The organism is Trinickia sp., from assembly GCF_036503415.1.
GTDB lineage: Bacteria > Pseudomonadota > Gammaproteobacteria > Burkholderiales > Burkholderiaceae > Trinickia.
On sequence record NZ_DASXWY010000100.1, the window covers coordinates 57,672 to 110,619 of the forward strand.

Sequence of the window (52,948 nt, forward strand, 5' to 3'; positions counted from 1 at the left end):
CTCCCGTGCCGCCCGACATGCCGGACACGATCGTCGCCAGCCCATCGCCCACGAACGCGCGGCCAATGTAACGGTCGAGGTTCTGCCCGGTCATCGCACTCACGGCCTTGATGTGCCCAAGATTCTCGGCAACGAGGATCACCGCGACCGGCGCGATCAGCAGCATGGCGTGCGGGTCGAAGACCGGCGAGCGGAAATGCGGCATGCCGAACCAGGCCGCATTGGCCACGCTCGCGAAGTCGATCGGCCGGCCGATGCCCATGCCATTGGCGAGCACCGCGTAGAGCGCGTACGCAGCGATGAGGCCGACGAGAATCAGCAGCCGCTGCACCATGCCGCGCGCGAACACAGCGACGATGCCAACGCACAGCACCGTGACGAGCGCCATCCACGAATCGAAGGCCGACGTGCTGACACCTCTCACGGCGATCGGTGCGAGGTTCAGGCCGATGACCGCAACAACGGCTCCGGTGACGACCGGGGGCATCAGCGTTTCGATCCAGCGCGTGCCGATGGCCGCGACGATCAGGCCGATGACGACATAAGCCGCGCCACAGGCAACGATGCCGCCGAGCGCCACAGGAATGTTCGGATTCGGGCCGTGGCCAGCATAGGCCGTTACCGCGATGACGAGCCCGATGAACGAAAAGCTGGAGCCGAGATAGCTCGGCACACGTCCGCCCACGAGCACGAAAAAGAGCAGCGTGCCGATGCCCGACATGAAAATGCAGAGATTCGGATCGAAGCCCATCAGCAGTGGCGCAAGCACCGTAGAGCCGAACATGGCGACGACGTGCTGTACGCCCATTGCGATCGTCTGCGGCCATGCGAGCCGTTCGTCGGGCCCGACGATACGGCCTTCGACGGCACGCGGCGCGAGGCGCCAGCGCGGGAAATAGGAATCGGCCATGCTCGTGGGGCTCCTTTTTATATCGGCGTCGACGCGCCGCGCAAACAGCGCCAACAGCGCCGCCTGTTGGTGGAATCACGCGCGAGTTTAAGGAGGGCCGGTTGCCCTGGCAAGCTGTGCGCCGTTCGAGGAAGCCCCGGTCTCGAGGCGCGCCGCCCCCTTCTCGACAGTCGGACCTCCTGCGGCGCGATGTCGCGATATGCCGCGCTTCGCCGCCAACGTTAGCGTCCTTTGATCTCGCTCAATACCCCCAACGCCACGAGGGCGACTATCACGCTGTGACATTTTCAATCCCGATCGAGCGCGCAAGGGACTGCAACGCGGGGAATGGGCGAGCGGCCCGCCCTCGCCTTCCGCGCGCGCCGCAACCCGGAGAGACTTCATGGGTATTGAATCGCCCCCCCTCGGCTCGCGACGAGGGCACACGCTCGAAATCTGGACGCCCGAGGACAAGGCGTTTTGGGAACGGGAAGGCGAAGCCATCGCGAAGCTCAACCTCTGGATCTCCGTTCCCGCGCTCTTCCTGGCGTTCGCGATCTGGCAGGTATGGAGCGCCGTCGCCGTGCAATTGCCGCTGCTGGGCTTCACTTATTCGACGAATCAGCTCTTTTGGCTCGCCGCGGCACCCGCGCTCTCCGGCGCGACGCTACGGATCTTCTACTCGTTCATGGTGCCCATCGTCGGCGGCCGGCGCTGGACCGCGGTCTCCACCGCGTCGCTGTTGGTTCCCGCGATCGGCATCGGCTTTGCCGTGCAGGACAACACGACGAGCTATCCCACCATGCTCATCCTCGCGCTCTTGTGCGGCTTCGGAGGCGGCAACTTCAGCTCGAGCATGGCCAACATCAGCTTCTTCTTTCCACGCGAGCGCAAGGGTTCCGCGCTCGGTGTGAATGCCGGCCTCGGCAATCTCGGCGTATCGGTGGTGCAGTTCTTGAGCCCGCTCGTGGTGACGGCCGGCATCTTCGGCGTGTTCGGCGGCGCATCTCAAACCATCGTGAAGAACGGTTTGATCGCTCAAGTCTGGATCCAGAACGCGGCATTCGTCTGGGTGCCCTGGATCGTGATCGCGGCTATCGCAGCCTGGTTCGGCATGAACGATCTGGCCGATGCAAAAGCATCGTTCGCCGCGCAAGCCGCAATCTTCCGCCGAAAGGACAACTGGCTGATGTGCGTACTCTACCTCGGCACGTTCGGCTCGTTCATCGGTTATGCCGCCGGCTTTCCGCTGCTCATCAAAAGCCAGTTCCCGGGCATCAACGCGCTTGCCTACGCATGGCTGGGCCCGCTGATCGGTGCCTCGATCCGCCCATTCGGCGGCTGGCTGGCCGACAAGCTCGGCGGTGCGCCGGTCACGTTGTGGAACTTCGTCGTCATGGCATGCGCGGTAGGCGGGGTGCTCTACTTCCTGCCGTCGGGGCCCTCGGGCGGCAGCTTCGCCGGGTTCTTCGTCAGCTTCCTCGTTCTCTTCATGACCTCGGGCATCGGCAACGGGTCGACGTTCCGCATGATTCCCGTCATCTTCCAGACGCTCAAGCTGCGCGAGGTGAATGCATCCGATCGCGAAGCCGTGCTGCACGCCACGAAGGAAGGCAACACCGAGGCTGCCGCAACGCTCGGATTTTCGGCGGCCATCGCCGCATACGGCGGCTTTTTCATCCCGAAGAGCTATGGCACATCGCTCGCGCTGACGGGCGGCCCCGAAGCGGCGCTCTATGTGTTCATCGGCTTTTACGCCATCTGCATCGCCGTGACCTGGTGGCGCTATGCGCGCCGTAACGCGCCGATGCCTTGTTGAAACGACGGATTGCCCACAAATGAGCCACTTTCTCGATCGCCTCAATCATTTCGCACTGCCGAAGGAATCCTTTTCCGACGGACACGGGGTCACCACCGGTGAGGACCGCACGTGGGAGGACGCCTATCGCAACCGCTGGTCGCACGACAAGATCGTGCGCAGCACGCACGGCGTCAACTGCACGGGTTCGTGCTCATGGAAGATCTATGTCAAAGGCGGGATCGTCACATGGGAAACGCAGCAGACCGACTATCCGCGCACCCGCTGGGACATGCCCAACCATGAACCGCGCGGCTGCGCGCGCGGCGCATCGTACTCGTGGTACCTCTATAGCGCCAACCGCGTGAAGTACCCGATGGTCCGCGCCCGCCTGCTCGAGCGCTGGCGCGCCGCGCTGACGGTATGCCGCGACCCCGTCGACGCATGGGCCTCGATCGTCGAAGACGATGCGGCCCGTCGCGACTATCAAAAAGTACGCGGCATGGGGGGCTTTGCGCGCAGCAGCTGGGAGGAAGTCAATCGACTCGTTGCCGCCGCCAATGTCTATACGATCAAGCGGCACGGGCCCGACCGCGTGATCGGCTTTTCGCCGATCCCGGCCATGAGCATGGTCAGCTATGCCGCCGGCAGCCGCTATCTGAGCCTCATCGGCGGCGTATGCATGAGCTTTTACGATTGGTACTGCGATCTGCCGCCGTCGAGCCCGCAAGTCTGGGGCGAGCAGACGGACGTGCCCGAATCGGCCGACTGGTACAACTCGAGCTACATCGTCGCGTGGGGCAGCAATGTGCCGCAAACGCGTACGCCGGACGCGCACTTTTTCACGGAAGTCCGCTACAAGGGCACGAAGACCGTCGCGATCACGCCGGACTACAGCGAAGTCGCGAAGCTTTCGGACCTCTGGCTCCATCCGAAGCAAGGCACCGATGCGGCGTTGGCCATGGCGTTCGGCCATGTCGCGCTCAACGAATTCTATTTCAAGACCCGCAGCGCCTATTTCGACGACTACGCACGCCGCTACACCGACTTGCCGATGCTCGTGCTGCTTCGGTCGCGCACGCTCGAAGACGGCCGTACGGCGCTCGTGCCAGACCGCTACATCCGCGCGAGCGACTTCGACGGTTCGCTCGATCAAGCCAACCACCCCGAATGGAAGACGATCGCCTACGACACCGCCGGCCAGCCCGTGGTGCCGAACGGCGCCATCGGTTTTCGTTGGGGCGACGAGGGCCGGGACGATGCGGGCAAGTGGAATCTCGAGAACAAGGACGCGCGCGATGGACATGAAGTCAAGCTCAAGCTCTCTGTGCTCGAGAACGCGGACCAGGTGCCGGAAATCGCCGACGTCGCGTTTCCGTACTTCGGCGGCGTGAACTCGCCGCACTTTACCGCGAACGCACAGCAGGGGGACATCAATCTGGCGCGTGTGCCCGTCGCGCGTATGCGCCTCACGCAGGACGGCAAGGCGGTCGACGCGCTCGTCGCCACCGTGTTCGATCTGCAAGCCGCGCAATACGGCATCGATCGCGGCCTCGGCAGCGGCGCGGCCAGCTATGACGACAACGCGCCCTACACCCCCGCATGGGCCGAAGCGATCACGGGCGTGCCGCGCGAGCAGATCGTCACGGTGGCGCGCGAGTTCGCCGCTAACGCCGACAAGACGCAGGGCCGCTCGATGATCGTCATCGGTGCGGGCATGAATCACTGGTATCACGCCGATATGAACTATCGCGGCGTGATCAACCTGCTGATGATGTGCGGATGCATCGGCAAGAGCGGCGGCGGCTGGTCGCACTATGTCGGCCAGGAAAAGCTGCGTCCGCAAACGGGCTGGACCGCGCTCGCCTTCGCGCTCGACTGGATTCGCCCGCCGCGTCAGATGAACAGCACGAGCTTCTTCTACGCTCACACGGACCAATGGCGCTACGAGAAGCTCGGCGTCGACGAGATCGTGTCGCCGCTCGCCGACAAAGCGCAATTCGGCGGCAGCATGATCGATTACAACGTACGTGCCGAGCGTATGGGCTGGCTGCCGAGCGCACCGCAGCTCGATACCAATCCGTTGCAGGTTGCCAAGGATGCCGCCGCGTCGGGCATGGCGCCCGGCGACTATGTCGCGAAATCGCTGAAGTCCGGAGCCCTGCGAATGAGCTGCGAGGACCCCGACGCGCCGCAGAACTGGCCGCGCAACATGTTCGTCTGGCGCTCGAACCTGCTCGGCTCGTCGGGCAAGGGCCACGAATATTTCTGCAAGCACCTGCTGGGCACCGATAACGGCGTGCAAGGCAAAGACCTCGGCGCCGGCGATGCGAAACCTGCCGAAGTGCGCTGGCACGACGAGGCACCGCAAGGCAAGCTCGATTTGCTCGTCACGCTCGATTTCCGCATGAGCACCACCTGTCTCTATTCCGACATCGTGTTGCCCACCGCGAGCTGGTACGAGAAGAACGACCTCAATACGAGCGACATGCACCCGTTCATCCATCCGCTCTCAGCGGCCGTGGATCCGGTTTGGCAAGCCCGCTCCGACTGGGAGATCTACAAGGGCTTTGCCGAGGCCTTCAGCGACGTCTGCGTCGGCCATCTCGGCGTGGAAAAGGAAGTCGTGCTCACGCCGCTCATGCACGATACGCCCGGCGAGCTTGCCCAGCCATTCGACGTACGCGACTGGAAAAAGGGCGAATGCGAGTTGATACCGGGCAAGACCGCGCCGCAGGTCACCGTGGTCGAACGCGATTACCCGAATGTCTATAAGCGCTTCACCGCGCTCGGCCCGCTCATGAACCGCGTGGGCAACGGCGGCAAGGGGATCGCCTGGAAAACCGCCACCGAAGTCGAGCAGCTCGGCGAGCTGAACGGCGTGACGCTCGAAGAGGGCGTGACGAAAGGCATGCCGCGCATCGTCTCGGATATCGATGCCTGCGAAGTCATTCTGCACCTCGCGCCCGAGACGAACGGACATGTCGCCGTCAAGGCGTGGGAGGCGCTCACGAAAGCGACGGGCCGCGAACACAAGCACCTCGCGCTTTACCGCGAAGACGAGAAGATTCGTTATCGCGACATTCAGGCCCAGCCGCGCAAGATCATCAGCTCGCCGACCTGGAGCGGAATCGAAAGCGAAACCGTCAGCTACAACGCGGGCTATACGAACGTGCACGAGCTGATCCCCTGGCGCACGCTCACGGGCCGCCAGCAGTTCTATCAGGATCACCCGTGGATGATCGCGTTCGGGGAGGGGTTTTCGACCTACCGTCCGCCCGTCGATCTGAAGGCCACGGCCGGCATCAACGGCGTGAAGCCGAACGGCCATCCCGAGCTCGTGCTGAACTTCATTACGCCGCACCAGAAATGGGGCATTCACAGCACCTACAGCGACAACCTGCTGATGTTGACGCTCAATCGCGGCGGCCCCGTCGTCTGGATCAGCGAGGACGACGCCAGCCAAGCCGGCATCGAGGACAACGACTGGATCGAGGTCTTCAATGTGAACGGAGCGATCGCCGCACGGGCCGTGGTCAGCCAGCGTGTCAAACCCGGCATGGTGCTCATGTATCACGCGCAAGAAAAGATCATCAACACGCCGGGCTCGGAAATCACGGGAATACGCGGCGGGATCCACAACTCGGTGACGCGCATCGTGCTCAAGCCCACGCACATGATCGGCGGCTATGCGCAATTGAGCTACGGCTTCAACTACTACGGCACGATCGGCACGAATCGCGACGAGTTCGTGGTCGTGCGAAAAATGAGTCAGATCGACTGGCTCGATACGCCGCGTGACGAAGGCGCGAGCGGCGCGACGCAGCATCATGGAGACAAGCAATGAAAGTACGCGCACAAATCGGCATGGTGCTGAATCTCGACAAGTGCATCGGCTGCCACACCTGCAGCGTGACGTGCAAGAACGTCTGGACGAGCCGCCCCGGCATGGAGTACGCCTGGTTCAACAACGTCGAAACGAAACCGGGCATCGGTTATCCAAAGGAATGGGAGAACCAGGACAAATGGAATGGCGGCTGGGTGCGCCACGCCGACGGCTCCATCGCGCCGCGCCAGGGAGGCAAGTGGAAGGTGCTCATGCGCATCTTCGCGAATCCGAATCTGCCGCAGATCGACGACTATTACGAGCCGTTCACGTTCGACTACGACCATCTGCAAAGCGCGCCCGAGATGAAGGCCTCTCCGACGGCCCGCCCGCGCAGCCTGATCACCGGCCAGCGGATGGAGAAAATCGTTTGGGGGCCTAACTGGGAAGAGATTCTCGGTGGCGAATTCGCCAAGCGCAGCAAAGATCGGAATTTCGACGACATTCAGAAAGACATCTACGGACAGTTCGAAAACACGTTCATGATGTACTTGCCGCGGCTGTGCGAACACTGCCTGAACCCGGCGTGCGTGGCTTCGTGCCCTTCCGGCTCCATCTACAAGCGCGAGGAAGACGGCATCGTCCTCATCGACCAGGACAAATGCCGCGGCTGGCGCATGTGCGTATCGGGCTGCCCCTACAAGAAGATCTACTACAACTGGAAAAGCGGTAAGGCCGAAAAGTGCATCTTCTGCTATCCGCGCATCGAGGCCGGACAGCCCACCGTCTGCTCGGAGACCTGTGTCGGTCGCATCCGCTATCTGGGTGTGCTGCTCTATGACGCCGACCGCATCGAAGCGGCGGCCTCCGTCGAGAACGACCGCGATCTCTACGAGGCGCAGCTCGACGTCTTTCTCGATCCCAGCGATCCCAAAGTGATCGAGCAGGCGCGTAAGGACGGCGTGCCCGAGAACTGGATCCAGGCCGCGCGTATCAGCCCGGTCTACAAGATGGCGGTCGACTGGAAGGTCGCGTTGCCGCTGCACCCCGAGTATCGGACTCTGCCGATGGTCTGGTACGTGCCGCCGCTCTCGCCGATCACATCCGCGGCCAATGCCGGACACATCGGTGTGAACGGCGAGATTCCCGACGTCAACCAGCTGCGCATTCCGGTGCAATACCTCGCGAACCTGCTGACCGCGGGCGATACCGTGCCGGTCGTGCGCGCGCTCGAACGAATGCTGGCGATGCGGGCCTGGCAGCGCGGCAAGCATGTCGACGGCATCGAGAACCATGAGGCCCTCGCGCAGGCGGGTCTCAGCGTCGAGCAAGTCGACGAGATGTACCGCGTCATGGCGATCGCCAACTACGAAGACCGCTTCGTCATCCCCACCTCGCACCGCGAGTATGCCGAGAACGCGTTCGATGTCCGCGGAGGATGCGGATTCAGCTTCGGCAACGGCTGCTCGGAAGGTGTCGGCGAAACGAGCCTGTTCGGCGGCGCGAAGCGCCGGACGATTCCGATCAAGGCGGAGATCTGAGCGATGACCACTCTCGAGACCACCGCGAGCTGCGCAACGACGTTGCGCGCGCTCGCACGCTTGCTGAGCTATCCCGACGCGGCGCTGCGCGCCCACCTGCCCGAAATGCGCGCGGCGTTGCGCGACGAAGGCGCACTGCTCGACGGCCGGCTCGCGTCGATCGACGCGCTGATCGATCGCCTGGCCGGCAGTACCGGGCTCGATGCGGAAGCGGCATACGTCGATCTTTTCGATCGCGGGCGCCGCACCGCTTTGCACCTGTTCGAGCACGTGCACGGCGATTCGCGCGATCGCGGGCCGGCGATGATCGACCTCATCAAAACCTACGAGGACGCGGGGCTCGCGCTCGCATCGGACGAATTGCCCGATCATCTTTGCGTCGTGCTCGAATTCGCGTCGACGCAACCGCCCATTCAAGCTGCCGATTTTCTGCGCGAGATCGCGCACTTGCTGCGCGGCATTCATACCGCACTCGTCGAGCGGGACAGCGACTATGCGAGCGTGCTGGCCGCGCTCATCGAACTCGCCGGCGAATCGGCGGAGCCGGTCGTCCTCGCAAGCGAGCCGGCGCTCGACGACACATGGAGCGAGCCCGTTGCGTTCGGCGGCTGCTCGGTCGAAGGCCAATCCGCCAACCCGGATCGATCGCAGCCGATCCATATCGTGAAGACGCCGAACGCGGGCGGACACATGCCCCGCGCGCAAGGAGCCTGAGATGAGTCAAGCCGCCTATACCTTCTTTTTCAGCATCTATCCCTACATCTGCCTCGCCGTGTTCCTGCTCGGCTCGCTGTTCCGTTTCGACCGCGACCAATACACGTGGAAAAGCGATTCGTCACAGTTGCTGCGCGCGGGGCAGTTGCGCTGGGGAAGCAATCTCTTTCATGTCGGCATTCTGTTTCTGCTGTTCGGCCACACGGTCGGGCTCCTGACGCCTCATGCGCTCTACGAGTCGATGATCTCCGCGCAACAAAAGCAGATGCTGGCGATCCTCTCGGGCGGGATCGCGGGCTCGCTCTGCTTCGTCGGCCTCACGCTGCTCTTGCATCGAAGGCTTTTCGATCCACGCATCCGGTTGACGAGCCGCCGCACCGACATCGCGATCCTGGCGATTCTCTGGGTCCAGCTCGTGCTTGGCCTCGTCACGCTGCCTTTCTCCTATGCGGACCGCGAAACGGCGGGCACCATGCTGAGCCTTGCCAACTGGGCGCAGCATATCGTCACGTTGCGGCCCGATGCGAGCATGCTGAGCGGAGTCGAATGGCCGTTCAAGATTCATCTCGTGCTCGGCATGACGATCTTTCTGCTGTTTCCGTTCACGCGCCTCGTCCATGTCTGGAGCGGCTTCGGCACCGTGAGCTACGCATTCCGTCCCTATCAGCTCGTGCGCGCGCGGCGGCTCAACCTGCCGCGCGGCCACACGCGCTCGCAACACCGAATCTGAGAGGCAAGAGATGACGATCCCACAAAACGGCAAGGTGGCCACAGTCAACGGTGTCGCGCTTCATCTGCCCGGCGAAACGCTGAGCGCGGAGGTGCTCAGACAGCGCGCCTGCACCGAGCTCTTGCGCCAAGCCGCGATCGAAGCCGGCCTGCTGGGCGATGACGATTCCGCTCCGGTGGACGGTGCTATCAGCGTGGAAGCTACCGCGGCGATCGAAGCGTTGCTCGACGACGCGTTGCCGGCACAAGAACCTTCCGACGAGGCGTGCCGCCGCTATCACGCGGCGCATGCGCGCCGCTATGCCGTGGGCGCGCGCGTGCGAGCGCGGCATGTCCTGTTCGCGGTGACGCCGGGCGTCGATGTAGCGCAATTGCGTACGCGCGCCGAAGCATGCCTGCTCGATCTGCGCTGTCAGCCCGGCACGGACGATGGCCGATTCGCGCGCGCCGCCGGGCAATGGTCGAATTGCCCGAGCGGCGCCGAGGGCGGGAACCTCGGATGGCTGAGCGCCGAGGCATGCGCGCCCGAGTTTGCGCAGGAGCTTTTCGAAAACAAGGAAGTCGGCGTGCTCCCGCGGCTCGTGCTGAGCCGGTTCGGCTTTCACGTCGTCGAAGTGCTCGAGCGCGAGCCCGGCAACGAACCGCCGTTCGAGAGCGTACGCGCCGCCGTCGCGCAAACGCTGCGGCAGCAGAGCTTTGCAACAGAGCTGCGTCGCTACCTCGATCGGCTGGCGCAAGCGGCGACGCTCGAGGGACTCGAATTCGACGCTGAACTCAGCGACGTGAACGCGCCGCCGCTCTGACGCTCGCCGCCAGCTGTTCCTCGAGCGTTGCGGCACGCCGTTCGCCGCGGCGCGCGCGTCTTGCCTCGCGCCGCAGCAGCGCCGCAAATGCGGCCTCGTCGGCCTTCAGGCCGTGGCGCGTGCGCACCTTCGGCAACGTATGCAGCTCGCCGGCCTCGAACACTTCGAGCACGGCCGGATGGATGTAGCAGCGACGGCAAACGGCCGGCGTATTGCGCAGCGTCGCGGCGACTTCCTTCACGGTTTCGACGACATGGGTGCGCATGTGCCGCTCGCCCGGCTGCAGCTCGATGCGGCGCAGCGCACCGAGCGCCAGCACGCTGCCCGCCCACGTGCGATAGTCCTTCGCGGTGAAGTCCGCGCCGCTTGCTTCGCGCAGATAGTCGTTGATGTCCGATGAGCCGACGGGATGCCGCGCGCCGGCATCGTCAACGTACTGAAAGAGCTCATGCCCCGGCAAATCGAGGCACTTGCGCACGATACGCGCGAGGCGCGGGTCTTCGACATCGATGTCGTGCTCGATCCCGCTCTTGCCGCGAAAGCGAAAGCGCAGGTGCCCGGCACGGACCGCCGCATGGCGCTTGCGCAACGTGGTCAAACCATAGGAATTGTTTTCCCGCACGTATTCGCGGCTGCCGACGCGCGCGAGCGTGATGTCGAGCAGTCGGACGACCGTTGCCACGACCTTGTGCCACGGCATGCCGGGCAGCCGCAAATCGCGCGCGATACGTGCGCGGATTTTCGGCAAGACGTCCGCGAACGCAGCCATGCGCTCGAACTTGGTGGCGTCGCGCGTCTCGCGCCAGCGCGGATGATACCGGTACTGCTTGCGCGCACGCGAGTCGCGGCCGGTCGCCTGCAGGTGTCCGAGCGGGTCGGGACAGATCCATACATCGGTGTAAGCGGGCGGAACGGCGAGCGCGTTGATGCGAGCGATTTCCTGCACATCGCGAATGCGGCGGCCTTGCGGGTCGAAATAGGCGAAGTGTCCGCGAATGAGCCGGCGCCGGATACCGGGCTTCGTATCGTCGACGTAATGCAGGCCGGGCGGCACCTCGAGCTCATGGTTGCGATCGAGCGAGCCAGCCGCGGCGCGGTGCGATGGGTCATTCCTGTGGGGGCTGCGCGGCATGCGGGCTCGGCAATTCGATAGGTTCACACCCCGCTCAGCACGCTTCGTGCCATGGGCAATGGGTGAACGTACGTCGTTGCCTAGCCGCGAAATCCGGCCTCAGGCGTTCCCCTCAGCGCTCGGGCGCCACATCGAGCGCTTCGAGCACTCTCACTTGCGGCGGCTCGGCGAGCCAATCCGCGACCGCCGAACGAAACGCCTGGAAGTGTTCGCTCGCGAGATGGCTGTCGAACGCGTTCCGGTCTTCATAGATCTCGTACAGATGCAGCACCGGCCCGCTCGGCGACGTTTCTCGAAAAAGATCGTAGCGGTGGTTGCCGGGCTCCTTGCGCGTCACATCCACCATGCGGCGCACCTGCTTTTCGACATCGGTGGCATGTTCCGGCTTCGGCGTGATCGTGGCGATGATATGGGCGTTCATTCCAACTCCTCCTGAAGAGATACGTCGGGGAACTTCGAAACCCTCGGCTCACGGCGCGAGGGCGGGCGTGCTGGTCACCGATTCTGCCACCGAGTGCCCTCGCGGTGCAGTGCAGTGCGGCCATCGCTCGATGCGGCATTGCAGCATCGAGCGGCGGGTAAGCCCGGGTTGACGCGAGAGCCGGATGGCCTGAGCTGGCGGGCTCGTAAAACATCGTAACGGTTTCGGGCGGGAGCGAACCGTTTTGCGGGCACCACGAATTACTTTTTGCCACTGACGTCGACTACATTCGATCTTCTTACCACCGCATTTTTGCCGGCGGCTTTTCATGTGGATCGTCAACGTTGCGCTCAAACGGCCTTACACGTTCATCGTGATGGCCATTCTCATCGTGCTTGCGACACCGTTCGCGCTCATGAGAACGCCGATCGACATCCTGCCCGAGGTCGATATTCCTGTCGTCAGCATTATCTGGAATTACGCGGGGCTTTCGGCGCAGGACATGGCCAATCGCGTGACGTCGGTCAACGAGCGGGGGCTGACGACGACCGTCAACAACATCGAACATATCGAATCGCAATCGCTCGCCGGCGTCGCCGTCATCAAGCTGTTCCTGCAACCGAATGCGAATATTCAGACCGCCATCGCGCAGACGGTCGCGGTAGAACAGACCCAACTGAGGCAGATGCCGCCCGGCGCAACGCCGCCGCTCATCATCAGCTATTCGGCCTCCTCGATTCCGGTGATCCAGCTTGCTCTGTCGAGCAGCACGTTGGCGGAGCAGCGGCTCAACGACTTCGCGCTCAACGCGCTGCGGCCGCAATTGATCACCATTCCGGGCGCGGCCGTCCCCTATCCCTACGGCGGCAAGACGCGGCTCATATCGGTCGACCTCGACACGCGCGCGCTGCTTGCCAAGGGGCTCACGCCGCTCGACGTGGTCAGCGCCGTCAACGCGCAGAATCTGATACTGCCGACGGGGACGGCCAAGATCGGTCCGCGCGAATACGCCGTCGAGATGAACGGCTCGCCGCCGACGATCGCGGGCCTCAACGAGATCCCGGTGCGCACCGTCAACGGCGCCACGACCTATCTCGGCGAAGTGGCCCATGTGCGCGACGGGTTCGCGCCGCAGACGAACGTCGTGCGCCAGGACGGCCGGCGCGGTGTGCTCATTTCGGTACTCAAGAACGGCAGCGATGCATCGACGCTCGCGATCGTCAACGAATTGCGCCACATCCTGCCGGTGGCGCAAACGACGCTGCCCCGCGAGCTCAAGGTCACGCCGCTGTTCGATCAGTCGATCTTCGTTCAATCGGCGATTTCGGGTGTGGCGCGCGAAGCCGTCATCGCGGCGGCGCTGACCGCGGCGATGATTCTGCTGTTCCTCGGCAATTGGCGCAGCACCTGCATCATCGCCATCTCCATTCCGCTATCGATCCTGGCCTCGCTGCTGGCGCTGCACGCGCTCGGCCAGACCATCAACATCATGACGTTAGGCGGCCTTGCGCTGGCGGTAGGCATCCTCGTCGACGACGCGACCGTCACGATCGAAAACATCGAGCGGCATCTGCACCTGGGCACGGACCTTCACGAAGCCATTCTCGACGGTGCCGGCGAAATCGCCGTTCCGGCCCTGGTCTCGACGCTGTGCATCTGCATCGTGTTCGTGCCGATGTTCTTCCTGACCGGCGTCGCACGATATCTGTTCGTGCCGCTCGCCGAGGCGGTGGTGTTCGCCATGCTCGCATCGTACGTGCTCTCGCGCACGCTCGTACCGACGCTCGCGATGCTGTGGATGGGGCACGCTCATAGGCGCGACCCGCACGCGAAGCCGGGCCTTCTTGTTCGCCTGCATCACCGCTTCGATGCCGGCTTCGAGCGCATGCGCGCCGCTTATATCGTGTTGCTGAGCAGCCTGCTCGTGCATCGGCGAGCATTCACGCTCTCGTTTCTCGCGTTCTGCATGGCCTCGCTCGGCCTCGTGTTCGCGCTCGGCGCCGACTTCTTTCCACGCGTCGATGCCGGCAATATTCGTCTGCACTTTCGCGCACCGACCGGCACGCGCATCGAGGAAACGGCACGACTAGCCGACGAGATCGAGCGGGTCATTCGTCAGACGGTACCGCCGAGGGAACTCGCCACGATCCTCGACAATCTCGGTCTGCCCTATAGCGGCATCAATCTTTCGTACAGCAACGCGGGTACCATCGGCACGCTCGACGGCGAGATTCAGATCGCGCTCACCGCCGATCACGCGCCCACGCTCGGCTATATCGATCGATTGCGCGACGTGCTGCCCCAGCGGTTTCCCGGCGTCGAGTTTTTCTTTCAACCGGCCGATATCGTGACGCAGATCCTCAACTTCGGGCTGCCGGCCGCCATCGACGTGCAGATCACGGGGGCGGACCAGCGCAGTAATTTCGCCGCCGCGAGCAAGCTCATGAAAGCCGTACGCGCGATCCCGGGGACGGTCGACACGCATATCCAACAGAAATTCGACGAGCCCGCCATCCGCCTGCAAATGGATCGAACCCGGCTGCAGCAATTGAACCTCAGCGCAAGCAACGTCGCGCAGAATCTGCTCATTTCGTTGTCCGGCAGCTCGCAGACTTCCCCGGGCTTCTGGTTCAACGAGCAAAACGGCGTCGAATACAACGTGGCGGTGCAAACCCCGCAATACAAGATCTCGTCGATCGACGAGCTGATGCGCACGCCCGTGGCGGCGGCCGGCAGCAACGCCCCGCCGCAGTTGCTCGGCAATCTCGTGCAGCTTCGCCCGGCCACCCAGCTCGCCGGAGTCACGCATTACAACATCCGCCCCGTCGTGGACCTGTTCGTGAGCGTGCAAGGGCGCGACCTGGGCGGCGTCGCGAAGGAAGTCGACCGGCTCGTCGAGCAAGCGCGCGCCACCCTGCCGCGCGGCAGCCAGATCGCCGTGCGCGGGCAAGTCCAGACGATGCAGCGCTCGTATCTGGGGCTCGGCGTGGGCGTCGCGATGGCGATCGTGCTCGTCTATCTGCTCATCGTCGTGAATTTTCAGTCGTGGATCGATCCGATCATCATCGTCAGTGCACTGCCGGCCGCGCTGGCCGGTATCGTCTGGATGCTTTTCGTGACCGGCACGCATCTGTCGGTACCCGCGCTGACCGGCGCCATCATGACCATGGGCGTCGCCACGGCCAACAGCATTCTCGTGGTGTCCTTCGCACGTCAGCGCCTCACGGCCGGCGCGCCGCCCCTTACCGCCGCGCTCGAAGCCGGCGCGAGCCGCATCCGGCCCGTGCTGATGACGGCCTGCGCCATGATCATCGGCATGGTGCCGATGGCATTGGGCCTCGGCGAGGGCGCCGAGCAGAACGCACCGCTCGGCCGGGCCGTGATCGGCGGCCTGCTCTTCGCGACCCTCTCGACGCTTTTCTTCGTCCCGCTTTTCTTTGCCGGCGTCCACGCGCGGCTTGCCCACCGCAAGGCAAAACGCGCTCGGGCGGATGAGGCCGGCACGAACGCCAACGGGAGCACGAATTGAAGGCAGCTTGTTACCGGAATTGACGACATGACCGAAAAAAGTCACGCATCGCTGGCCATTCCCGCTCGCGAGCACGGCGAAGGGCCGATGCTGCCGCCGCGCGAACGCGTCTGGCGGCGCGCGAAGATCGCGCTCGTTGTCATGCTGTTGCTGCTCGCCGCCCTTGCGCTGCGCACGGTCATCGCGGACATCGTCAACCAGCGTGAAGTCGCCGCCGCCACGGCACGCAATGCGAAACTCTATGTGAACGTCGTCAGCCCATTGCCGAGCGATGGCGGCAGCCGCGGGATGTTGCTCCCCGGCACGTTGCGCGGCTACGTGGAGTCGCCGATCTACGCACGCGCAACGGGGTATTTGCTGCACTGGTACGTCGATATCGGCGCGCGCGTGAAGCAGGGGCAGGTGCTGGCCGACCTCGACACGCCCGAGATCGATCAGGAACTCGCACAGGCGATCGCGCAGCGCGATCAGATCAGCGCAAGTCTCGGACTCGCCAAGTCTTCGCTTGCGCGCTGGCGGCAGTTGCGCGAGCGCGACGCCGTCTCGCAGCAGGAGCTCGACGAGCGGCAAAGCACCTATACGCAGGGGCTCGCGAATTTGACGGCGGCCAATGCGAACGTGAAGCGATTGCAGCAACTCGAATCGTTCAAACGCATCGTCGCGCCGTTCGCGGGCGTCGTCACGCAACGCAACGTGGATGTCGGCGATCTGATCGATGCCGGCAGCAGTTCGCGCCGCGCGCTTTTCGCGCTCGCGCAGACGAATCCGCTGCGCGTGTTCGTCCAGTTGCCGCAGGCCTATGCGCAAAACGTCAAGGCCGGCATGCCCGTCATCGTTTCGCAGCCGGAATTACCGGGCCAGACCTTCCGCGGCACGATCGCGCATATCGCAGGCGCCATCGACGTGCCGACGCGTTCGCTGCAAATCGAAGTCTCGCTGCCCAATCCCGACGATAAGCTGCGGCCGGGCGCCTACGTGCAAGTCGAAGTGCCGGGCACCGGTCATGCACGCCTGACCGTTCCCGGCAACACGCTGCTTTTTCGGGCCGAAGGACCGGCCGTCGCCGTCGTGGACGCGCAGAGCATCGTGCATCTACACAGCGTCGCGATCGCGCAGGATCTCGGGCAAACGCTCGAAATCGATAGCGGCATCGAAGCGGCGGACCGGATCATCGTCAACCCGAGCGATTCGATCGCCGATGGCGACCGCGTGGAAGTTTCGCCTCCCCCGGCCGGCGAGGCGCACTCATGATGCGGCTGACGCGGCGCCCATTGCGCCTGGCCGCGGTGGCGACATGCGTCGGCTTCGCGTCCGCCTGCACGCTCGGGCCCGACTACCAGCGCCCCGAGGTCGAGACGCCGGCCGCCTGGCAGACCGATCCCGGTTGGCGGCTCGCGGCGCCGTCCCACGCCCCGCTCGCGCTCGACTGGTGGCGCATGTTCGACGATCCGCTCCTCGATACGCTCGAAACGCGTGCGCTCACGCAAAACCAGACGCTCGCGGCTGCCAGCGCGCATTACGCTCAGGCAACGGCTACGCTGGCGGCCATCTCTTCGCAGCAGTTGCCCGAGCTCGATCTTGACGCCAACGTCGCTCGTGCAAAGGTCTCGAAGAACCGGCCTCAGCTCAACTACGCGACGCCGAATCAATCGACGGTTCAGAACCAGGTCGTCGTCGGGCCGTCGATCACGTACGACGTCGATCTGTTCGGGCGCATCCGCCGCGAGGTGGAGAGCGCCTCGGCATCCGCGGAACAAGCGGGCGACGATCTGGCCAACGCCCGGCTCGTGCTGACATCCGATCTTGCCACGGCCTACTACGCGCTACGTGAACGCGATGCCGAGATCGATGTACTCGATCGATCGGTGCAGCTACAGGAGAAGGCTCTCGACTACGTCAACGCCAAACACGAACTCGGGGCCGTCTCGGGGCTCGACCTTGCGCAACAGCAATCGCAGCTCGATTCCACACGTGTCCAGGCCACGTTGCTCAGGCAGCAGCGCGCCCAATACGAACATGCCATCGCCGCCCTGATCGGCACACCGGCGCCGCAGTTTTCGATCGCGCCCCGACTCGTGCCGATGGCCGTGCCCGACATTGCAACCGGTGTTCCGAGCGAACTGCTCGAGCGCAGGCCCGATATCGCCGCGGCCGAGCGGGCGATGGCCGCGGCCAACGCGCAAATCGGCGCGGCAAAGGCTGCGTTCTTTCCCGATCTCATACTCTCGCCCGGGATCGGCTGGGAGAGTACGCGCTTTGCGAACCTGCTGAGCGCGCCGAGCCTGATGTGGACCGTCGGCGCAACACTCAAGCAAGCGGTCTTCGACGGCGGCCAGCGCAAGGCCAACCTGGCGTTCGCGAACGAGGGCTACCGTGCGACCGTCGCCAATTACCGGCAGGCTGTGCTGAGCGCGTTTCAGCAGGTGCAGGACGGCGTCACCGGGCTTGCCGTGCTCGCGCGCGCCGCCTCGCAGTCGCAGGCGGCCGTGGACGATGCGAAGCGCTTGCTCTCGCTCGCCAACGATCGCTATTCGGGCGGCCTCGTCGCCTACCTCGATGTCATTTCCGCGCAGCAGTCCCTGCTCACGAGCGAGCGCCAGGACGCCCAGGTCCGCGGCCAGCGAATCGCGCTGGCCGTCTCGCTCGTGAAAGCGCTCGGCGGCGGGTGGCAAGCGCAGACATCGGCCGGAACGGACGCCGTCGCGCAACGCCGGGGGTAGCGGCGCATCTCCGCGTCGATCGACCGCGATCCTCCTCGGACGAGCTTTTCCTCTCTTCGATCGCCGTTATCGATGCGGTCCTTTTTTCGAGTGTTGCTTCAATACAGATCCCATGCGGATATACCCAAACCGTATTGACATTCACGCACAATTCTGCAATCCGAATCAAACCCGCGTTTTAACCCCGTCATTGATTCAATCGGATTTCGTCTAAATCCCGCTTTATTTGAGCAATATCAATCATTCGCAAACGTTTGCCCTTTTCCCGATTTGAAAAGCGCGATGAATGTGCTATCGCGCACATTCCGTAAGGGTCGCACCCGCTGGGTGTGTGGCCGATAGCACGGTGTCGAATCGCAATCCCCCGGAGTTTTACTGACTGCGTTCGATGACGGACTTTCGTCGCGCAAAATGCCGATGCCCCAAAGACGCTTCTGCATCTTTGAGAGCACTCCAATCGACCTTACTCACTCAAATGGGGAAAACCATGCGATTCGACATTAGCTCCACATGCCGCCCTTTTCATGAAGCCGGCGAATTCAGCCAACTCTTGGCCTACTACGAGGAAGAACGCAACACTATGTGGATGATGCTGCGCTCCGAGCCGCGGCCATGCTTCAATCAGCAATTGGTCTCGGACATCATTCGCCTGGCTCGCGCAGCCAGGGAATCCGGCCTGCGATTCGATTTCTGGGTCACCGGCTCACTGGTCCCGGAAATCTTCAACGTAGGGGGCGATCTCAACTTTTTTGTCGACGCCATTCGCAAGGGCGATCGCGATCGGCTGATGGCTTATGCGCGCTCGTGCATCGACGGCGTCTGGGAGATCTATAACGGCTTCGGCACCGGCGCGGTCACCATCGCCATGGTGGAAGGCAGCGCGCTCGGAGGCGGCTTCGAGGCGGCACTCGCTCACCACTACGTACTCGGTCAAAGAGGTTGCAAGCTCGGATTTCCGGAGGTCGCCTTCAATCTTTTTCCCGGCATGGGCGGCTACTCGCTCGTGGCCCGCAAGTCGAACATGCGTGTTGCCGAAACGCTGATCAGCACAGGAGAGTCGCAATGCGCCGAATGGCACGCCGAGCGGGGTCTGGTGGACGGCGTTTTCGAGCCGGGCGATGCGCTGCTGCAGACGCGGACCTTCATCGACGTGACCCGGCCGATGCTCAACAGTACGCGCGCGATGCTGCGCACACGTCAGCGCGTGTTGCCGCTTTCACGCGCGGAGCTGATGGACATCACGGAGGATTGGGTGAATTCCGCCTTCATGCTCGAGGAGAAGGACGTCTCGTTCATGGAGCGCCTCGTCATGCTGCAAAACAGACGGGTGTCCAAGCTGAAGGCCGTATCGTAAGCGACGTTGAGCGACGGTCTCGTGCCGTCGCTCGACTCCGGGTTGCAAGCTCAGGCGATGAGCCTGAGCTTCTTTTTATCGGCAACCCACGCTTCGAACATATCCGGGGCCATCGGTTTCGAATAGAAGTAGCCCTGCGCGTAGTCGACGCCGATGTCCTTCAGGAACTGCATTTCGCGCTCCGTCTCGACGCCTTCGGCGACGATGGCGAAGCCGAAAGCTCGCGCGAGGCCCAGCAGGGAACGCACGAGCGACTGCGACTGATAATTCTGATCGATTCCGGTGATGAAGCTCCGGTCCAGTTTGATGACATCGATCGGCAGTCGCGTCAGTTGCGACAACGACGAATAGCCCGTGCCGAAATCGTCGAGCAGGATACGCGCGCCCAACTGCTTGAACTGCCTCATCAGATCGATTGCCGACTTTTCGTCCTCGATGAAGCAGCTCTCCGTCAACTCGATATCGACCAGCGTTCGTTTAGCGCCGCATTCTTCGATCAACTCGCGCAACTGGTTGACGATACCCGCGTCGCGCAGTTGCCGTGCCGACACGTTGACGGAAATTCTGACGCTGAGGCCGTTCTCGTTCCACAGGGTCGCTTGTCTCACGGCCTCGCGCATCAGCCATCGGCCGATCGGAATGATGAGGCCCGACTCCTCGGTGAAGCGGATGAACTCCGACGGCGCGACGAGTCCGCGACTGGACTGCCAGCGAATCAGCGCCTCGGCGCTATGGAGTTGGCCGGTATAGAGATTGACGATGGGCTGGTAGTGAAGGACGAACTGCTGTTCGTCGATGGCCCGCCGCAGTTCCGTATCGAGCCAGATGTACTTGGCGACCTTCTGGTTCATCTCGGGCGAAAAGACGCAGTAGGTGTGCTTGCCTGCCTCTTTGGCCGCATACATCGCCGTATCCGCGTGCGAGATGAGCGCCTCGAGCGTTTCGCCGTGCTGGGGGTAGACAGCAATTCCGATCGAGCAACTGGTATAGACGTCCATCAGATCGAGGTGGATCGCCGGACGGAAACGATCGATGATCGTTTGCGCCAGCGTCTCGAGCAGTTCCGGCGAGCACGGATCGACCAGGATCAGGAACTCGTCGCCGCCCAGGCGAGCGATCGTCGCGCCTTCGGGCAGCGATTCGCTGACCATCTCCGACACGCGCTTGATCAGCCGATCGCCGTAGACATGGCCGTAGTGATCGTTGACGCGCTTGAAGTTGTCGAGATCGAGAAAGACGATGCCGAGCACGCGGTCAGGATCGCGGCGCGCATCCTCGAGCGCCTGCTCGATCTTGGCATTGATCGCATAGCGATTCATCAGGCCCGTCAGGACGTCTTGCGATGCAAGCTCTTTGAGCCGCTTCTGAGCGTTGCGCTCATCGGTGATGTCCGTGCCCGAGCAGATGATGAACTCTTCGTCCACGCCGCTGCCGCTATGAACGAACTTGTTCCGGAACTGGAACAGGCGCGGCCCTTTGATCGTGTTGATGACGCGCTCGACTTCGAACGACTGCCGGCTTTCGAAGAACCGCTTGATGTTGCTGCGTGACTGCTCGCCCTCATCGGGGCTCATGAACAATTCGAATGCGCTTTTACCGATGACATCGACTTCTCGCCAACCGGTCACCTCTTCGCACATCCGATTGAAACGCTGCACAAAGCCGCTGCGATCGAGGATGACGACGAGCGAGTTGACTTCCGATACGACTTGCTCCGCCGACGCGAGCCCGGTCGACAGCGCTTCCGCGACCGAAAGCGTGTCCGAATCGCTGGATGCCGTCCCTGCCCAGTGGGTCATATTGATCTTCTTGCCGACGAGGTGAAGCGAGACTGCATTGCCAAAAAGCGATACGTCGAGCCGGATATGCGATGTCACGCCCGTCAGGTTGCGGATGTTGGCTGCCTGTTCCGCCGTGAGCGCGACACCGATGTTCGTCAGGCCGCGAACCGCCGCCAACTCCAGGGCGTTGCTGTCGCTGCCGAGGCGCCAGCAGGGGCTTTTCGTTCCAAGCAGGACCTCGAGCACCGAGCAGTCATCATCGTCATCAAACATACCCCACCCCGCTGAACAAGCACTCAAGTGACACGCACATGAGTCGCGCGGTAAGAGCCGCGCTTCTTGGCAATGATTTATGCGCGCTTTGCATGGCGCATTTACGAATGCTTTTTAACGCCGCGCGTCAATTCGACGGTCCCGCAACCCTTGTCTGGCAAAGGCTGGCGAGCGGTTGCCGCTCGAAGCCGCAACCGCCGCAGTTCCCGAATTGCCTATCAAAAACCGGCAAGAATTGCAACATTCATGCGCCAATATGCCAGTTCCTACCGGACTGCGCAATACGGTGCCTTTTCTGCAACAGGGTTTTGTGGCCAATTCGGCGAGTAATGCGAGCCTCGGCAACAGCGGTCACACGCGTGACACGAACACCGGTAAGCAGCCGCATACATCGTTGGCCGATCAGCTAATTCCTGGCATCGTCGTGGTGCAAAGCGGTGCATACAGGCGTCCCGTGCCGTCCGTTTGCCTCTGGCGTGCGTGCGTATTTGGTGCCCTCGCTTCGCATTCCCTTTCGAAAGCGGTGCTGACGCGGGCTACATTGGAATCGTCGCTTTCATCCGCTATCGGTGCAGGAATCTGGAATCATGGATGGCGTAAATCCTCTCAACCCGGCTCAACGTGGAGTCGTTCCTGAAGCGGGCGATACCACCGCAGATCCGAAACCCGCGCAGGGGCCTCAGGCCACTCGACAGTCGGGGCAACCGGCGCTGCAGCGGCTCGCCGGCGGACCGTCGGCGTCCGCGCCTCGCTCCGTCTCGCCGTCGCCCGGCGGGGCCTCATCGGTGCTCGCGCGGCTTTCCGGACAAGTGCCGGCAAATGCAAACGCACCGGCCGCTGCCCAGCGCCCCGATAGTTCGGCATCGCGCGACAATCCCACCAATGCTAAAGAGCAGCTCGCGGGGCTCGGGTTTACCAGCGCCCAAATAGCAGCCATGAGTGGTTCGGAGGAGACATTAGCCAAGGTCGTCGAAATTTGGCCCACGCTCAAAAAACGAAATACGTTGGCGGGCAACACCCATGAACTGGTGGCGCGCGTTGCGGCCCAAGAGGGGAGTTCAGGGCTGGACGCGTTGCATCGCTTGGCCGACGAGCCGATGCACCAGTTTTACCTGGCCGAAAGAGTCAAGGAGCTCGGGATAGATGGGCCCGAGGACACGGGCTCGGCCGACTGGCAGCAGACCCATCGGCCGGTTTGACCGTCACCGATCGAAGATGCCGCCCAGGTTCATCGACAGCTGGCTCAGCATCGAACTGCAATCGATCGAGACCCGGCGAATAAGCAGTCCCACTCATCCGCCGGGTCGCATCACTCATTGCCGGCAACGGCATTGATCGGATCGCCTGATTGCCGGCAAAAAACGATTACGAACCGCTGGAGTCCGTCGTCGACGGTTTGGCGACCTTGTGATGCTTCATCGACGTACGCGTATGCGTCTTCGCTTTACCCGTCACGTCCGTATTGGAGCGGTCCTCGGCGCGAGCCGTACCCTTGTCGGGATCGGTGGCAGTCGGGCCATTGGTGTTGGCCGCCCCTTCGGTGCTCATATGGCTCGACGACATGCCACCGGCACTGGTGCCGGCTCCCGTCGTACCGGGGGCGGGCGGCGTCGTCGCACCCAGATTCGAGCCGGCATTCACGCCAGCGCCAGCCCCGGCATTGGCCCCCGTCGTCGTGCCACCTGTACCGCTCGTATCGGTGCCAACGGTGGCGCTCGTGGTGCTCTTGGCGCCGAGCGAACCCGCGCCCACGGTACTGCCCGTATCGCTGCCTGCCGCGAATGCCATCGACGATGCAAGAACGGTTACACCGGTTGCAGCCAACAGAGTCCATCGCTTCGTCTTCATCCGAATTCTCCAAAACAAGTTGCGGTGAGTGAATTCTATGGAGACGCTTCGACCCGGACGTTACCGGTTGTTTCGGGAAGCAACAGCATGCACAGCGGTCGTACGGCTTTCCTATATGGAGCAGCGGCCTATCCGTCGGTCACCGTTGCATGCAGTCACATAGTTCACGATCTTCTATCATTCACGGACCGCCGCGGCGCGTCACTGCGATATCTCGATTGCTGGATCGTAGGTGTAATAGCCCTGAACGTGCCCCTGCCGATCGACGACCATGAACTCGAGGTTGTATTGGACGTGCCCGCGGGTCAAGACCGTGGATTCCCACAAACAGTCCGGGCGGCTGTTCGCGCCTGAACCGAGTCGCCGCTGCTTCGGAGCAGTGATCAGACTCGCGCCGGCCTGGATGTTGAACTTCGTAATGAAGCACTGGCTGTCCGCACCGAGCGAGATTTCCTGCATGCGCCACCGAAGGATGTCGACGTCCGTCTCGCCTTCTTCCTTGGCCTGCATGACGAGCCAGCCCGATGCATTCTGCTGTACAGCCGCGCTTCCTCTTACCGTCAAGTAGATGTTCTCGTGATAGAACGCGGGCGGATTCTGCCACGCATTGTTGGTCCCATAGTGCTGAACCACATAATTTGCATCGACGACGACCGATATGTTGATGATTGACATTGGATGCCTCCTGCTTGCAAATGTCGCCGACGGCTACTCACGAAATGCGCACGGTGGGCTGCCCGGTTGCCGACGAACCGATTCTGTAATGACCCTGCACAGTTCCCTTGTGATCGGTGATCTTGATGTCGACGAGATAGGACGCCGTACCGGCGCTGTTGATTTGCGACTCCCAGTATCGATCGACCACAGACTCCGTCGTAAGCTTGCTCGGGTCCTGCGGCGCCTCCACATCCGCCAGGCACAGATCAAACGACTTGTTCTGGGACGTCGCAGCTTGCAGGCAATCCGCTTGCGCGCTAATCGTGAGCTTTTCGATCTCGCACTGATATGCGGCGTCCATCGAAAGCGTGCACGCCCTCCAGCGAACCAGCGTCGGGGCAGCGCTCGTGCCGCGAGGGGCCGTTATCGCAAGGTCGAATCGCGCTTGGCCGCCCCCGTATGCGGCGGCGACAATCAAGCCGCCATAGTCTTCCCCGAGTACGACGGGATCCCCTTCCCCGTCATTCGGTCCGTACTTTGCCAGCACGTCTTCGGCGCAGACGAGCGCCAGCACGTTGACGATTTCACTCATCGACTTCTCCCGAAGGTCCTTCAAGCTCGAACCGTTGAAGGAACCTTATAGGAAACGTCGCGCGCGAAACCTAACTGAACTTCCAGTAGCGGACCGACTGCGTCGACGCTATAAGCGTCCACCTCGCCTTCACGCCCCGCCCGGCGTGTCCTTCAAGAACCTCAAGCTATCGCGGGAACGCGCAATGACCGCCGATTGCGTCGCGAATACGCCGCTCTTTATCGGATTCTTTGGATCGCTCAAATTCGAAACGTTCACCCCGGAGCCCGCCGGCAGCGCATATCGCCATTCGCCCAGCGGGGTAATGCTGACGAAATTGGCCGCAAATATCGATGTCGTCCCATAGTAAAGCAGCGTATCCGCCGGGGAATGCTCGGCAAACGGCGTCGCCACTGTCACCAGTTCAAGCGATTCGCGTTGCTTCAAACGCCGCGGCAGCCTCATCGTCGTCGACGTTTCACCGTCGAGAACATGGAGGAACTCGGGCTGCCCAGGAAGCTGCAGCCATTTGACGACGACCTTCGTTCCTTGCCATACACGCTTCGCCCATCCTGTTCCGAATGGCGTCAGCGTGGCGATCGCATCCGGGTTTCGCGAAGTGCTCGTGCAGAATCCGAGGGCGTTGTTTTGCGGCTTCCCGTCGGGAAGCGAGACCAAATGCGTGGCAAGAGGAGGAAATTTCATAACGTTCGTGAGTGTTCGAATGAATGGGAGAAAGTGAGTCCAACGGCTGCGGCGCAGTGCCTATCGCCCACCCGTCCGGAAACGCGGTCTACTCTATTTCGATGCCTGTCACCGAACCCATAACGCATTAAAAAATCGGACGCGGGCTCGAACTCATGAAATATCTACATCCGCTTGAAGTTTCTCTCTCGACATGCCAAGGATTTTTCTTTCTGCAAGTTGCTCTCAACGCATTATTCCGCGCCATTGACCTCCTTCTTTGTACTGCACGGCACCGCATTTGCTACGAGCAGGGCCGACAACATCGAATTCGATCAACAAAAAATAAAAGGAGGCGCTCGTGAATGCGAGAACGATTCGAGCTCATATAGCCGGTTGGCTCATGTTGCTGGCCGTCCTGATGGCGGGCTGCTCGGGCGGCAGCAGCGACAGCGCCTCACAGCCGGGCAGCACCGCGGCACTCGCATTCCAGATGAACGCGGGTGGCCAGCTCAACGCGTTTTACCGCGAAGGCAGCGTGGCCGCGCATTTGTTGATGCGATCGTCGGCGCGGCCGCGACTGCTCGTCGTGTTTCCGGCCGGCAACAGCGGCACCGGGCTCTGGTTCGACGACACTGCTCGACCCGTCAACTGGAGCCTCGATACGCCCATCGCGCCGAGTGTCGGCCACGATCTGCTCGGTCGCACGCTCCAGGGCATCACGGCGAACGTCTCGGTCGACACGACAACGCTCTCGATCCGGCAGGCGCTGCTGAGTTCGGTGCGCTTTCTGCGCGACTTCAATGGCGGTAACTCGGTGCCGCCCGAGATCGTGACGCCGCCGTTCGTGCAGAACAACACGATTCGCTGGCAGCGGCCGCGGGCCGACGGCGCGCCCGGCTATGCGCTCACCGTGACGGTGACCGGCGGCACGGTTTCGACGAACGCGAGTGGTGCGCTCGTGCTGCAGGCTGCGAATGGAAGCACCGCGCTTCATTTGCAGATTCAAGCGCTCACGGGCGAAACACCGCTTACACCGATTACCCATGCGAGCCTTTTCAATAATGCGGTGAATCCCGATACGCAGAGCCAGAACGTCGTCGAGTTCCTGAGCTATCAGGACAAGCTGCTCGCAGGCTCGTGGCAGTACGACACCTACTTCGGCCGCGACACGCTGATCTCGGTCCGCATGTTGATGTCTGTTCTGCAGCCGACGGCGATCGAAGCAGGTCTCACTTCCGTGCTGAGCCGTCTTTCGGCGGACGGCATGGTGGCGCACGAGGAGGGAATCGGCGAGTTTGCCGTCATCGACAATCGCAAGAATGGCCGTTCCAGCGATGCCACACCGAGCTACGACTACAAGATGATCGACGGGGACTACATGCTCGCGCCGATCATGGCGGCGTGGCTCATCGACGATCCGCGCGGCGCAGCGCGGGCGGCGGCTTACCTCGCCCAGACCGACAGCAACGGACAAACGAACGGCAGCCGTTTCGTGACCAACCTGCTGCGCGTCGCAAACACCGCGCGGGCGTTCACGCAGCAAAGCACCGCATCGAACCTGATCCATCTGCGCGCCGGGCAGATCGTCGGCAACTGGCGCGACAGCACCGACGGCCTGGGCGGCGGCGTCTATCCCTACGATGTCAACGCCGTGCTCGTTCCGGCCGCGCTTCGCGCGGCGAGCCGCTTCGTCGATAGCGGGTTGCTCGACCCGTACCTCTCGGGCGATGCGCGCGCCGCGCTTGCCGATGCCGCGCAGCAGGCGTCGGTCTGGGAATCGGCCGCACCGCCGTTCTTTCAGGTGAATGTCGCGCCCGCGCAAGCGGCAGCGCAACTGCCGGCTTATGCCGCGCAAGCCGGCGTACCGACCGGCACCTTGCCCACTTCGACGCTGTCGTTCTACGCCGTCTCGCTCGACGAGCAGGGCAACCCGATCCCGATCATGAACTCCGATGGCGGCTTCGCGCTGCTGTTCGGCACGCCGTCGGAAGACACGTTGCAACGCATCGTATCCGCCGCCGTTCAGCCGTTCCCTACCGGGCTCGTCACCGATGCCGGTTTGCTGATCGCCAACCCCGCGTATGCGAACTCGTCGCTCTGGTCGCGCTTTACGAACGCGGCCTACCACGGCACTGTCATCTGGTCCTGGCAGCAAGCCATGTGGGTGGCCGGTCTCGATCGGCAGCTCGCGCGCCAGGACCTGTCGGCCGATACGCGCACCTTGCTCTCGAGCGCCCGGCTGCGCGTCTGGCAGGTCATCTCCAACGCCGCGTCCATGCGAGCCTCGGAGATGTGGACCTGGTCCTATGTGAACGGTGGCTATCAGCCCGAAGCCTTCGGCACGCATGCCGCCGACGCGACGGAAGCCAATGCGGCCCAACTCTGGAGCACGACCTACCTCGCGATCAACGATCCGAACCTGAGCACCGGCCGGTTCTGGTGGCAACCGCGCGGCGCGTCGGCCGGGGCGTGGCGACGATGACCGCGGCGCGACGAGTTTTGCATCGGATGAAGGGATGGCAGCGGCACTAACACGGCCGCGAAAGGAACACCGACACGCGCAAACCGCCCAACGAGTGCGATTTGTCCGCGTCGATGGTGGCGCCGTGCACGCTCGCGATGCGCTGAACGATTGACCATCCGAGGCCGCTTCCGCTTTGCCCGTCCGTGCGCCCTCTGAAAAACCGCTCGCCGAGCCGGTGCAGCTCGTCGTCTGAGAGACCCGGTCCACTGTCCTCGATGGTCAGCGCGACGCCGCCCAGGCGGCGGGACAGCGATACCGCGATGCGCGCGCCTGCCGGGCTGTAGCGCACGGCGTTGTCGACGAGATTGCGGACCAGCGATGCAAGCAGCATCTCGTTGCCGGATACGACATACGTTTGCGGCGCATCCAGTTCCAATTGCTGCCGCTTCGCAAGCGACTGAGGCGCGATTTCAGCGATCACCCGCTTCGCGAGCGCACCGAGATCCACCGAAGCGCTGGGTGCCGCAGCTCCTGCTTCCAAGCGGGAAAGCATCAAAAGCTGGTCGACCAGGTGCACCGTGCGGCGACACCCTTCGAGCACGCCGTTCAGCGCGTGTTTGCGCAGCCCGGCATCGTCTTCCGCCATCGCGACCTGCGCCTGTGCCTTGATGGCGGCGATCGGCGTGCGCAGTTCGTGCGCCGCATCGGCGGTGAACCGGCGCTCGGCATCGAGCACGGCCCCGATGCGATCGAACAGACGATTGAGTGCGTCGAGCATCGGCTGCATTTCCTGGGGTACGCGTTCCATCCGGACCGGATCCATTGCGCGAGGATCGCGTCGTGCCAGCACCCGCCCGAGTTCGCGCAGCGGCGCAGCGCCGCGCCGCACTGCCCACCACGTCACGAGCGCGAGCACCGGCAACGCGCCCGCCATCGGCCAAAAGGCGCTGCGCATGACGGCCAGCAGGATCGACGTGCGCGAGTCGATCCGCTCGCCCACGTAGACATCCACATCGCGCTCCACCCCCGATGCGGCAAATACCCGCCATGCCGCGCCATCGATCTGCACGGTCGCAAAACCCTGCTTCTGCTTACGCTGCCGCGGCACCATGGGCTGCGCGGGCGCATTGGCGGAATGCATGCCCAATCGCCCCTCGTGGAAAACCTGGAACGCGACCTTCGGCGCATACGGATGCAAGATCGGCGCGTCCAGCGCTTCGTCGTCGTCCACGGGCTGCGCCTGCTGCATCACCAGCAACGCCGCAGCCTGCGCGAGATGGCTGTCGAGCAGCCGATCGATTTCGCGTCGCGCATCGCGCCAGGTCAGTACGGCGGCGATCAGCCACACCGTGGCGACCACTCCGGTTACGAGGACCAGCAGGCGCCCCTGCAGCGAACGCGGCAGTTGCACGATCATGGCTCGACAGCTCGTTCGCGCAGCAGCACGTAACCGACGCCGCGCACGGTTCGAATCAGCTCGGTGCCGAGCTTGCTCCTGAGCCGATGAATATGCACTTCCACCGCGTTGCTCTCCACCTCCTGTCCCCAGCTATACAGGTGCTGCTCGATCTGTTCGCGCGAAAGGACCCGGCCCGCATTGAGCATCAGCACGTGCAATAGATCGAACTCGCGGTTGGTCAAAGTGACCGGCACGCCCAAGCGGTACGCGGTACGGGACGCCGGCTCCAGTACGATGTCTTGCGCCCGAAGCTGCTCGCGCGGCCTGCCGTGCGCGCGGCGTACCAGCGCCCGCAGCCGGGCACCGAGTTCGTCCAGGTCGATCGGCTTGACGACATAGTCGTCGGCGCCGATGTCGAGTCCGCGTATGCGATCCGGGACGGCATCACGCGCGGTGAGTACCAGAATAGGCAGTTCAACGCCCGCGAGCCGCACGGTTCGCAACACTTCGAGGCCATCCACGCGCGGCAGTCCCAGGTCGAGTACCGCGGCGGCGAACGGCTCGCCACGCAGTTCGCGCTGCGCCGCCTCGCCATCGCGGACCCAGTCCACCTGGAAGCCTTGCTGCCGCAAACCGGCTCGTATGCCGTCCCCCAGCAGCGGGTCGTCTTCGACAAGAAGAATGCGCACGAAGTGTCCTCGCTGTCGAACTCAGTCGCCGTCGCTATCGCCGCCACTGGCGCGCGCCGGTGCGGCGTGACCTGCGGTCGCATTCGTCGCTTGCGTCGGCGGCGCGGCGTGCCACTGCGTCCACCACCAGGCAAGTGCGGCTGCGATGACCAGCGCCGCAACCACCCGGTGCGCGCTTCCGATGCCCTCGCCGGTACGGCCGGATTTGTACCCTGTCACCATGGCGCCGATGAGGTTCTCGCGATGCAGGAGACTGCTCGCCACCACGGCCACGACGTGTGCGATCACGAGCGCGAGCATCGCGTTGGCCATGCCCTCGTGAAGCTCTTCGAGCCACTCGCCGCCCGTGCCGGTATACGCGGCCCAACCGCTCGCACCAACCGCGCCGGTCATGAGCAGCATCGCCAGGATGGCAATCGCGCCTGCCGGGTTATGCCCGACGTATCGCTCCGGACGGCGCGTCACGAGGCTCGCCAGGTATCGCATGATCGCCGCCGGAGCGCGCACGAACGCGGCAAATCGTGCGTACCGCGTGCCCGCCAGCCCCCAGAAGACCCGAAACGCGACCAGGCCCAGCATCGTGTATCCGAGCGTCACGTGAAGCAAACGCCATCGTTCGCTTTCCGCCGTCAGCCAGGCGCCCGCAAACGAGGCCACCATGAGCCAATGGAACACACGCACAGGCGCGTCCCATACGAGGATCCGGACTGTGCCGGACGCGCGGGGCTTCCCGTCAACGCGGGATGCGAATGTATCGTTCATCGAAGTTTCCTTGATCTGCCCGGGTATGACAGGCGGCGCAGTTCGAAGCGCTTTTGACTGCCGGAAGTCGCCACGTCGACGCCGGAACTTCGTCGTGCGTGGCGATGAACCATCTCGAACGCGTAATGCGGTCCTCGGGCGGTGCGCTCGCCGTGCGTCCCGCATTTGCCGCATGCGCCGTGAGCCAGACCTCGATCTGCTTCACGAAAGCCGGGTCCAGCGAGGCGTTCGTGCCGAAGTGGCGATCGAGGTTGTTCAGGATGTGCCGCCACGAATCGGCCGGCAGCATGCCGGGCGGATAGGCGACATGACAGGCCGCGCATTCCTGCCGATACGCCGGCAACGGTGTCACGGACTTCACCTGCGGCCCATCCTCGGCGAATGCGGCACCCATGAGCGCCGTCGAAACGAGTGCGGCCCAGGCTCGGGCTGCAATGGAGGCGATTCGGACGCTCACGCTTTGCTCCTCGCGAAGTAGTCGATGTGGGGGACGCTCGTTTGCACTAAGGCTTGAGCGTGATCAGCCAGCTCAGAATGTCCGCCTTCTCCGAGGCCGTGCACTCGCGCCCAACCACATCCGCGCAATTGCGGCGAAACCACTTTTCCGTCTTCGCCGAGTCCCTGAAACGCTCCGGATTGAACGCCGGAGCAAGCGGTGCGATCGCTTTGCCGGTGGCTGCGTGCTGCCCATTGCCAGTCGGCGTGACGCCGTGGCAAGTCGCGCAGGCCCACTCACGTCCATGCCGCGTGGTGAAGAACTGCTGACCGCGCGACGGTACCGGTGCACTGCCCGACTGGGCGGCGTAGCCGTACAGGATTTGCGCGGGCGATTGCGCATATGCCGGCAAGCCGGCAACGCCCACCATCAAGCCGAAGACATACAAGGAACGAAGTGCGCATAGGCGCCCGGACGTAAGCATCGCGATTTCTCCAGTCGATGCTTTGCATGTTCGGGCCGCTTCCTTACCGGATTCTTAACATCGGCATGAAGCCATTTTTCGCCAGCAGCCGGTAGTGCGCGTTGACCTGCATCAAATGCGCCGAGCGCGGGCGGCGTACTGTCGTGCTCATGCTGGCTACATTCGGGCCTGACGGCGGGCAGCTCGCCGCAGCGCATGACGTCGTCCGAACACGCTGGCCCTGCTTCGGAATCGGCGTATGAAAACACGCGCGCTTTGGGGTTCATTGCTTCTGACGATCGTGCTCGGACTGTCCGGATGCGGCTACAACACCATCCAGACGGAGGACGAGCAGGTCAAGGCGAGCTGGTCGGAGGTGCTGAACCAATATCAGCGCCGCGCCGACCTCGTACCGAATCTCGTCAATACGGTAAAAGGCTATGCGAGCCAGGAAAAGAGCGTGCTCGTCAGCGTGACGCAAGCGCGGGCGCAAGTCGGCTCGATCCATGCGACGCCGGAGCTGCTTTCCGATCCCCAGGCGTTTGCGAAGTTCGAGGCCGCACAGGGGCAGCTCACTTCGTCCTTGTCGAGGCTGCTGGTGGTCTCCGAGAACTACCCTCAGTTGAAATCGGATGCGAACTTTCGGGACTTGCAGGCGCAGCTCGAGGGAACGGAGAATCGCATAACGGTCGCAAGAAACCGGTACATTCGTTCGGTTCAGGCGTACAACACGACCGTCCGGTCGTTCCCCGCCAACCTGACGGCAAAAGCGTTCGGCTATCAGGAAAAGCCGAACTTCTCCGTTGCCAACGAAGCAGAGCTCTCGCGACCGCCGCGTGTGGACTTCGATGCGACGCCGGCATCGGCAGGGGGAGCGTCCAAGTGAAGGTTGGACGTGCGGCACTCGCGCTATTCATCGCATTGTTCGCCTTCGGCGGCACAGGCGTTCGAGCCGAGGTACCCGTGCCGAGCCTGAACGCTCGGGTTACCGATGAAACCGGCACACTCACGGGCGAGCAAAAAGTCACGCTGGAGCAAACGCTCGCGGATTTCGAAGCAAAAAAGGGCGCTCAAATCGCCGTCGTCATCGTGCCGACGACCGCGCCCGAGACCATCGAGCAGTATTCGATACGCGTCGCCGAGCAGTGGAAGCTGGGGCGAAAGAACGTCGACGATGGCGCATTGCTCATCGTCGCCAAAAACGACCGCTCGTTGCGCATCGAGGTCGGATACGGGCTGGAGGGCGCGCTAACCGATGCGGCAAGCCATCGCATCATCGATGAGATCATCGTCCCGAGATTCAGGGAAGGCGATTTCTACGGCGGCGTTTCGGCGGGCATCGAAGCCATGATGCGCGTCGTCAGCGGGGAGCCGTTGCCGCCGCCGAGCGAACGGCATCGCGGCTCCAACGGCATCGGGGCGTTGCTGCCGCTACTGTTTGTCCTCATCGTAGTCGGCGGTGGCGTACTGCGCGCGGTATTGGGCAGGCTGCCCGGAGCGCTCGTTGCCGGCGGCGCCATCGGTTTCATCGCGTGGTTGATGTCCGGCGCGGTATTGCTCGCCATCGCCGCTGGTGCGGTTGCGCTCGTGCTTACGCTGCTCGGCAGTGCGACGATCATGCACGCCGGCGGCGGGCCTCTCGGCGGAGGGCGCGGCGGATTCGGAGACCGTTCGAATCGAGACATCTTCAGGGGCGGCGGTGGCGGCTTCGGTGGCGGCGGCGCATCGGGCAGGTGGTAGCCATGGATATCGGACGACTCTTGAAACACCTGTCGATGACTCGCTGGCGCGTGCGAAGGGCCTTTCCCAGGCGGTCCTTGCATGCCATCGACAAGGCCGTGCGGGAAAGTCATCGAGCGCACATCGGCCAAGTCAGGTTCGCCGTCGAAGGTGCATTGCACGGTGCTGCGCTGATCAAGGGATTGACGGCCCGCGAGCGTGCAATCGATGTCTTTTCCGAACTGAGAGTCTGGGACACGGAGCACAACAACGGCGTCCTGATCTATCTGCTGCTTGCCGATCGCGACGTGGAGATCATCGCCGACCGGGGTATCCATGCGAAGGCCGGTGACGATGAATGGGAAGCCATCTGCCGAGTCATGGAAACGGATTTCCGCCACGGAAGGTATCAGAGCGGCGTGATCCGCGGCGTGGAGCAGGTAACGGGACTGCTCAACAAGCACTTTCCCGCTCGCGGAGCGTCGCGCGAAGAACTACCGAGCGGCCCTGTCGTGCTGTGAACTCGCGTGCGTCCGCTCGCTTGCGCGCCGATACCCACCCATACCCACCCGATGCCTGCCTCCACGTGACCGTTCACGAACGAATGGCCGCGGACGGCCGGATTTTGCGTCGCAGAGCTAAAGTCGACGCCCGCGCGACCGTTATAGGTGACGTAAGCATGCCGCGCAACGACCGGCTGCCGAGAGGACACGCCGGCCGGCAAGCATGGGCAGGGCGAAACGCGCGTCTTGCGCACATCAGACGAAACGGTGGTACGAGGAGGCGAGTTGCATCGACGCATGCTCCGGTCCGCGGAAGCGGACCGCGACCGGTTTCTCGGACTCTACGTTTTTCTCGTGGCGGGCCTGGTCGCGGCAGCGGCGCTGTTCATCTACGAGGCGCGCCTCATCGTCGAAGACAACGCGAACGATGAAGAAGCGTTCGCCGTGCTACTGGCCGGCAACCAGGTATTGCACGACCTCGAAAACGCGGAGACGGGCCAGCGTGGCTACCTGCTCACAGGCGGCAGCGCTTATCTCGAACCGTACCGCCAGGGCGTGGACGACCTCGACGACACGATGCCCAAACTGCGCCAAGCCGTAGCCGCGGACCCGGATTCGGTCGACCTCGTCCGCAAGATCGAGCGTGCCAGGTCGGAAAAAGTCATGGAGCTCGCACGCACGATCGGTCTGGCTCAATCCGGCAATCGCGAAGCCGCACTCGCCTTCGTCCGGACCGATGAAGGCAAAGGCATCATGGATGCACTGCGCCGCGATCTCGATATCTTGCTGGACCGGTGGAGATACCGCCGCAGCTTGGCGACACGTGATGCGCATACCCGCGTGATCTTCGAAAGCGCGGCGCTGGCAGCGATTGCGGCACTGGTATGCGGCCTCATCGGCTATGCGGCTTTCGTGCAGCGTCGTGCGTTCGCGAGTGCGCGCGATGCTTCGATCTTGCTGACTGAACAGGCCACGCACGATGCTCTGACCGACTTGCCGAACCGCCGGCATTTGCTGAACGCGCTCGATGCGTTGACGATCGAGTGCGCCCAGGAAGGCGTGAGGGCTACCCTGCTCTATCTCGATATCGACGGTTTCAAACCGGTGAACGATACGCTCGGTCATGCCGCGGGCGATGCGTTGCTCTGCGAACTCGCGCGCGCGTTGCGCGCGACGATCGACGAGGACGATCTGCTGGCGCGCGTGGGCGGCGACGAGTTCGTCGTGCTCACGCGGCGCAATGCGGATGACGCGCAGCTCAGGGCGCTCGCGCAACGGCTGATCGCATGCGTGAGCGCGACCGGAGAACGCGAGTATGGGGGCCGGTTCGCGATCGGTGTGAGCATCGGGATCACGACCATCCCCGATCGCGCGAGCACGGGCCTCGAGTTGCTCGATGTTGCCGACAGCGCGATGTACCGCGCGAAGCGGGCCGGTCGCTCGCAGTACGCGTTCGGCGCCGCACCCGACAAGCCGTTCTCGAACGTCGTGTCGCTGGTGCGTTAGCCGCGCCGCCAGGCCGGCGGTGGGCTCGCGCTCGACAGAACGAACGACACGCGCTATGCCGCAGTCGTCGACTGCCTCCGATGGATGTCTTCCAGCCGTAGTTTTCGCGTCTCGATAGCACAGGCGAACGTCAAGACGGCGCTCAACGTCATCGAAACGGCCCCCACCAGCGCGATGTTCGCGATCGAGGGTGCCGCAAATCCCGCCGCGGTCGACGCAATGATCGCCACGCCGCCCGCCTTGCTGGCACCGGCGGCATAGCCGGTCCCGCGCGATCGCACGCCGGTCGGATAGATCTCGGCGCTATAGACCGAGAGCACCGCCACGACGGAGCTGATTCCCCAGATAGGCACGGTCAGCAGCAAATAAAGCAAACTGCGATGCCGGACCACGAAGTCCGGGGCCAATGCGAAGCCGAACAAGGCAGCGGCCGTCAACGACGTCAACACGACGATGGTCTTCTTGCTGCTCCAGAATCCATACATCCAGGCCACGACGAAAGTCAGCGGAAAGCCCATTAATGCGGCATTGCGCAGCAGGGCATCCGGCTGCGCGAAACCGAGCATGCGCAAATTCGTGGGAATCCAGAGGTTGAAACCGAATAGAACCAGCCCCGAGCTGATTGCCAGACAACCGATGACGCCAGTGCTCGAGCGAAGCCGAGGACTCACGAGCTCGCTCCACGCATCGGTCGGTCGCGCCGCGGACGGCGGCACCGCTTCGCTTTCGACGATCGCGGCACCATAGCGCGCCATGACGATGCGCGCTTCGCGCTCGCGCCCATGACGAAGCAAGAACCGCGGAGACTCCGGCATCCATCGATTGAGCACAATGAAGAGCGCACCCGTGGGCAGTCCGATCAGCCAGAGAATGCGCCAGCTGAAAAGCGGCACCAATGCGGCGGACAGCCAACTCGTCAATACATAAGCGCCCGCGATGTCCCCGCCGATCAGGATCATGACCCAGCCGCGATGGCGAGCGGGGATCGTTTCAGCCAGCAGCGCATAACAAATCGGCAGCATCCCGCCAACCGCCAATCCCATGATGAAACACATGACGAGATTCCACCCGAAGCTCGGCATCGCACCGCAGATCGACGTCCCCATGAATGCTATGCCCGCATAGAGAATCGATGCGCGCCTTCCGATCTTGTCGCCCAGCCATCCCCATAGGAACGAGCCGCATACGGTTCCCGTCGCCGAAGCGAGCGCGATCCAGACGACCGGAGTCGTGCCGGTCGGTACGAGCGGCGACTTGAGCCCGTATTCCAGCGCCATCCCGGGCATGACGAAGGCCAGGGCCGTCGGCTTCATGACGTCGATGGTCACCGCCAATGCCATTGCGAGCAGCAAGCGGTAATGCGCCGGCCCGAGCGGCACATCGTCGAGCGCGGCCACTCGAATCCTGGAGCCTACGCGAGCTTCGCCGGCCGCCGCGGGAGGAACCAACCCATACAGACTGACGGCGAGGCCTACGATGATCGCGGCCATGCCGGCCACCATCGTCGCATCCATCGGCATACCGACGAGCCGATAGCCGATATGCCGGCCCATCAGATACATCGGCAAATGCGCGAGCACACCGGCGATGACGGCGATGACGCCGAGCCAGAACGCCGCAGGGCGATAAAAGGTCAGCCCGCGCGATGCGGCATCCTGCTCTACTCGTTTCCGGTCCATCGGCATCCTATGGCGTAAAGCTTAAAATCGACGCTGCCCGGATCGAGCAGCGTGTCGAACAAAGGCGCTCGCGCGCAGAAAGGCGCTCGCGCGCAGTCTACCGGCCGAGCCGGAATAAACGACGCACGACGAGCAGCGGCAAGCGCAGCACGAAACCCACGAGCAAGCGCGCGTGCATCCAGCTCAGCAGCGCGTTATCGCGGCAATAATGAAAGTGCGAGACGCCACCTTCCTCGCGCTTGAAATAGCGCACGGGCGCGTCGATGTTGATCGGTGCGACGCCGCGCCAGCAAAGCCGTACCGCCGCCTCGGGATCGAAATCGAAGCGCCGCATCCAGCGCTGAGCGTGCATCAGCGCGCGCAGCGGTGCGACGGGATAGACGCGAAACCCATAAAGCGAATCGCCGACGCCGACCCACAGCGTTTCGACGTTCGCCCAGAAATTCGAGAGTTGGCGGCCGAGCACGCGGATACGCGGCGCGGTTTCGTCGAACAACGGCCGCCCGAGCACCATACATTCTGGGCGCGCCGTCGACGCAGCCATGAAGCGGCCGATGAGCTCCGCCGGATGCTGCCCGTCCGAATCCATCGTGAGCACGTGCGTAAAGCCTTGTGCGGCGGCTGCGTCGAGCCCAGCGAGCACAGCGGCGCCCTTGCCCCCGTTGCGCGGCAAGACGATGACCCGCAAGCCCGGGTCCTGCTCGGCCATGGTCTGAAGGCGCGCGGCACTGCCGTCGGTGCTCCCGTCCACGACGATCCAGACCGGATTCCACTGCGCGCGTGCGCGCCGCACCGTGTCGTAGACCTTCTCTCCCGGGTTGTAGCTCGGGATCAGGACGAGATGCGTGGTCGAGGCAAGGGTCATCGGCATGAGCGTGCGGGGGTGCGCGGCATCGATCAGCCCGCGGGCGAATCGTTCGCGAGTTCGGCCTCGTAATACGCGTGCAACTGCGCGACAAAGCTGCGCACCGCGTCCGGATTCGCTTGCGGCGGCGCAAAGCAGCGGCCGATCCGCACCCGGTAGGTCAGCGGCAGCACCGGCTTGCGCAGGATATGCCATCCCTTCGCGAGAAACGGCGAGCCGGCCTCCACGATGAGCGTCTGCACCGGAACGCTCGCCCGTGCGGCAACGAGCCCGATGCCGGCCTTCAGGGGATTGACGGGCGGCGAGTCGGTGCGCGTGCCTTCGGGAAACAACAGCAGCGGATGGCCGCGCCGCAAATCGTCGACGGCGGCCTTGATCATCCCCTTCGGTGCATCGTTCACGATGTAGTCGGCAAGACGCGCGCCGGCACCCAGGAACACGTTGTCGACGATGTCGCCCTTCATCACACAGCACACGCGCGGCACGCAGGACGCGATCAGCATGGCGTCGATCAGCGTCGGATGGTTGGGCGCAAGGATCATCGCCGGCTTGCCGCGCAGCGTCGCGAGCTCGGACAGGTCGAAATGCGCCGCGCCGAGCGCCGAAAGCGCATGAAAGTAGAGCCGCCAGACATGTTGGATGACCGCGCGCCCCAGCGTGCGCGCGACATGTCGCGGCAGCAGCACCCGCAACAGAGCGGCAAACGGCAGCCAGCCCAGGCAGGCGATCGCGAGCAGCAGCAGACCGAAGTAGAAGACCGCGTACTGACGCAGCGCCGCGAGCCCGCGCAATACCGGGTCGATGCCGACGCGTTCGGTCGACGGAGGTCCGGCGTAGCTCACGCGAATACCTCGACAGGATGGCCGCCGCTCGCCTCGATCTCGAGCAGCAAGTCCGCGCGGCAAACGTCGGCATGCAGATAAAGCGCACGCAACGACGACCCGCACCTTGCGCGCAACACCTCGTCGATGGCGGCAAGCGCCTGCGCATCGTTCGCGTCGCGCACATAGACCTTGTAGGTCAGCTCGGCCAGTGCGGTTTTGTCCCGGGTTTGGCGTGCGGCTTCCTCGAGCACGGTTTCGATGTTGACGAGCGTCTCGCGCAACTGCGCGATGACATCTCCGCGATGAGCCGTTTCGTGTCCCACGATGCTCGCGGTGCCCGAGACGAACAAGGCCGATTCCCCATCGGGGTCGGCAGGGCCGCACCATGCCGCCGCGCGCGCGAACGTCGGCGCGCTCGGGCCGTATCGAGCCGGATAACGGTAAGCGCTGACTTGCCTGGGATTTTCAATCGCACGGTTGGGCGAGCGCGACGCCAGGAACGACACCGACAACGGCGTCGCGGGCGCCGCATCGCCGACGACGCTGGCCGCGCTGCCGAGCGCGCTTGCGGCCGGCACGCTATCGATGACGGGGCGCCCGCAGGCCTTGAACGCCCGCTGCCGCCCGGTGTTGAACTGGCGATAGCGCTCGCTGCCGAACTGATGCGCGTTGATTGCAGGCACGACGTTCCAGATTCTCAGCGGATGGCGCATGTCGAGCGCATCGAGCACGCTGAAGATCGCCTCGTAAGCCGCATAGGTGGCGCGTTCGAGTGGGGTCTCGCCGCTTGCCTGCGGCACATCTGCATGCGCTTGCTCGTACACTTCGACGCTGCCGAACACGATGCCGGCCGATTCGCTGAACCGGTAGTGGAGCGGACCGTGGTGGCCGTTCGCGAGATCGGCGGCATCGCACTGCCAGATTTCGAAACAGGTATCGCTGCTGTCGTGCAGCGGCTCCGAAGCGGGAACGAGCCTCGCCATATGAGCCGGCGCGAGCGGAAGATGAGGCGCCGCCTCGGCGAAGCTCGCCCATTGCGCCGGCTCCCCGAAGCATGCGGCACCCAGCGCGCCCGGAAATGCGCGCTCGAACGCCTCGTTTCGCGCATGGGCGGGCTCGGCTCGCAGCATCGCCGCAAGTCGTGCGCCCTCGAGTCGGACGAGCTTCAAAAACGGAACCGGCATCGAGACCACCTACCCCGCTGCCGTGCGGGCATCGTCGGCTTGCCGCAACATGCGGCGGCGCGCACGCCACGCACGCAGCGAATTGCGCGCATCGGCCAGCGCCGACAGGTAATAGATGATCTTGAACACGCGCAGCGACGGCCAGATCGGCGTGCTCTCGAAGATATCGCCGGCGAGCAGCGACAGCAGCGCCTCTTTCACGCGGAACATGTTGCGCGGATTCATGAACAGGTTGCGCATCGTCGGCGAGGTCATCCGGTAGATGAACCAGGCGAATTGCTTCGGCCCATGACGCACGCGCCGATCGAATTCGGCGAGCGCCGCGCTCGCGCGTGCCGGTTCGCGCAGGCACGTATCGATCGCTTCGGCGCCCATGAACGCGCTTTGCATCGCAAGCATGACGCCGGACGAGAACACCGGGTCGATGAACGCGAACGCATCGCCGAGCAACAGGAAATTGCGCCCGTGCGTCACGTCGCCCGAATACGAAAAATTGCCGGTCGCTTCCACGCCGGTCACGAGCTCGGCATGTTCGAGGCGCTTGGCGAGCGGCGCACACATCGCAATCGTTTCGAGGAAAAACGTCTCGAGCGAGGTGCCTGACGCTCGCCGCTTCAGATAGTAGGGCCATACGACGGCACCGATACTCGTCGCTCCGTCGGCGAGCGGAATGAACCAGAACCAGCCGTGCTCGAACCAATACACGGTGATGTTGCCTTCGTCCGCCCCGGCATGGCGTTGCGCGCCGCGAAAGTGCGCGTACAACGCGCTGCTGTTGTGCTTCTTGTTGCGCTGCTTCGTGCGCATGCGATTGGCCAGCAGCGTATCGCGGCCCGATGCGTCGACGACGAAACGCGCGCGGCACCGATACGGCCGCCCATCGTCGTGCTTCGCGCTCACGATCGCGCCGCTGCCGTCGGGGAGAAACTCGACGTCGCGGACCTGACAACCTTCGACGACATCGGCGCCATGCGTCGCCGCGTTGCGCAACAGGATTTCATCCAGTTCCGAACGGCGCACCTGGTAGGCGTAAGGCATGGATTTGTCCCATGCCTCGGCGAACGGGAAGCGCTGCAGCCGCTGGTCGTGGAACGGCGAAACGAATTCGGCGGCCGGCTTCATCATGCCGATGTCGCGCACGGCCTCGCCGACCCCGAGCCGCTCGAACAGACGCAGGTTCGCGGGCAGCAACGATTCGCCGATGTGAAAACGCGGATGGCGCGCCTTTTCGAGGAGCTGCACGCGATAGCCGGCATCGGCGAGCAAGGTGGCGGCGGTCGATCCCGCGGGGCCACCGCCGATCACGGCAACGTCCCACTCGGTCATCTCGTCAAGGTGCGGCGGATTATTCATGGGCTTGGCCTTCGCTTCGTTCGTGCGATATTTCGTGCGATGTCGGTGTCTCGAGCCGGTCTGCTCAAGCCATACCGCCGTTGACCGACAGGACCTGCCCTGTCACATAGGCCGCGGCATCCGAGACGAGGTAGGCCACCATCGCAGCGACCTCCTGCGGCGTGCCGCTCCTGCCGGCGGGCACGAGCTGCTTGATGCGCTCGGGCGGGAAGGCGGTTTCGGTCATCGGCGACGCGATGATGCCGGGCGCCACGGCGTTCACGGTGATATGCCGCGAGGCGAGTTCGAGGGAAAGCGATTTCGTGGCGCCGATCAGCCCTGCCTTCGCCGCGGCATAGTTCGTTTGCCCGCGATTGCCGACGAGCCCCGTCACCGAGGCGATATTGACGATGCGGCCCCAGCGGGTGCGAATCATCGGCATCAAGAGCGGTTGCGTGACGTTGAAAAAGCCGTTCAGCGTGACGTCGATGACACTGCGCCACTGCTGTTGCGTCATGCCCGGCATGGGCGCATCGTCGTAGATGCCCGCGTTGTTGACGACGATCTGCACCGGGCCGCTTTCGAGCACGCGTTCGAGCGCCGCGAGCGATTCGGAGGCGTTCGTCACATCGAAGCCGATCGCATGGGCGTTGCCGCCCGAGGCCGCAATGCCCGCAACGACGGCCTCGGCGGCCGCCATGTTGCGGTGCCCGTGCACCCAGACTTCATGGCCCGCGGCGGCGAGCGCCTCGCTGATCGCGTGGCCCAGCGCGCCGCTGCCGCCCGTCACCAATGCTTTCATCGCAAGCGCACCCGGTCAACGCACACGATGCTCGGCCACGTAGGCAGCCAAGGCACCGAGGGTCGAAAAGATCTTCGTGTTGTCGGGATGGTCCGACCTGAGCCCGAAGCCGTATTTTTTCGAGATGAGAAGCGCGATCTCGAGAATATCGATGGAATCGAGCCCAAAGCCTTCACCGTACAAAACCGTGTCGCCGGATACGTCGGTGATCTTGATATCCTCGAGGTTCAATTCGCGGATGATCAATCCGGCGAGCTCTTGTTCCAATTCATTCATGATGCTTACGGCGAGCTGACAACAAGGATGCAGCCTGAAACGGCGGGCGCGCGGCGCTGGGCGAGCGGGCACGGCGTCGTTGGTCCGCTCCGGCTTATTGGGGGGCCCATCCGGGCCGATTAAGGGGTCCCTTCAGGTTCGAGCGATTCTAGACGAAGCGTTTCCTGCCGTATACCCGAATGGTTACTGAATGAAGCAGCCGAACAACGGGCGGCCTCCCCGGACGAGGCCCCGTTGCGCACGGTGCCTGTTCGTTCGGAGCGGCGACGTGCGCTAAAATCCGGCGCTGCCCGCCGGTGATCGACTTGCAAAAAAGTTACAAAACGCAGCACCGGCGCCCACTGAACTCCGTATGATCGATCGCACAAAGCGACAGACTCAAAACTCGCGGGCGGTTGCCGTCGGCGGGTCTTATTCGGGATGGCACTGATTTTTTTTCGCCGGGTTTCATTCGCGCGTAACACAAGGTACTGCAGCACGGGGAGCGTCGAATGAGCCGTTTGCGATCCATCGTTCGCGGCGCAGCCGGAGCCGCACTCATCGTCGGCTATGAGATCGGCGCGCATCGCGCCGTCAGCACGCCCGGCCTGGAGCCGCTCGGCCTTGCGCTCGTGCTCGCGCCGGCGCTCGTTCTCGCCCTCGGCTACGCGGCACGTTCGCCGCGGCGCCCCGTGTTGCTGCCGCTCGTGGCCATGGCCGCCGCGGGGCTGTGGCTCGCGCGGGGCGCGCTCGTGCGCCATTACGAGTGGGGGCTTTTCCTCGAACACGTGCTGTTCAACGGCGCGCTCGGGTACCTGTTCGGCCGCACGCTCGCGAAAGGGCGCGTGCCGCTGTGCACGCAGTTCGCCGCCCTCGTGCGGGGCAACCCGCTTGCGCCGGAAATCGCCGTCTATACGCGGCGGGTCACCGCTGCCTGGACGCTCTTTTTCGCGCTTGTCATCGCTGTCTCGACGCTGCTTTTCGCGACTGTCCCGATCGAAATCTGGTCGACCTTCGCCAACTACCTGACGCTGCCGCTGACCGCGCTCATGTTCATCGCGGAACATGCATGCCGCCGGTTCGCGCTGCCCGGTGTGCGGAGCTCGGGGATGGTCGCGAGCATTCGTGCTTATCGGCGCTCGACCGCGGGGCGGCCCGCCACGCAGCGATGAATGTCCAGGGAAGGTCTGCCAGGCATCGCCTGCGAGCCGCCCGCTTACCGCTTATGCCAATTCGCTAGCAACGTTATGTCGAGTTTTCCGCTGGTCTCTCATGTATCGCTCGATCGGACCATCGCCTGGCGCGATGGGGCGAGTGTCACGGTACGTGAATTTCTCGTCGACGTCAGGACGCTTGCGGCCGCCCTGCCGGCGGGCCGGCATGTGTTCAATGTCTGCAAGGACCGCTACCGTTTCACGGTCGGCCTCGCCGCCACGCTGCTCGCCGAAAAGGTGAGCCTGCTGCCCTCGACCTACACGCCGCAAACCGTGCGGCAACTGCAAGCGTTCGCCCCCGACGCGTTCTGTCTTCACGACATGGACGAGTGCACGATCGAGCTGCCGCGTTTTCGCTACCCTGCCGCGCCGCGCGCAGCGCTGGCGACGTACGACGATATCGCCGTGCCGCAGATCGACGGCGCGCGCATCATGGCGTACGTATTTACTTCGGGCTCCACCGGCGCGCCGGTGCCGCACCGCAAGACCTGGGGATTTCTCGTCAAGAACGTGCGCGCCGCCGCGGCGCGGCTCGGCCTCGTCGAAGCGGCTGGCACGACGCTCGTCGGCACGGTGCCGCCGCAGCACATGTACGGGTTCGAATCCACGGTGCTGCTCGCATTGATCGGCGGGCTCGCGTTCAGCAACGGTCAGCCGTTCTATCCCGACGATATCCGCGGCGAACTCGAAGCGGTACCGGCGCCGCGCGCGCTCGTCACCTCGCCGATCCACCTTCGCGCGCTGCTCGCGTCCGAGCCCGCATTGCCGGGTGCCGCGCTGATTCTCTCGGCCACGGCACCGCTTTCGGAAAAACTGGCGAGACAAGCCGAAGCGCGCCTCGGCGCACCGCTGATGGAGATTTACGGCAGCACGGAGACGGGCCAGATTGCGACGCGCCGCACCGCGCATAGCGCCGCCTGGGAGCTTTTCCCCGAAGTCACCTTGACGGCGCGCGACGCGGCGACCGGCAGCGACGAGGGTCCCGAAATATGGGCGGCCGGAGGCCATGTCGAGGTGCCGGTACAAATGGGCGATGCGCTGGAGTTGATCGATGCAACCCACTTCTTGCTGCACGGCCGCAAGGGCGATTTGATCAACATCGCCGGCAAGCGCTCCTCGATCGCCTATCTCAATCATCAGTTGATGGCGATTCCCGGTGTCGACGACGGCACCTTCTTCATGCCCGACGAAACCGCGACCGACGGATTGGACGCCGATACGCAAGGCGGTCCGCCTGTCACGCGGCTGATGGCCCTCGTGGTGGCACCGACGCTTTCGGCTGCCGAGCTGCAACGCAAGCTGCGCGAGCGGATCGATGCCGCATTCATGCCGCGCCCGCTGCTATTCGTCGACAGTTTGCCGCGCAATGGCACCGGCAAGCTCCCGCGCGATACGCTGGCGCCGTTCGTGGCCGCGCTGCTGCAGCGCTGCGCTGCGCCCGCGAGCGAGGCAAACGCACCGCCGCCGAGCACCCGGAGTGCGGCCGAGAGCCAGCACGAACCGATCGTCTTCGAGATTCCGGCCGATCATCCGGCGTTGCCGGGTCATTTTCCGGGCCGGCCGATCGTACCGGGTGTCGTACTGCTCGACCATGCGATCGCGCGGATCGGCGCGGCCCTCGGGTGCGAGTTGAACGCATGCACGATCGGCTCGGCGAAATTCACCGCGCCCGCTTCGCCCGGTGAACCGCTCGCGCTCTCGTTCAGCTGCGACGAACGCGGCGCGATCCACTTCACCATCCGCACCGGCGAGCGCACGGCAGCCGCCGGTGTGCTGACACGGCGGCAACGGGCATGAGTACGAAAGGGAACCGCGATCATTCGACGTGGGCCGAACGCCAGGAGCGCGGAAACTTCGCCGTGCTGCGCATCATGACGTGGCTCTCGCTGCACTTCGGCAGACCGTTGACGCGCATCGTCCTGCACGGCATCACGTTCTACTTCCTGCTGGCCGCGCCGCTCGCACGCCGCGCCTCGCGCGCTTATCTCGCGCGCGTGCTGGGACGCCCAGCGCGTTGGCGCGAGATCTACCGGCACCTGCTCGTCTTCGCGACGACGATCCATGACCGCATCTATCTGCTCAACGAGCGGTTCGATCTGTTCGATATTCGCGTCGAAGGCGGTGCGCTCGTCGACGAGGCGCTTGCCGCGGGGCGCGGCGCATTTCTCATCGGAGCGCATTTCGGCAGCTTCGAGGCGCTGCGCGCGATCGGCCGCACGCGCCCGAATCTGCGTGTCGCGATCATGATGTACGAGGAGAACGCCCGCAATATCAACGCAGTGCTCGCGACCGTCAATCCCGCCGTGAAGCAGGACGTCATCAGCCTCGGCCGGCCCGAAGCGATGCTCGAAGCCGTCGAATATCTCGATAGCGGCGCGATGATCGGCATGCTCGCCGATCGAACGCTGCGGCAAGAAGACGGCAGCGCGCTGCAGCAGTGCGCGTTTCTCGACGGCCGCGTCGGATTTCCGCTGAGCCCCTTGCGCATGGCCGCGATGCTCAAGCGCCCGGTCATTTTCATGGCAGGGGTTTATCGCGGCGCAAACCGCTACGACATCCACTTCGAACCGCTCGTCGATTTCTCGTACGCCGGGGCCGGCGATCGCGCGGCGCGCGTGCAAGCCGCGGTCGAGCGGTATGTCGGACTGCTCGAGCAGCACTGCCGCAGCGCCCCCTACAACTGGTTCAACTTCTTCGATTTCTGGCAGGACGGCGAGCCCACCTTGCCGCGCACATCCCAATCGGCCAGCGAGGTGGACGCATGAGGCGAACGTCTGACTTCAACGCTTTGCGCGCTAACGCGCGTGCGGCGTGGGCCGTCGCCATACTGGCCGCCGCCACGTGCTGTCTGAGCGCCGCGCCCCTTGCCACGGCCGCGGCAACGCCTGCGGCTACGGCTGCGCCTGCGGCTGCCGGCACGGCGCAATGGACGCTCGACCGGCTCATGTCGACGCTGGCACACAACAAATCCGGTCGCGCGAGCTTCACCGAAACGAAATATCTCGCTATCGCGGACAAGCCCATCGAATCGACGGGCGAGCTGGCCTTCGTCGCGCCCGATCACCTCGAGAAAGTGACGGTGAGTCCGAAGCCCGAGCGGCTCGTGGTCGACGGCGACAAACTGACGGTCGATCGCAATCAGCGCAAGTACACGGTCTCGCTCGCGCACTACCCCGAGCTCGCGGCATTTATCGAAAGCATCCGCGCGACGCTGGCCGGCAATCGTTATGTGCTCGAACAGCTCTACAAGGTCTCCATCGGGGGCCGCGGAGACGATTGGACCTTGACGCTGACGCCGCTCGATTCCCGGATGCTGAAGACGGTGCAGACGATCAAGCTCGACGGCACGCGAGATGTACTGCGCACCGTCGTGATCGAACAAGCCGATGGCGATCATTCGGTGATGCAGCTTCGCAACGCTTCGAGACAGTGATGCGAGACCCCATGGCGCACCGACCCGATTCCGGTTCTCCTCGCCGCGCGCTACTGCGCCGGCGCGCGGTGCAGCTCTGGTTGCTGTTTCTGATCGGCTGCGCGATCGCGATTCAACGCGCCCACTTCACGGCCGACCTTTCCGCATTCCTGCCGCGCGCGCCGAGCGCGCAGCAGCGTTTGCTCGTCGACCAATTGCGCGAGGGCGTCATCTCGCGGCTCATCATCGTCGCCATCGAAGGCGGCGATGCGGCCACGCGTGCCGAGCTCTCGCGCGGCATTGCCGCCACACTGCGCCGCGATTCGCGCTTCGTTTCCGTGAACAACGGCGAGCCCGTCACGCAGGCGCGCGACGAGCGCTTCGTTTTCGAGCATCGCTATGTACTGAGCCCCGCAGTCACGCCGCAGCGGTTCTCTGCCGAGGGCCTGCACAGTGCGCTTGGCGAGAGCCTCGATCTGCTGAGTTCATCGGCGGGGCTCATGTCGAAAGCGCTGCTGCCGCGCGACCCGACTGGCGAGGTGACGGCCATCGTCGGCCAGTTCGACGGCGAGGCACAGCCGGCCTCCGCCGATGGCGTATGGGCCTCGCGCGACGGCAAACGCGCGTTGCTCGTCGTGCAGACGGCCGGCGCCGGCTCCGACACCGACGCGCAGGAAAGTGCGATCGCCGCCGTGCGGGCGGCATTCGCCTCAGCCGCGCATGGCAAGCCAGCCGCATCGTCATGCCGGTTGCTGCTCACGGGGCCCGGCGTGTTCTCCGTCGAAACGCGCGATACGATCAAACACGATGTCGAGAAGCTGTCCGTCATCAGTCTCGCGCTGATCGTCGGGCTGCTGTTGCTCGTCTATCGTTCCCCGCTCACGCTGGCGCTCGGGCTTGTTCCCGTTGCGTCGGGCGTGGCTGCCGGCCTCGCGGCAGTGAGCCTTGCGTTCGGCACCGTGCACGGTCTCACGCTCGGATTCGGTACGACGCTGATCGGCGAAGCCGTCGACTATTCCATCTATCTGTTCATTCAATCGGCGCGGCATGACAAGCCAGAGGGCAATGGCGATGCGATGCGCGCATGGATCGCCCGTTATTGGCCGACGATCCGGCTCGGCATGTTGACGTCGGTCTGCGGCTTCGCGTCGATGCTGTTCTCAGGCTTCCCGGGGCTCGTGCAACTGGGCCTCTATTCGATGGTCGGCCTCGCGGCCGCCGCCGCGGTGACGCGTTATGTGCTGCCTCACCTGGGCACTCGCGCACCGGCCGTTCGCGATCTCTCGGGTCTCGGCACCTTGCTGGCTCGAGCGGCGGATGCGGCAGCTCGCCTGCGCTGGCCGTTCGCGGCGCTGATGATCGGCGCAGTGGCCGCCCTCGCGCTGCATCGCGGCCAGTTGTGGAGCCACGAACTGTCGTCGCTGAGCCCCGTCCCCGCGTCGAGCCAGGCGCTCGATGCGGCGTTGCGGGCCGATGTCGGGGCACCCGATGTCCGCTATCTGGTTGTCGTCTCGGGCGCGAGCGAACAGGCCGCGCTCGAAGGCGCCGAAAAAATTGCCGCGCGGCTGCAACCGCTGGTCGATTCGGGCACGCTCGCCGGCTTCGACAGCCCGGCCCGCTATCTGCCGAGCGACACGACTCAACGCGCGCGGCTCGCGAGCCTTCCGCCGGCGGACGTGCTCGAAACGCGCATGCGCTCGGCGGTGGCCAACCAGACTATCGGCGTAAAGCCCGGCGTTTTCGCCCCGTTCATCGCCGATGTCGAGAAAGCGCGCAACGCTTCGCTTTTGCGTCGCGAAGATCTGCGAGGAACGTCGATGGGGCTGGCCGTGGACGCACTGCTGACCGAGCGCGAGGGCCAGTGGCAAGCGATGCTTTCATTACGCGCGCCCGCGCAGCCGGGCGCTGCAACACAGCCCGCGAACGAGACGAGTCTCGACGCGCATGCGATCCAAACGGCCGTCGCCAGTGCCGGCGTAGCAGGCGCCCTTTTCGTCGACCTCAAAAAAGAAGCCGACGCCCTCTACGTGAACTACGTGTACGAGGACATTCGTTTGTCGCTGGCTGGATTCGCGGCAATTGTCGTGCTGCTATTCGTCGCATTGCGCGACCCGCGGCGCGTCGTCAGCACGCTCGTGCCGTTGATCGCGGCCGTGCTCGTCGTCACCGCTGCGTTCGCGCTGTTCCATGAGCCGCTCACGATCCTGCATTTGATCGGGCTGCTGCTGATTGTCGCGATCGGCTCGAACTATGCGCTGTTTTTCAATCGACGAAACGATGCGTCGCGTGCCGATTCGACCGGCACGTCCCCCGCCGCACAGACCGTTGCACCGCTGACGCTTGCCTCGCTGCTGATCGCCAATCTGGCGACTGTCGCAGGATTCGGATTGCTGGCGCTCTCGCATGTGCCGATGCTCGAATCGTTCGGGCTCACTGTCGGCCCGGGCGCGATTCTGGCGCTGCTCTTTTCGGCGATTCTGGCGCCGCGCGCACCGCACACGGTATTGTCGCGGGCAACGACCGATGAACCGGGCCAAAGGAAGACGGCATGAACGAGCCAACGCCACTGCCGCTCGTCCGTCCGTCTGCCGGTTCGCAGGCCGGCAGCCCGCGCCGCTGGCGCCCCACCCCGCTCGTCGGCGGCACGATTGCATTGCACGCAGGCGCCGTCACGGCACTGGCCGTGCAACCGGCGTGTTGGCCCTATGCGGCCGGCGCAGTCGCGCTTTCTCATACCGTGCTGACGGCCGCAGGGCTGTGGCCGCGCAGCGCGTGGCTCGGACCCAACTGGACCGCGTTGCCCGAGTCCGCCGCTGAACGGCAGCAGATTGCGATCACGATAGACGACGGCCCCGATCCGGAGGTCACGCCGCGCGTGCTCGAACTGCTCGATCGTTATGAAGCGCGTGCGACGTTCTTCTGCATCGGCGAAACCGCGCGCCGCCATCCCGCGCTCGTCGAAGCGATCGCGACGCAGGGACACGCCATTGAAAACCACAGCCAGCATCATCGGCATCATTTTTCGCTGCTTGGGCCGGGCGGCCTGCAACGCGAGATCGATGCCGCCCAACGCACGCTGACGGAGTTGAGCGGTACGGTGCCGCTCTTCTTTCGCGCGCCCGCCGGACTGCGCAACCCGTTTCTCGAGCCCGTGCTGTGCCGGCTCGGCCTGCAGCTCGCGAGTTGGACGCGGCGCGGATTCGATACCCGGACATCCGATGCCGGCCTCGTCGCAAAGCGGCTGCTGCACGGCCTCGCGCCGCGGGACATCCTGCTGCTGCATGACGGCCATGCCGCGCGCGACGTGCGAGGCCGGCCGGTCGTGCTCGAGGCACTCGAGACAGTATTGCGTGCGGCGCGCGACGCGCGGCTGCAATGCACAACGCTGCGCGCCGCCATTACGGAAGTACCCGAGACCAACGCAACGGTAACGGTCGCCAAGACGACCGCTCATCATCGATAAAGCACATCGGCATCCGGATTGATTCCTGTGAAACCACTGCAACTGACCCACTTCACCGCGACGAGCTGCATCGGCAGAGGCCTCGACGCCACTTTGCGAGCGTTACGCGAGTCCCGCGGCGGCCTGGCGCCGTGCCGCTTCGAGCGTGCCGAACTCGAGACATGGATCGGCACCGTCGACGGCGTCGACGACACCCCGGTACGCGCCGATCTCAGCGCGTTCGATTGCCGCAATCATCGGCTCGCGCAACTCGGTCTGACGCAGGACGGTTTCGCCGAAGCCGTCGAATCCGCCGCGGCGCGCTACGGGGTCGCGCGCGTCGGCGTGTTTCTCGGCACGAGCACCTCGGGCATTCTCCAGACCGAGCTCGCCTATCGACGGCGCGATCCGCAAAGCGGCGCGCTGCCGGCCGACTTCCACTACGCCGAAACGCACAACACGTACTCGCTCGCCGCTTTCGTGCGTGCGTACTTCGGCCTCGTCGGGCCGGCGGCCGTGATTTCGTCGGCATGTTCATCGGGTGCGAAGGCTTTTGCTTCGGCCCGCCGCATGATCGAGGCCGGGTTGATCGACGCGGCCGTTGTCGGAGGCGTCGATTCGCTGTGCCTGACCACGCTTTACGGTTTCAACTCGCTCGAACTGCTTTCTTCCGAACCGTGCAAGCCATTCGATATAACGCGCAAGGGCATTTCGATAGGAGAAGCAGCGGCATTCTTCCTGCTCGAGCGGCCGCGCAACGGCCACCGTGCGGGGATGGGTACGGAGACGAGCGATGACGCGATCCTGTTGCTCGGCATCGGTGAATCGAGCGACGCGCATCATATGTCGTCGCCGCATCCGGAGGGACTCGGTGCGCGGCGCGCGATCGAAGGCGCGCTTGCGACGGCCGGCTTGGGCCCAGCCGATATCGACTACGTCAATCTGCACGGTACCGCGACGCCGAGCAACGATGTCGCCGAATCCCTTGCGCTCAATGCGCTGTTCGACGGAACGCCTGCGAGCTCCACCAAGGGTGCGACCGGGCACACGCTCGGCGCGGCAGGCGCGCTGGAGGCCGTTGTTTCGGCGCTCGCGTTGCGCCATCAGTTCGTGCCTGCCGGGGTCGGCACGACGCAGCCCGATCCGGTCTTGCAACTGGACTATGTCCTTGCAAGCCGGGACGCGCGAGTGCGTACCGTCCTCAGCAACTCGTTCGGTTTCGGCGGCACCAATTGCAGCCTCATTCTTGGCCGCCGTAATAGCGTGCGCGGAGGAAGTGAAACATCATGAGCAAGACGAGCGCATATATCGAGGGGCTCGGGCTCATCGGCCCCGGCTTCGCCAATTGGCCGCAAGCCGTGCCGGTACTGAGCGGCGCTCAGGCGTATGTCCACGCGCCGGCCGCCATTCCCGCACCCGCCGCGCTGCCATCGGCCGAGCGACGCCGCACGAGCCAACCCGTGCGGTTGGCGCTCGCAATCGGCTTCGAAGCGGCGCAAGCGAGCGGGCGCGACGCCGCCGCACTGAGCACCGTCTTCACGGCATCGGGCGGCGATGGAGAGAACTGCCATGCAATCTGCGAAACGCTCGCAGGCGACGAACGGGAGATTTCGCCGACACGGTTTCATAACTCGGTTCATAACGCGCCCGCGGGATATTGGAGCATCGCGGCCCATGCCATGACCTCGTCGAACGTCTTGTGTGCCTACGATGGGAGCTTCTGCGCGGGGCTGCTCGATAGCCTTTGCGCGGTCAGCGTGGATGCGCAGGATTCGCTGCTGATCGCATTCGATACCGAATACCCGGATCCACTGCGCGGTGTACGCCCTACGGCGGATGCATTTGGCATCGCACTGGTGCTGACGCCGCGCGAAAGCGAGCGCACCGTGGCGCGTATCGATGTCGAGTTGACCGATGCGCCGGCGACGACGCTTGCGTCGCCGGCGCTCGAAGCGGTGCGTCTCGGCAATCCTGCGGCGCGTGCATTGCCGTTACTCGAAGCGCTTGCCGCAAAGCAGGCCCGGACCGTTGTGCTCGATTATTTGGACCATTTGCGTCTGCGGGTGGAGGTCGTGCCCATCGATGCTAGTAAAACCTGACGCAATGACTGCTGACAATCGATCCTCACTGCCGCTCGATCATGCGTGGATCGCCGCGCACATTCCGCATAGTGGCGCGATGTGCCTACTCGATGAAGTCGTGCAATGGGATGAAGAAACCATCCGCTGTACGGCAACGAGTCATCGCGATCCCGGTAATCCGCTGCGCATGAATGGCCGTCTTGCCGCTGTTTGTGCGATCGAATATGCCGCGCAAGCGATGGCGGTACACGGCGCGGTGCTCGGCGCAGCCTCTGAGCGGCCGCGCGCGGGGTTTCTCGCGAGCGTGCGCAACGTGCAAACGCACGTCGAGCGGCTCGACACACTGGAGGCACCGCTTGTTGTCGAAGCCACGAGAATCAGTGGCGATGTCAACAATATCCTCTATCGGTTCGTTGTTAGCTGTGATCACCAGACGATAGTCGAAGGGCGCGCCGCCGTGATTCTCGACGCCTCGGCTGTCGGTGCCGTCTCGCGGCAAGAGGCCGGTTGAAAGGATGGCCGATCTTCAGGACCTCCGATGAACTTTATGACGATGAAAAGGAGCAATCATATGAGAACAACAGTCCGTCGTTTGCTGCTTGTCGCTTTGATTCCGGCGATATTGAGCCCTGCCGCTTATGCGG

46 protein-coding genes (1 of these 46 running past the window's edge) are annotated in these 52,948 nt (G+C 64.0%); 26 read left to right on the forward strand and 20 right to left on the reverse strand.

Going from position 1 to position 52,948, the window contains the following annotated elements; translation table 11 throughout:
* Positions 1-910 carry the 5' portion of a solute carrier family 23 protein gene (locus VGL01_RS13680; protein WP_331570133.1) on the reverse strand. Its footprint begins 398 nt before the window's first position, so the window shows 910 of its 1,308 coding nt (coding positions 1-910); its start codon is at positions 908-910; its stop codon lies beyond the left edge, outside the window.
* Positions 911-1,292: 382 nt separating this feature from the next.
* Between VGL01_RS13680 and VGL01_RS13685 the strand changes: the two genes are divergently transcribed.
* Genes VGL01_RS13685 through VGL01_RS13710 form a run of 6 tightly spaced genes read left to right on the forward strand, consistent with a single transcriptional unit; the run spans position 1,293 to position 10,300 of the window.
* Complete coding sequence (locus VGL01_RS13685) at positions 1,293-2,708, forward strand: NarK family nitrate/nitrite MFS transporter (protein ID WP_331570135.1); 1,416 nt, start codon at positions 1,293-1,295, stop codon at positions 2,706-2,708.
* A 19-nt stretch (positions 2,709-2,727) separates the two neighbouring features.
* Entirely contained in the window at positions 2,728-6,534 is a 3,807-nt protein-coding gene (locus tag VGL01_RS13690) for a nitrate reductase subunit alpha (RefSeq protein ID WP_331570137.1), read from the forward strand.
* Complete coding sequence (gene narH, locus VGL01_RS13695; protein ID WP_331570139.1) at positions 6,531-8,054, forward strand: nitrate reductase subunit beta; 1,524 nt, start codon at positions 6,531-6,533, stop codon at positions 8,052-8,054. Before VGL01_RS13690 ends, narH begins: the two co-directional genes overlap by 4 nt.
* 3 nt (positions 8,055-8,057) lie before the next feature.
* The gene (gene narJ, locus VGL01_RS13700; RefSeq protein WP_331570141.1) at positions 8,058-8,768 is read left to right on the forward strand and encodes a nitrate reductase molybdenum cofactor assembly chaperone; all 711 of its coding nucleotides are present in this window, start codon (positions 8,058-8,060) and stop codon (positions 8,766-8,768) included.
* 1 nt (position 8,769) lies between these two features.
* Positions 8,770-9,498 (forward strand): respiratory nitrate reductase subunit gamma, encoded by a 729-nt coding sequence (gene narI, locus VGL01_RS13705; RefSeq protein ID WP_331570143.1) that lies wholly within the window; start codon positions 8,770-8,772, stop codon positions 9,496-9,498.
* 10 nt (positions 9,499-9,508) lie between these two features.
* Positions 9,509-10,300, forward strand: coding sequence for a peptidylprolyl isomerase (locus VGL01_RS13710; RefSeq protein WP_331570145.1), 792 nt, complete (start codon positions 9,509-9,511; stop codon positions 10,298-10,300).
* Here VGL01_RS13710 and VGL01_RS13715 read toward each other — a convergent pair.
* Positions 10,272-11,432 (reverse strand): DNA topoisomerase IB, encoded by a 1,161-nt coding sequence (locus VGL01_RS13715; protein ID WP_331570147.1) that lies wholly within the window; start codon positions 11,430-11,432, stop codon positions 10,272-10,274. The two genes, VGL01_RS13710 and VGL01_RS13715, sit on opposite strands and share 29 nt — an antisense overlap.
* Before the next feature lie 112 nt (positions 11,433-11,544).
* On the reverse strand, positions 11,545-11,853 hold the full coding sequence (locus VGL01_RS13720; protein ID WP_331570149.1) for a putative quinol monooxygenase: 309 nt from the start codon (positions 11,851-11,853) through the stop codon (positions 11,545-11,547).
* A gap of 328 nt (positions 11,854-12,181) precedes the next feature.
* Here VGL01_RS13720 and VGL01_RS13725 point away from each other — a divergent pair, with 328 nt between their 5' ends.
* The 4 genes from VGL01_RS13725 (at position 12,182) to VGL01_RS13740 (ending at position 19,456) form a co-directional block, all read left to right on the forward strand.
* Positions 12,182-15,382: an efflux RND transporter permease subunit gene (locus tag VGL01_RS13725; protein WP_331570151.1), complete on the forward strand. Its 3,201-nt coding sequence runs from the start codon at positions 12,182-12,184 to the stop codon at positions 15,380-15,382.
* 27 nt (positions 15,383-15,409) lie between these two features.
* Positions 15,410-16,633, forward strand: coding sequence for an efflux RND transporter periplasmic adaptor subunit (locus tag VGL01_RS13730; protein ID WP_331570153.1), 1,224 nt, complete (start codon positions 15,410-15,412; stop codon positions 16,631-16,633).
* Positions 16,633-18,102: an efflux transporter outer membrane subunit gene (locus VGL01_RS13735; protein ID WP_331570217.1), complete on the forward strand. Its 1,470-nt coding sequence runs from the start codon at positions 16,633-16,635 to the stop codon at positions 18,100-18,102. Before VGL01_RS13730 ends, VGL01_RS13735 begins: the two co-directional genes overlap by 1 nt.
* 487 nt (positions 18,103-18,589) lie before the next feature.
* A complete protein-coding gene (locus VGL01_RS13740; protein WP_331570155.1) occupies positions 18,590-19,456 on the forward strand; it encodes a crotonase/enoyl-CoA hydratase family protein in 867 nt (288 codons plus the stop codon).
* Between the two features lie 50 nt (positions 19,457-19,506).
* On the opposite strand, the gene pdeR is transcribed toward VGL01_RS13740, so the two are convergent.
* Positions 19,507-21,510 carry a cyclic di-GMP phosphodiesterase gene (gene pdeR, locus VGL01_RS13745; RefSeq protein ID WP_331570157.1) on the reverse strand — a complete coding sequence of 668 codons (2,004 nt, stop codon included), beginning with the start codon at positions 21,508-21,510 and terminating at the stop codon, positions 19,507-19,509.
* A gap of 66 nt (positions 21,511-21,576) precedes the next feature.
* Here pdeR and VGL01_RS13750 point away from each other — a divergent pair, with 66 nt between their 5' ends.
* Positions 21,577-21,840: a hypothetical protein gene (locus VGL01_RS13750; protein WP_331570159.1), complete on the forward strand. Its 264-nt coding sequence runs from the start codon at positions 21,577-21,579 to the stop codon at positions 21,838-21,840.
* A gap of 257 nt (positions 21,841-22,097) precedes the next feature.
* Complete coding sequence (locus VGL01_RS13755; RefSeq protein WP_331570161.1) at positions 22,098-22,709, forward strand: hypothetical protein; 612 nt, start codon at positions 22,098-22,100, stop codon at positions 22,707-22,709.
* 166 nt (positions 22,710-22,875) lie between these two features.
* Here VGL01_RS13755 and VGL01_RS13760 read toward each other — a convergent pair whose 3' ends face one another.
* The 4 genes from VGL01_RS13760 to VGL01_RS13775 all read right to left on the reverse strand — a co-directional run bounded on the left by VGL01_RS13760 (position 22,876) and on the right by VGL01_RS13775 (position 25,291).
* On the reverse strand, positions 22,876-23,358 hold the full coding sequence (locus VGL01_RS13760; protein WP_331570163.1) for a hypothetical protein: 483 nt from the start codon (positions 23,356-23,358) through the stop codon (positions 22,876-22,878).
* A gap of 201 nt (positions 23,359-23,559) precedes the next feature.
* Entirely contained in the window at positions 23,560-24,033 is a 474-nt protein-coding gene (locus VGL01_RS13765) for an AidA/PixA family protein (protein WP_331570165.1), read from the reverse strand.
* A 37-nt stretch (positions 24,034-24,070) separates the two neighbouring features.
* On the reverse strand, positions 24,071-24,607 hold the full coding sequence (locus VGL01_RS13770) for an AidA/PixA family protein (protein ID WP_331570166.1): 537 nt from the start codon (positions 24,605-24,607) through the stop codon (positions 24,071-24,073).
* Positions 24,608-24,736: 129 nt separating this feature from the next.
* Positions 24,737-25,291: a hypothetical protein gene (locus tag VGL01_RS13775; RefSeq protein WP_331570167.1), complete on the reverse strand. Its 555-nt coding sequence runs from the start codon at positions 25,289-25,291 to the stop codon at positions 24,737-24,739.
* A 382-nt stretch (positions 25,292-25,673) separates the two neighbouring features.
* Between VGL01_RS13775 and VGL01_RS13780 the strand changes: the two genes are divergently transcribed.
* Positions 25,674-27,755 carry a hypothetical protein gene (locus tag VGL01_RS13780; protein ID WP_414720252.1) on the forward strand — a complete coding sequence of 694 codons (2,082 nt, stop codon included), beginning with the start codon at positions 25,674-25,676 and terminating at the stop codon, positions 27,753-27,755.
* Between the two features lie 46 nt (positions 27,756-27,801).
* On the opposite strand, the gene VGL01_RS13785 is transcribed toward VGL01_RS13780, so the two are convergent.
* The 5 genes from VGL01_RS13785 to VGL01_RS13805 form a co-directional block, all read right to left on the reverse strand.
* Positions 27,802-29,148 (reverse strand): ATP-binding protein, encoded by a 1,347-nt coding sequence (locus tag VGL01_RS13785; protein WP_331570221.1) that lies wholly within the window; start codon positions 29,146-29,148, stop codon positions 27,802-27,804.
* A gap of 2 nt (positions 29,149-29,150) precedes the next feature.
* Positions 29,151-29,825 (reverse strand): response regulator, encoded by a 675-nt coding sequence (locus tag VGL01_RS13790; RefSeq protein ID WP_331570169.1) that lies wholly within the window; start codon positions 29,823-29,825, stop codon positions 29,151-29,153.
* Between the two features lie 21 nt (positions 29,826-29,846).
* A complete protein-coding gene (locus VGL01_RS13795) occupies positions 29,847-30,587 on the reverse strand; it encodes a cytochrome b/b6 domain-containing protein (protein ID WP_331570171.1) in 741 nt (246 codons plus the stop codon).
* Positions 30,559-30,981, reverse strand: coding sequence for a diheme cytochrome c (locus tag VGL01_RS13800; protein ID WP_331570223.1), 423 nt, complete (start codon positions 30,979-30,981; stop codon positions 30,559-30,561). The genes VGL01_RS13795 and VGL01_RS13800 overlap by 29 nt, the downstream gene beginning before the upstream one ends.
* A 109-nt stretch (positions 30,982-31,090) precedes the next feature.
* The gene (locus VGL01_RS13805; RefSeq protein WP_331570225.1) at positions 31,091-31,453 is read right to left on the reverse strand and encodes a DUF1924 domain-containing protein; all 363 of its coding nucleotides are present in this window, start codon (positions 31,451-31,453) and stop codon (positions 31,091-31,093) included.
* A 292-nt stretch (positions 31,454-31,745) separates the two neighbouring features.
* Here VGL01_RS13805 and VGL01_RS13810 point away from each other — a divergent pair, with 292 nt between their 5' ends.
* The 4 genes from VGL01_RS13810 to VGL01_RS13825 all read left to right on the forward strand — a co-directional run bounded on the left by VGL01_RS13810 (position 31,746) and on the right by VGL01_RS13825 (position 35,214).
* Positions 31,746-32,372: a LemA family protein gene (locus VGL01_RS13810; protein WP_331570173.1), complete on the forward strand. Its 627-nt coding sequence runs from the start codon at positions 31,746-31,748 to the stop codon at positions 32,370-32,372.
* Positions 32,369-33,226 (forward strand): TPM domain-containing protein, encoded by an 858-nt coding sequence (locus VGL01_RS13815; RefSeq protein ID WP_414720251.1) that lies wholly within the window; start codon positions 32,369-32,371, stop codon positions 33,224-33,226. Before VGL01_RS13810 ends, VGL01_RS13815 begins: the two co-directional genes overlap by 4 nt.
* Positions 33,227-33,228: 2 nt before the next feature.
* Positions 33,229-33,726, forward strand: coding sequence for a TPM domain-containing protein (locus VGL01_RS13820; protein ID WP_331570175.1), 498 nt, complete (start codon positions 33,229-33,231; stop codon positions 33,724-33,726).
* A 279-nt stretch (positions 33,727-34,005) separates the two neighbouring features.
* Entirely contained in the window at positions 34,006-35,214 is a 1,209-nt protein-coding gene (locus VGL01_RS13825) for a diguanylate cyclase (RefSeq protein ID WP_331570177.1), read from the forward strand.
* Positions 35,215-35,267: 53 nt separating this feature from the next.
* Here the strand turns inward: VGL01_RS13825 and VGL01_RS13830 are convergent, their stop codons facing one another.
* From VGL01_RS13830 to VGL01_RS13860, 7 genes are all read right to left on the reverse strand, one after another.
* Positions 35,268-36,893 (reverse strand): MFS transporter, encoded by a 1,626-nt coding sequence (locus tag VGL01_RS13830; protein ID WP_331570179.1) that lies wholly within the window; start codon positions 36,891-36,893, stop codon positions 35,268-35,270.
* A gap of 97 nt (positions 36,894-36,990) precedes the next feature.
* A complete protein-coding gene (locus tag VGL01_RS13835; RefSeq protein WP_331570181.1) occupies positions 36,991-37,764 on the reverse strand; it encodes a glycosyltransferase family 2 protein in 774 nt (257 codons plus the stop codon).
* Positions 37,765-37,790: 26 nt separating this feature from the next.
* The gene (locus VGL01_RS13840; RefSeq protein WP_331570183.1) at positions 37,791-38,600 is read right to left on the reverse strand and encodes a lysophospholipid acyltransferase family protein; all 810 of its coding nucleotides are present in this window, start codon (positions 38,598-38,600) and stop codon (positions 37,791-37,793) included.
* Positions 38,597-39,766: an endoribonuclease L-PSP gene (locus tag VGL01_RS13845; protein ID WP_331570185.1), complete on the reverse strand. Its 1,170-nt coding sequence runs from the start codon at positions 39,764-39,766 to the stop codon at positions 38,597-38,599. Before VGL01_RS13845 ends, VGL01_RS13840 begins: the two co-directional genes overlap by 4 nt.
* A 9-nt stretch (positions 39,767-39,775) precedes the next feature.
* Positions 39,776-41,119 (reverse strand): NAD(P)/FAD-dependent oxidoreductase, encoded by a 1,344-nt coding sequence (locus VGL01_RS13850; RefSeq protein WP_331570187.1) that lies wholly within the window; start codon positions 41,117-41,119, stop codon positions 39,776-39,778.
* A 64-nt stretch (positions 41,120-41,183) separates the two neighbouring features.
* Positions 41,184-41,900 carry a 3-oxoacyl-ACP reductase FabG gene (gene fabG / locus VGL01_RS13855; protein ID WP_331570189.1) on the reverse strand — a complete coding sequence of 239 codons (717 nt, stop codon included), beginning with the start codon at positions 41,898-41,900 and terminating at the stop codon, positions 41,184-41,186.
* A 15-nt stretch (positions 41,901-41,915) separates the two neighbouring features.
* Positions 41,916-42,176: a phosphopantetheine-binding protein gene (locus VGL01_RS13860; protein WP_173255760.1), complete on the reverse strand. Its 261-nt coding sequence runs from the start codon at positions 42,174-42,176 to the stop codon at positions 41,916-41,918.
* 491 nt (positions 42,177-42,667) lie between these two features.
* On the opposite strand from VGL01_RS13860, the gene VGL01_RS13865 reads away from it, so the two are divergent.
* The 9 genes from VGL01_RS13865 to VGL01_RS13905 all read left to right on the forward strand — a co-directional run bounded on the left by VGL01_RS13865 (position 42,668) and on the right by VGL01_RS13905 (position 52,815).
* A complete protein-coding gene (locus tag VGL01_RS13865; RefSeq protein WP_331570191.1) occupies positions 42,668-43,327 on the forward strand; it encodes a hypothetical protein in 660 nt (219 codons plus the stop codon).
* A gap of 75 nt (positions 43,328-43,402) precedes the next feature.
* Complete coding sequence (locus tag VGL01_RS13870) at positions 43,403-45,166, forward strand: AMP-binding protein (protein WP_331570193.1); 1,764 nt, start codon at positions 43,403-43,405, stop codon at positions 45,164-45,166.
* Positions 45,163-46,134 carry an acyl-CoA synthetase gene (locus tag VGL01_RS13875; RefSeq protein ID WP_331570195.1) on the forward strand — a complete coding sequence of 324 codons (972 nt, stop codon included), beginning with the start codon at positions 45,163-45,165 and terminating at the stop codon, positions 46,132-46,134. The genes VGL01_RS13870 and VGL01_RS13875 overlap by 4 nt, the downstream gene beginning before the upstream one ends.
* Positions 46,131-46,802, forward strand: a complete 672-nt coding sequence (locus VGL01_RS13880; RefSeq protein WP_331570197.1) for an outer membrane lipoprotein carrier protein LolA — start codon at positions 46,131-46,133, stop codon at positions 46,800-46,802. Before VGL01_RS13875 ends, VGL01_RS13880 begins: the two co-directional genes overlap by 4 nt.
* Positions 46,803-46,813: 11 nt before the next feature.
* Positions 46,814-49,333, forward strand: a complete 2,520-nt coding sequence (locus VGL01_RS13885) for an MMPL family transporter (RefSeq protein ID WP_331570199.1) — start codon at positions 46,814-46,816, stop codon at positions 49,331-49,333.
* Complete coding sequence (locus VGL01_RS13890) at positions 49,330-50,244, forward strand: polysaccharide deacetylase family protein (protein ID WP_331570201.1); 915 nt, start codon at positions 49,330-49,332, stop codon at positions 50,242-50,244. The genes VGL01_RS13885 and VGL01_RS13890 overlap by 4 nt, the downstream gene beginning before the upstream one ends.
* Before the next feature lie 27 nt (positions 50,245-50,271).
* Positions 50,272-51,513 (forward strand): beta-ketoacyl-[acyl-carrier-protein] synthase family protein, encoded by a 1,242-nt coding sequence (locus tag VGL01_RS13895; RefSeq protein ID WP_331570203.1) that lies wholly within the window; start codon positions 50,272-50,274, stop codon positions 51,511-51,513.
* Positions 51,510-52,322: a beta-ketoacyl synthase chain length factor gene (locus tag VGL01_RS13900; RefSeq protein WP_331570205.1), complete on the forward strand. Its 813-nt coding sequence runs from the start codon at positions 51,510-51,512 to the stop codon at positions 52,320-52,322. The genes VGL01_RS13895 and VGL01_RS13900 overlap by 4 nt, the downstream gene beginning before the upstream one ends.
* Positions 52,323-52,326: 4 nt before the next feature.
* A complete protein-coding gene (locus VGL01_RS13905) occupies positions 52,327-52,815 on the forward strand; it encodes a hotdog family protein (RefSeq protein ID WP_331570207.1) in 489 nt (162 codons plus the stop codon).
* Positions 52,816-52,948 lie beyond the last annotated feature (133 nt).

Bases quoted from the DNA above. Each gene is read 5' to 3' on its own strand.
- VGL01_RS13685 (WP_331570135.1), top strand. From the start codon at position 1,293: ATGGGTATTGAATCGCCCCCCCTCGGCTCGCGACGAGGGCACACGCTC.
- VGL01_RS13690 (WP_331570137.1), top strand. From the start codon at position 2,728: ATGAGCCACTTTCTCGATCGCCTCAATCATTTCGCACTGCCGAAGGAA.
- narH (WP_331570139.1), top strand. From the start codon at position 6,531: ATGAAAGTACGCGCACAAATCGGCATGGTGCTGAATCTCGACAAGTGC.
- narJ (WP_331570141.1), top strand. From the start codon at position 8,058: ATGACCACTCTCGAGACCACCGCGAGCTGCGCAACGACGTTGCGCGCG.
- narI (WP_331570143.1), top strand. From the start codon at position 8,770: ATGAGTCAAGCCGCCTATACCTTCTTTTTCAGCATCTATCCCTACATC.
- VGL01_RS13710 (WP_331570145.1), top strand. From the start codon at position 9,509: ATGACGATCCCACAAAACGGCAAGGTGGCCACAGTCAACGGTGTCGCG.
- VGL01_RS13715 (WP_331570147.1), bottom strand. From the start codon at position 11,432: ATGCCGCGCAGCCCCCACAGGAATGACCCATCGCACCGCGCCGCGGCT.
- VGL01_RS13720 (WP_331570149.1), bottom strand. From the start codon at position 11,853: ATGAACGCCCATATCATCGCCACGATCACGCCGAAGCCGGAACATGCC.
- VGL01_RS13725 (WP_331570151.1), top strand. From the start codon at position 12,182: ATGTGGATCGTCAACGTTGCGCTCAAACGGCCTTACACGTTCATCGTG.
- VGL01_RS13730 (WP_331570153.1), top strand. From the start codon at position 15,410: ATGACCGAAAAAAGTCACGCATCGCTGGCCATTCCCGCTCGCGAGCAC.
- VGL01_RS13735 (WP_331570217.1), top strand. From the start codon at position 16,633: ATGCGGCTGACGCGGCGCCCATTGCGCCTGGCCGCGGTGGCGACATGC.
- VGL01_RS13740 (WP_331570155.1), top strand. From the start codon at position 18,590: ATGCGATTCGACATTAGCTCCACATGCCGCCCTTTTCATGAAGCCGGC.
- pdeR (WP_331570157.1), bottom strand. From the start codon at position 21,510: ATGTTTGATGACGATGATGACTGCTCGGTGCTCGAGGTCCTGCTTGGA.
- VGL01_RS13755 (WP_331570161.1), top strand. From the start codon at position 22,098: ATGGATGGCGTAAATCCTCTCAACCCGGCTCAACGTGGAGTCGTTCCT.
- VGL01_RS13760 (WP_331570163.1), bottom strand. From the start codon at position 23,358: ATGAAGACGAAGCGATGGACTCTGTTGGCTGCAACCGGTGTAACCGTT.
- VGL01_RS13765 (WP_331570165.1), bottom strand. From the start codon at position 24,033: ATGTCAATCATCAACATATCGGTCGTCGTCGATGCAAATTATGTGGTT.
- VGL01_RS13770 (WP_331570166.1), bottom strand. From the start codon at position 24,607: ATGAGTGAAATCGTCAACGTGCTGGCGCTCGTCTGCGCCGAAGACGTG.
- VGL01_RS13775 (WP_331570167.1), bottom strand. From the start codon at position 25,291: ATGAAATTTCCTCCTCTTGCCACGCATTTGGTCTCGCTTCCCGACGGG.
- VGL01_RS13780 (WP_414720252.1), top strand. From the start codon at position 25,674: ATGTTGCTGGCCGTCCTGATGGCGGGCTGCTCGGGCGGCAGCAGCGAC.
- VGL01_RS13795 (WP_331570171.1), bottom strand. From the start codon at position 30,587: ATGAACGATACATTCGCATCCCGCGTTGACGGGAAGCCCCGCGCGTCC.
- VGL01_RS13800 (WP_331570223.1), bottom strand. From the start codon at position 30,981: ATGGGTGCCGCATTCGCCGAGGATGGGCCGCAGGTGAAGTCCGTGACA.
- VGL01_RS13805 (WP_331570225.1), bottom strand. From the start codon at position 31,453: ATGGTGGGCGTTGCCGGCTTGCCGGCATATGCGCAATCGCCCGCGCAA.
- VGL01_RS13810 (WP_331570173.1), top strand. From the start codon at position 31,746: ATGAAAACACGCGCGCTTTGGGGTTCATTGCTTCTGACGATCGTGCTC.
- VGL01_RS13820 (WP_331570175.1), top strand. From the start codon at position 33,229: ATGGATATCGGACGACTCTTGAAACACCTGTCGATGACTCGCTGGCGC.
- VGL01_RS13825 (WP_331570177.1), top strand. From the start codon at position 34,006: ATGCTCCGGTCCGCGGAAGCGGACCGCGACCGGTTTCTCGGACTCTAC.
- VGL01_RS13830 (WP_331570179.1), bottom strand. From the start codon at position 36,893: ATGGACCGGAAACGAGTAGAGCAGGATGCCGCATCGCGCGGGCTGACC.
- VGL01_RS13835 (WP_331570181.1), bottom strand. From the start codon at position 37,764: ATGCCGATGACCCTTGCCTCGACCACGCATCTCGTCCTGATCCCGAGC.
- VGL01_RS13845 (WP_331570185.1), bottom strand. From the start codon at position 39,766: ATGCCGGTTCCGTTTTTGAAGCTCGTCCGACTCGAGGGCGCACGACTT.
- VGL01_RS13850 (WP_331570187.1), bottom strand. From the start codon at position 41,119: ATGAATAATCCGCCGCACCTTGACGAGATGACCGAGTGGGACGTTGCC.
- fabG (WP_331570189.1), bottom strand. From the start codon at position 41,900: ATGAAAGCATTGGTGACGGGCGGCAGCGGCGCGCTGGGCCACGCGATC.
- VGL01_RS13860 (WP_173255760.1), bottom strand. From the start codon at position 42,176: ATGAATGAATTGGAACAAGAGCTCGCCGGATTGATCATCCGCGAATTG.
- VGL01_RS13865 (WP_331570191.1), top strand. From the start codon at position 42,668: ATGAGCCGTTTGCGATCCATCGTTCGCGGCGCAGCCGGAGCCGCACTC.
- VGL01_RS13870 (WP_331570193.1), top strand. From the start codon at position 43,403: ATGTCGAGTTTTCCGCTGGTCTCTCATGTATCGCTCGATCGGACCATC.
- VGL01_RS13875 (WP_331570195.1), top strand. From the start codon at position 45,163: ATGAGTACGAAAGGGAACCGCGATCATTCGACGTGGGCCGAACGCCAG.
- VGL01_RS13880 (WP_331570197.1), top strand. From the start codon at position 46,131: ATGAGGCGAACGTCTGACTTCAACGCTTTGCGCGCTAACGCGCGTGCG.
- VGL01_RS13885 (WP_331570199.1), top strand. From the start codon at position 46,814: ATGGCGCACCGACCCGATTCCGGTTCTCCTCGCCGCGCGCTACTGCGC.
- VGL01_RS13890 (WP_331570201.1), top strand. From the start codon at position 49,330: ATGAACGAGCCAACGCCACTGCCGCTCGTCCGTCCGTCTGCCGGTTCG.
- VGL01_RS13900 (WP_331570205.1), top strand. From the start codon at position 51,510: ATGAGCAAGACGAGCGCATATATCGAGGGGCTCGGGCTCATCGGCCCC.
- VGL01_RS13905 (WP_331570207.1), top strand. From the start codon at position 52,327: ATGACTGCTGACAATCGATCCTCACTGCCGCTCGATCATGCGTGGATC.